At 67.7% G+C, this 56,830-nt stretch carries 49 protein-coding genes and 1 pseudogene (1 of these 50 cut by a window edge); 24 read left to right on the forward strand and 26 right to left on the reverse strand.

The features are described 5' to 3' along the window. Positions 1–212 precede the first annotated feature (212 nt). From G3O06_RS19590 to G3O06_RS19615, 6 genes are all read right to left on the reverse strand, one after another. The gene (locus G3O06_RS19590) at positions 213–479 is read right to left on the reverse strand and encodes a YodC family protein (RefSeq protein ID WP_174917600.1); all 267 of its coding nucleotides are present in this window, start codon (positions 477–479) and stop codon (positions 213–215) included. Positions 480–816: 337 nt separating this feature from the next. Then, positions 817–1,677: an isocitrate lyase/phosphoenolpyruvate mutase family protein gene (locus G3O06_RS19595; protein ID WP_205817182.1), complete on the reverse strand. Its 861-nt coding sequence runs from the start codon at positions 1,675–1,677 to the stop codon at positions 817–819. A gap of 175 nt (positions 1,678–1,852) precedes the next feature. Then, positions 1,853–3,520, reverse strand: a complete 1,668-nt coding sequence (locus G3O06_RS19600; RefSeq protein ID WP_205817183.1) for an ankyrin repeat domain-containing protein — start codon at positions 3,518–3,520, stop codon at positions 1,853–1,855. Between the two features lie 192 nt (positions 3,521–3,712). Continuing rightward, positions 3,713–4,138 carry a GNAT family N-acetyltransferase gene (locus G3O06_RS19605; RefSeq protein ID WP_205817184.1) on the reverse strand — a complete coding sequence of 142 codons (426 nt, stop codon included), beginning with the start codon at positions 4,136–4,138 and terminating at the stop codon, positions 3,713–3,715. Positions 4,139–4,193: 55 nt separating this feature from the next. Beyond that, positions 4,194–5,054 carry a MurR/RpiR family transcriptional regulator gene (locus G3O06_RS19610; RefSeq protein ID WP_011354378.1) on the reverse strand — a complete coding sequence of 287 codons (861 nt, stop codon included), beginning with the start codon at positions 5,052–5,054 and terminating at the stop codon, positions 4,194–4,196. Positions 5,055–5,109: 55 nt separating this feature from the next. Then, positions 5,110–5,463 carry a NirD/YgiW/YdeI family stress tolerance protein gene (locus G3O06_RS19615; protein WP_174917596.1) on the reverse strand — a complete coding sequence of 118 codons (354 nt, stop codon included), beginning with the start codon at positions 5,461–5,463 and terminating at the stop codon, positions 5,110–5,112. Between the two features lie 232 nt (positions 5,464–5,695). On the opposite strand from G3O06_RS19615, the gene G3O06_RS19620 reads away from it, so the two are divergent. Next, positions 5,696–6,358, forward strand: coding sequence for a response regulator (locus tag G3O06_RS19620; protein ID WP_174917595.1), 663 nt, complete (start codon positions 5,696–5,698; stop codon positions 6,356–6,358). Beyond that, positions 6,355–7,731, forward strand: a complete 1,377-nt coding sequence (locus G3O06_RS19625; RefSeq protein ID WP_205817185.1) for an ATP-binding protein — start codon at positions 6,355–6,357, stop codon at positions 7,729–7,731. Before G3O06_RS19620 ends, G3O06_RS19625 begins: the two co-directional genes overlap by 4 nt. Positions 7,732–7,876: 145 nt before the next feature. Here the strand turns inward: G3O06_RS19625 and G3O06_RS19630 are convergent, their stop codons facing one another. Then, entirely contained in the window at positions 7,877–8,266 is a 390-nt protein-coding gene (locus tag G3O06_RS19630; protein WP_205817186.1) for a hypothetical protein, read from the reverse strand. On the opposite strand from G3O06_RS19630, the gene G3O06_RS19635 reads away from it, so the two are divergent. The 4 genes from G3O06_RS19635 (at position 8,265) to G3O06_RS19650 (ending at position 10,195) form a co-directional block, all read left to right on the forward strand. Beyond that, complete coding sequence (locus G3O06_RS19635; protein WP_174980873.1) at positions 8,265–8,528, forward strand: hypothetical protein; 264 nt, start codon at positions 8,265–8,267, stop codon at positions 8,526–8,528. The genes G3O06_RS19630 and G3O06_RS19635 overlap by 2 nt on opposite strands. Before the next feature lie 31 nt (positions 8,529–8,559). Next, positions 8,560–9,006, forward strand: coding sequence for a MarR family winged helix-turn-helix transcriptional regulator (locus G3O06_RS19640; protein WP_174980875.1), 447 nt, complete (start codon positions 8,560–8,562; stop codon positions 9,004–9,006). Positions 9,007–9,053: 47 nt separating this feature from the next. Then, positions 9,054–9,422, forward strand: coding sequence for an antibiotic biosynthesis monooxygenase family protein (locus G3O06_RS19645; RefSeq protein ID WP_205817187.1), 369 nt, complete (start codon positions 9,054–9,056; stop codon positions 9,420–9,422). Positions 9,423–9,994: 572 nt separating this feature from the next. After that, positions 9,995–10,195, forward strand: coding sequence for a hypothetical protein (locus G3O06_RS19650; RefSeq protein WP_174917588.1), 201 nt, complete (start codon positions 9,995–9,997; stop codon positions 10,193–10,195). A 479-nt stretch (positions 10,196–10,674) separates the two neighbouring features. On the opposite strand, the gene blaPEN-bcc is transcribed toward G3O06_RS19650, so the two are convergent. After that, on the reverse strand, positions 10,675–11,622 hold the full coding sequence (gene blaPEN-bcc / locus G3O06_RS19655; RefSeq protein ID WP_205817188.1) for a PEN family class A beta-lactamase, Bcc-type: 948 nt from the start codon (positions 11,620–11,622) through the stop codon (positions 10,675–10,677). Positions 11,623–11,749: 127 nt separating this feature from the next. Here blaPEN-bcc and penR point away from each other — a divergent pair, with 127 nt between their 5' ends. Continuing rightward, on the forward strand, positions 11,750–12,640 hold the full coding sequence (penR, locus tag G3O06_RS19660; protein WP_174980880.1) for a beta-lactamase transcriptional regulator PenR: 891 nt from the start codon (positions 11,750–11,752) through the stop codon (positions 12,638–12,640). Between the two features lie 498 nt (positions 12,641–13,138). On the opposite strand, the gene G3O06_RS19665 is transcribed toward penR, so the two are convergent. The 5 genes from G3O06_RS19665 to G3O06_RS19685 form a co-directional block, all read right to left on the reverse strand. Further along, positions 13,139–13,390, reverse strand: a complete 252-nt coding sequence (locus G3O06_RS19665) for a hypothetical protein (protein WP_011354368.1) — start codon at positions 13,388–13,390, stop codon at positions 13,139–13,141. Between the two features lie 96 nt (positions 13,391–13,486). Beyond that, positions 13,487–15,709, reverse strand: a complete 2,223-nt coding sequence (locus tag G3O06_RS19670) for an amylo-alpha-1,6-glucosidase (RefSeq protein ID WP_205817189.1) — start codon at positions 15,707–15,709, stop codon at positions 13,487–13,489. A 152-nt stretch (positions 15,710–15,861) separates the two neighbouring features. Further along, a complete protein-coding gene (locus G3O06_RS19675) occupies positions 15,862–24,471 on the reverse strand; it encodes an autotransporter-associated beta strand repeat-containing protein (RefSeq protein WP_205817190.1) in 8,610 nt (2,869 codons plus the stop codon). Positions 24,472–25,065: 594 nt separating this feature from the next. Then, positions 25,066–25,689 carry a YdcF family protein gene (locus G3O06_RS19680; RefSeq protein WP_241020144.1) on the reverse strand — a complete coding sequence of 208 codons (624 nt, stop codon included), beginning with the start codon at positions 25,687–25,689 and terminating at the stop codon, positions 25,066–25,068. A gap of 255 nt (positions 25,690–25,944) precedes the next feature. Next, on the reverse strand, positions 25,945–26,979 hold the full coding sequence (locus tag G3O06_RS19685) for a rod shape-determining protein (protein ID WP_174971868.1): 1,035 nt from the start codon (positions 26,977–26,979) through the stop codon (positions 25,945–25,947). Positions 26,980–27,249: 270 nt separating this feature from the next. Here G3O06_RS19685 and G3O06_RS19690 point away from each other — a divergent pair, with 270 nt between their 5' ends. Further along, entirely contained in the window at positions 27,250–29,643 is a 2,394-nt protein-coding gene (locus tag G3O06_RS19690; RefSeq protein WP_205817191.1) for a patatin-like phospholipase family protein, read from the forward strand. Between the two features lie 11 nt (positions 29,644–29,654). Here the strand turns inward: G3O06_RS19690 and G3O06_RS19695 are convergent, their stop codons facing one another. From G3O06_RS19695 to G3O06_RS19705, 3 genes are all read right to left on the reverse strand, one after another. Beyond that, a complete protein-coding gene (locus tag G3O06_RS19695; protein ID WP_205817192.1) occupies positions 29,655–30,278 on the reverse strand; it encodes an NAD(P)H-dependent oxidoreductase in 624 nt (207 codons plus the stop codon). Between the two features lie 317 nt (positions 30,279–30,595). Continuing rightward, on the reverse strand, positions 30,596–31,726 hold the full coding sequence (locus G3O06_RS19700; RefSeq protein ID WP_174971874.1) for an ATP-binding protein: 1,131 nt from the start codon (positions 31,724–31,726) through the stop codon (positions 30,596–30,598). 64 nt (positions 31,727–31,790) lie between these two features. Next, the gene (locus G3O06_RS19705) at positions 31,791–32,501 is read right to left on the reverse strand and encodes a response regulator (RefSeq protein WP_069260487.1); all 711 of its coding nucleotides are present in this window, start codon (positions 32,499–32,501) and stop codon (positions 31,791–31,793) included. 219 nt (positions 32,502–32,720) lie between these two features. On the opposite strand from G3O06_RS19705, the gene G3O06_RS19710 reads away from it, so the two are divergent. The 3 genes and pseudogenes from G3O06_RS19710 to G3O06_RS19720 all read left to right on the forward strand — a co-directional run bounded on the left by G3O06_RS19710 (position 32,721) and on the right by G3O06_RS19720 (position 35,126). Continuing rightward, positions 32,721–33,635, forward strand: coding sequence for a glutaminase (locus G3O06_RS19710; RefSeq protein WP_205817193.1), 915 nt, complete (start codon positions 32,721–32,723; stop codon positions 33,633–33,635). 347 nt (positions 33,636–33,982) lie between these two features. Further along, positions 33,983–34,590 (forward strand): annotated as a pseudogene (locus G3O06_RS19715) (class I SAM-dependent methyltransferase). A 131-nt stretch (positions 34,591–34,721) separates the two neighbouring features. Then, positions 34,722–35,126 (forward strand): nuclear transport factor 2 family protein, encoded by a 405-nt coding sequence (locus tag G3O06_RS19720; protein ID WP_205817194.1) that lies wholly within the window; start codon positions 34,722–34,724, stop codon positions 35,124–35,126. Positions 35,127–35,588: 462 nt separating this feature from the next. On the opposite strand, the gene G3O06_RS19725 is transcribed toward G3O06_RS19720, so the two are convergent. Further along, entirely contained in the window at positions 35,589–35,975 is a 387-nt protein-coding gene (locus G3O06_RS19725) for a VOC family protein (RefSeq protein WP_205817216.1), read from the reverse strand. 208 nt (positions 35,976–36,183) lie between these two features. Between G3O06_RS19725 and G3O06_RS19730 the strand changes: the two genes are divergently transcribed. Continuing rightward, positions 36,184–36,819 (forward strand): isochorismatase family cysteine hydrolase, encoded by a 636-nt coding sequence (locus G3O06_RS19730; protein ID WP_205817195.1) that lies wholly within the window; start codon positions 36,184–36,186, stop codon positions 36,817–36,819. A gap of 53 nt (positions 36,820–36,872) precedes the next feature. Here the strand turns inward: G3O06_RS19730 and G3O06_RS19735 are convergent, their stop codons facing one another. Beyond that, on the reverse strand, positions 36,873–37,547 hold the full coding sequence (locus G3O06_RS19735) for a TetR family transcriptional regulator (protein WP_205817196.1): 675 nt from the start codon (positions 37,545–37,547) through the stop codon (positions 36,873–36,875). Between the two features lie 148 nt (positions 37,548–37,695). Between G3O06_RS19735 and G3O06_RS19740 the strand changes: the two genes are divergently transcribed. Together G3O06_RS19740 and G3O06_RS19745 are read left to right on the forward strand one after the other, a co-directional pair. Continuing rightward, entirely contained in the window at positions 37,696–39,225 is a 1,530-nt protein-coding gene (locus G3O06_RS19740) for an FAD-dependent monooxygenase (RefSeq protein ID WP_205817197.1), read from the forward strand. Positions 39,226–39,316: 91 nt separating this feature from the next. Beyond that, a complete protein-coding gene (locus G3O06_RS19745; protein WP_205817198.1) occupies positions 39,317–40,261 on the forward strand; it encodes a fatty acid desaturase family protein in 945 nt (314 codons plus the stop codon). A gap of 33 nt (positions 40,262–40,294) precedes the next feature. Here the strand turns inward: G3O06_RS19745 and G3O06_RS19750 are convergent, their stop codons facing one another. From G3O06_RS19750 to G3O06_RS19760, 3 genes are read right to left on the reverse strand one after another with little or no spacing between them, the layout of a single operon-like run. Further along, the gene (locus G3O06_RS19750) at positions 40,295–41,422 is read right to left on the reverse strand and encodes an aromatic ring-hydroxylating dioxygenase subunit alpha (RefSeq protein WP_241020143.1); all 1,128 of its coding nucleotides are present in this window, start codon (positions 41,420–41,422) and stop codon (positions 40,295–40,297) included. A gap of 13 nt (positions 41,423–41,435) precedes the next feature. Continuing rightward, complete coding sequence (locus G3O06_RS19755; protein WP_205817200.1) at positions 41,436–43,034, reverse strand: GH3 auxin-responsive promoter family protein; 1,599 nt, start codon at positions 43,032–43,034, stop codon at positions 41,436–41,438. Further along, positions 43,034–43,972, reverse strand: coding sequence for a fatty acid desaturase (locus G3O06_RS19760; protein ID WP_205817201.1), 939 nt, complete (start codon positions 43,970–43,972; stop codon positions 43,034–43,036). Before G3O06_RS19760 ends, G3O06_RS19755 begins: the two co-directional genes overlap by 1 nt. Positions 43,973–44,067: 95 nt before the next feature. Here G3O06_RS19760 and G3O06_RS19765 point away from each other — a divergent pair, with 95 nt between their 5' ends. Both G3O06_RS19765 and G3O06_RS19770 read left to right on the forward strand, forming a co-directional pair. Further along, positions 44,068–44,961, forward strand: a complete 894-nt coding sequence (locus tag G3O06_RS19765) for a metal-dependent hydrolase (protein ID WP_205817202.1) — start codon at positions 44,068–44,070, stop codon at positions 44,959–44,961. After that, positions 44,958–45,857 carry a hypothetical protein gene (locus G3O06_RS19770; RefSeq protein WP_205817203.1) on the forward strand — a complete coding sequence of 300 codons (900 nt, stop codon included), beginning with the start codon at positions 44,958–44,960 and terminating at the stop codon, positions 45,855–45,857. The genes G3O06_RS19765 and G3O06_RS19770 overlap by 4 nt, the downstream gene beginning before the upstream one ends. Here the strand turns inward: G3O06_RS19770 and G3O06_RS19775 are convergent. Beyond that, on the reverse strand, positions 45,845–46,960 hold the full coding sequence (locus G3O06_RS19775) for a hypothetical protein (protein WP_205817204.1): 1,116 nt from the start codon (positions 46,958–46,960) through the stop codon (positions 45,845–45,847). The genes G3O06_RS19770 and G3O06_RS19775 overlap by 13 nt on opposite strands. A 9-nt stretch (positions 46,961–46,969) precedes the next feature. Further along, a complete protein-coding gene (locus tag G3O06_RS19780) occupies positions 46,970–47,680 on the reverse strand; it encodes a hypothetical protein (protein ID WP_205817205.1) in 711 nt (236 codons plus the stop codon). A gap of 61 nt (positions 47,681–47,741) precedes the next feature. Here G3O06_RS19780 and G3O06_RS19785 point away from each other — a divergent pair, with 61 nt between their 5' ends. After that, positions 47,742–49,202 carry a fatty acid desaturase family protein gene (locus tag G3O06_RS19785; protein WP_205817206.1) on the forward strand — a complete coding sequence of 487 codons (1,461 nt, stop codon included), beginning with the start codon at positions 47,742–47,744 and terminating at the stop codon, positions 49,200–49,202. A 43-nt stretch (positions 49,203–49,245) separates the two neighbouring features. Here the strand turns inward: G3O06_RS19785 and G3O06_RS19790 are convergent, their stop codons facing one another. From G3O06_RS19790 to G3O06_RS19800, 3 genes are all read right to left on the reverse strand, one after another. After that, complete coding sequence (locus G3O06_RS19790; RefSeq protein ID WP_174917575.1) at positions 49,246–49,977, reverse strand: ribonuclease T2; 732 nt, start codon at positions 49,975–49,977, stop codon at positions 49,246–49,248. A gap of 133 nt (positions 49,978–50,110) precedes the next feature. After that, positions 50,111–50,689, reverse strand: a complete 579-nt coding sequence (locus G3O06_RS19795; RefSeq protein WP_205817207.1) for a hypothetical protein — start codon at positions 50,687–50,689, stop codon at positions 50,111–50,113. A gap of 98 nt (positions 50,690–50,787) precedes the next feature. Continuing rightward, positions 50,788–52,191 (reverse strand): DUF308 domain-containing protein, encoded by a 1,404-nt coding sequence (locus tag G3O06_RS19800; RefSeq protein ID WP_205817208.1) that lies wholly within the window; start codon positions 52,189–52,191, stop codon positions 50,788–50,790. Positions 52,192–52,528: 337 nt separating this feature from the next. Between G3O06_RS19800 and G3O06_RS19805 the strand changes: the two genes are divergently transcribed. The 7 genes from G3O06_RS19805 to G3O06_RS19835 all read left to right on the forward strand — a co-directional run. Beyond that, positions 52,529–53,167: a hypothetical protein gene (locus G3O06_RS19805; protein WP_205817209.1), complete on the forward strand. Its 639-nt coding sequence runs from the start codon at positions 52,529–52,531 to the stop codon at positions 53,165–53,167. 34 nt (positions 53,168–53,201) lie between these two features. Next, a complete protein-coding gene (locus G3O06_RS19810; protein ID WP_205817210.1) occupies positions 53,202–53,768 on the forward strand; it encodes a helix-turn-helix transcriptional regulator in 567 nt (188 codons plus the stop codon). Between the two features lie 117 nt (positions 53,769–53,885). Continuing rightward, the gene (locus G3O06_RS19815) at positions 53,886–54,095 is read left to right on the forward strand and encodes a hypothetical protein (RefSeq protein ID WP_205817211.1); all 210 of its coding nucleotides are present in this window, start codon (positions 53,886–53,888) and stop codon (positions 54,093–54,095) included. Between the two features lie 111 nt (positions 54,096–54,206). Then, complete coding sequence (locus tag G3O06_RS19820; RefSeq protein ID WP_174971893.1) at positions 54,207–54,788, forward strand: HD domain-containing protein; 582 nt, start codon at positions 54,207–54,209, stop codon at positions 54,786–54,788. 15 nt (positions 54,789–54,803) lie between these two features. Beyond that, on the forward strand, positions 54,804–54,950 hold the full coding sequence (locus G3O06_RS19825; RefSeq protein ID WP_205817212.1) for a hypothetical protein: 147 nt from the start codon (positions 54,804–54,806) through the stop codon (positions 54,948–54,950). 296 nt (positions 54,951–55,246) lie between these two features. Next, on the forward strand, positions 55,247–56,440 hold the full coding sequence (locus G3O06_RS19830) for an efflux RND transporter periplasmic adaptor subunit (RefSeq protein WP_205817213.1): 1,194 nt from the start codon (positions 55,247–55,249) through the stop codon (positions 56,438–56,440). 2 nt (positions 56,441–56,442) lie between these two features. Beyond that, a protein-coding gene (locus G3O06_RS19835) for a MacB family efflux pump subunit (protein ID WP_205817214.1) crosses the window boundary here: on the forward strand, positions 56,443–56,830 show its 5' portion. The gene runs 1,676 nt beyond the window's last position; the window shows 388 of its 2,064 coding nt (coding positions 1–388); it begins with the start codon at positions 56,443–56,445; its stop codon lies off the right edge, out of view.

A 56,830-nucleotide genomic window follows, 5' to 3' on the forward strand; every position in this document is an offset into this window, starting at 1 on the left:
TCACAGGCCGAGCGTGGCGTCGAACGCGAGCGGCGGCCCGTCGACGAGCGCCGCATAGTAGGGATAGGGATCGCGGTGCGTGACCGCTGCGATGGGATCGGTCGGGTTCATGCGGACAGTATCGGCGCAGCGCGCCGCCGCATGTTTCGGGCTGGCGTGAAATGTCGCGGCGCGGGCGCTGCGTGTGGCCGCATCGCGACGACAGGTAAATGTCAGGCAGCCGACCGGTAGCGATGCGACTGCATGCGCATGCGGACACGCCCGGCCGAAATCGCGCGCGGCTCGGGCGCCACCGCGTCGTGAGGGAACATTTCCTGTCGGAATTCGCCGCTTTCGTCGAACCACTGGCAGATCAGCCAGTCACCGTCGTCGAACACGACCGGCCCGGCAAAAGTGACGGTCATGCGCGGCCCACCCGTCTTCAGCGTCACGACATCGCCGACGCGAAACCTGACGCGTTGATTTTCTCGGATCGTCATCGCTCTCTCAGCATTTTTATATATCGATATTACCGGCGGCCCACCAACCGTTCATTCGAACGTGCCGCAGATTATCAATCAAAAAACCTGCCCGCAACTCCCGCGCGCAAAAACTTACCGGACGGGAAAATGCAACAATGTGCGGCATCGGCATGCAGGGCGGTCGCCCGCTCGCCCGATCCGGCGCGGTTTGCGCGCCAGCGCCGGTCGAACGGGCGGAATGCGGAGAATAGACGATGTATTTTGCGTCGTCACCGACGTTTAATTCGGACGCGAAATCGGTTGATTATTGTCAATCAATGTTTCGACTGGGAACGATCCCACGATTTAATTACCCTCAATCCCGGAACAAATCCGGTGAATTATCCGGCGACGCAAACCAGCGGTTGATATCGCGCCCCGGTACGGCAGCTTGCGTAAATGTAAACGTGCCCTCCTGCGCCATCTCCTTCGCCGCGCGCAGGAACGCGCCGAGCGCGGCCCGAGCCAGTGCGCCGCCGACGCTCACGCGCTTCACGCCGAGCGCCGCCAGCGCGTCGAGGCTCAGCAAGCCGCCCTGCAGCCCCATCACGACGTTCACGGGTGCACCGACCGCCTGCGTCACCGCCGCGATCTCGTCCGCATCGGTGATGCCCGGCGCATACAACACGTCGGCGCCCGCGTCGCGATAGGCGACGAGCCGCGCGATCGTGTCGGCGAGGTCGTGGCGGCCATGCAGGTAGTTTTCGCAGCGCGCAGTCAGCGTGAACGGAAACGGCAGCGCGCGCGCCGCGTCGACGGCCGCCGCGATGCGCTCGATCGCCGCTTCGAGCGCGTAGATCGGCGCGTCGGCACGGCCCGTCGCGTCCTCGATCGAGCCGCCGACCGCGCCGGCCTCCGCCGCGAGCCGGATCGTTTCGGCCACCGTGTCGGGCGCGTCGCCGAAGCCGTTCTCGAGATCGGCGCTGACGGGCAGGCCGCCCGCGGCGACGATCTCGGCAATGTGATCGAGCATCGCGTCGCGGTCGATCGCATTGTCGGGCTGCCCCTTCGAAAACGCGTAGCCGGCGCTCGTGGTCGCGAGCGCCTCGAAGCCGGCCATTGCGAGCAGGCGCGCGGTGCCGGCGTCCCACGGGTTCGGGATGATGAAGGCGCCGGGGCGCGCGTGCAGGGCGCGGAAGGCTTCGGCTTGGCGGGCTTGCAGGTCGGAACGGGTCATCGTGGACTCCGGAAGGAAGTTGACGGCTGAGCTTACGCCGGTCGTGCACACGACGTTTCAGCGTTCGCCGAAATGTCGTCGCGCGACCGGAAAAAACCAATGCACCGACTGCGTGCCGGCAGCCGGCAACGAGCAGGCTGGCTTCGCCCCCCGTCCGTTGCCGGCCCGCGGTCGCTTACTTCGCTGCGAGTGGCGCGCCATCGACGCCGAGCAACACGTCGGTGACGGCTTCGGAGAAGCGCATCGCGCGACCGTCGATCAGCACGCCGTCCGGATTCGACGGGTCCCGCGCGGCTTGCGGCACGCCGTGTGCGAGCAGCACCCGCGCGCACGCCTCCCAGTCGGACGCGCCGACATGCTCCGGTTCGTTGACGGATGCCCAGGACAATGTGCCGAGCGCGTCGCTGTCGAATCCGTGCATGTCGCGCCAGCTCGCGCCGTGTGCGAGCAGGAACGCCAGCAATTCCGCATCGCCGCGGAACACCGCATGATTCAGCGCGCTCGCGTCCCAGTCGCCGCCCCGCGCCGCGATCGGCCAGCCCAGTTCGACCATGACCTTCACCGCGTCGCCCGAACCCCACGCGGCGGCGTCCGGCAGCAGCCGCAGCCGCTCATCGGGCAGCGCGCCGGGCAGTTCGGGATGGCGCGCCTGGATGCGTCGCGCATCGTCGGCGTCGGCGCGCGCGCAGGCCGCGACGAACGCGTCCTCCGCGTCGAGCGTCTCTTCCGCGCCGGCCTCGCGCAACAACGCCGCGACGTCGGACAGCCCGGTCTGCATCGCCAGCCGGTACGCACTGACGCCCGTCGGGGTCCGCGCGCCGGGATCGGCGCCGGCCGCCAGCAGCGCGGCGACGTGGCGCGCCGAGCAGCGCACGCCGATCGCCCGCAACAACGGCGCGCCCCAGGTCTGCGCCAGCCCCGCGCCGGGTGGCTCGTTCGGGTCGCCGCCATGCGCGAGCAGCAGTTCAAGCGCATCTGCGTCGCGCATGTCGAACGCACGCCGCAACGCATTCGTCCCGCCCACCCGTGCGCCGTGTTCGAGCAGCACGCGCGTGCAGGCCGGATTTTCCACCGAGTGATACAGCGATTCGCCGTCGTTCGGGTCGGCGCCGGCTTCCAGCAGCATGGCGGTGAGCACCGGATCGCGATTGACGCCCGCCGCACCGTACAGCGCCGACAGCGGCTCCGCTTCGTCGGATGCGGCGAGCGAAGCCGGCGGAAAGCGGTTGCCGATCCGCTGGTTCGGATCGGCGCCGGCATCGAGCAGAAGACGCGCGCAGGCGCGCAGCCTGACGGCGAACTCGGGCATCTGCCCGAGCCGCGAATGCGTGACGGCGACCAGCGGCGGCAGCTTCAGCACGCCGCCGGCGCGCGCGATCCAGCCGGGATCGGCTGTCAGTGCCGCCTTCACGGCGTCGAGATCACCGGCCGCACATGCGACGGTCGGATCGCCTGCAACGAGATCGGGATGATCGAGCAGCAGTTGCGCGGCGACACGCGGCCGGGGCGCGTCGTAGCCGCCGGTCACATCGCCGCCGTACGCCAGGTCGAGCCAGCGCCGGATCAGCTGCGACCGCTGTTGCCCCGCCAGCGCATGCGTTTCGACGAATGCGCCGAGATCGGCCCATGATGCAAAACCGTACTCGCGCGCGATGCAGGATTGCGCGTCGTGCAGCCGGAGCCCGAGCACGCGCGCTTCGTCATGCGTGCGGTTCGCGGCAGCAGGGAGAAACCGGACAAAACGCGCGACGGCATCGGCGTCACCTTGCCGATACAGGCGCAACAATGCCTTGGCCTGCTTTTTCAGATGATCGGGATTGGCCTTGGGAGGCAGCTTTTTCATGCGAATCCTCGTGCAGTCATGGCCGAAGGTCCGCAATACCGCCAGCACAAAGGACAGGAGGAAGACTGGATTTGCTGCGACAGGTGGGTTCAACCCTTTCCGCGGACCCGGAAGCGCCCCGCATCGCTGACCGGTATCCTAGGCGACGGCCGGTGACCTCGTCAACCGTGCCGCGCCACGTGGCGGCGCCACTCAACCCGCGAGCTTCTTCGTCAGGAAAATGCGCGTGTGTCCGGCCGGATAATCCGGCAGCTCGCCGAAGCAGACATAGCCGCGCTTCTCGTAGAACGGCCGTGCCTGAAAGTCGAACGTGTCGAGCCACGCGCCGTGGCATCCGCGCGCGACGGCTTCCGCTTCGGCCAGATCCATGATGCGCGTGCCCGCGCCCTGGCCGCGCGCTGCCTCGGGCACCACGAGCAGATCGACATGCAGCCAGCCGTACGCCGTGCTGCCCCACAGGCCACCGACCACCGCGCCGTCGCCATCGGTCACGACCACGGCGAGCGCACGGAAGTCGTTCGGGCCCGCCTGGCTTTCGTTGAACCGGACGAGCGGCGCGACGATCTGCTTGCGAACGTTCGCGTCGCCCGCGTCGGTCACCTCGTATGTGAACGTCATCGGTTGAATCCGCTTGAATCGACAATAAGGAACGGTTGAAGCGGTACGTGCCGCGTCAAACGACGTAAGCGCCCTTCGCGTGCAGTTCCGCTTCCGTGCGCTCGAGCGCAGCGATCGCATCGCTGCCTTCGAGCGCCAGCAGCTGCGCGACCAGCGCTTCGGCCATCGCGTGCGCGGCCACCAGCGACGGGAAGAACGACGGGCTGTCGTGCGTGAAGATCAGTTGCGCATCCGCGTGCAGCGCGATCGGCGACACCGCGCTGTCGGTGATCGCGACGATCCGGCTGCCCTGCGCCTTCGCGGCCTGCGCGACGCGCGTCGCTTCCGCCGAATACGGCGCGAAGCTGACGACGACGGTCACGCTCTGCTTCGCGATCGTCCGCAGCTCCATTTCGAGCGAACCGGCGACGCCGTTGAGCAGCGACACGGTCGGGCGGAACAGCCGGTAGCCGTACACGAAGCCGAACGCAACCGGATAGCACGAGCGAAACCCCGCGACGTGCACGTGCGACGCCTTGCGGATCAGTTTCGCGGCGTCGGCGAGCGCGTGCTCGTTCTGCGCGGCAGTGGCGGACAGGTTGTGTTGTTGCGCGGCGAGCAGGTCGTGCGCCAGCGACGCCTTCGCATCGGGCCGCACGAGCGAGCGCGCCCGCTGCGTGAGCGGCTCGGGGCGCGTACGCACGCGCGCGACGCACAGGTCGCGCAGCTCGTTCCAGCCGGGGAAGCCGAATTGCTGCGCGAGCCGCACGAGCGATGCAGGCTGCACCTGCGCGCGCTGTGCGACCTTGCGCATCGACGAAGTGGCGACTTCGTCGGGATGATCGAGCAGGAAGGCAGCGCCCGCCTGGAATTGCGGGCTCAGCTCGGAAAATTGCGCCCGGATCCGGGACGCGAGTTCGTCGAAATTGGCGGCCATCTTGGTGGGAACGGGAACCGGTCGTCCATGGTATCACCGGCCCCGCGCGCACCGGTCAGCGCAGCACTTCGACGTGATCGGCGTCGACCTTCACGCTGCCCGACCATTTGCGCTCGAATTCGCCGCTCACCTTCACTTCGCTCTTGTCGCTGACGGGCTGGCCGGCCGCCCACAGCTTGTGGTCGATCTCGACGCGGATCGTGCCGGTCGCATCGGCGAATTCGTAATCCTCGCCACCGACATGCTTGACGATGCGCCCCTGCAACTGCACGTGCTGGTCGTCCTTGCCGCTCGCGAGCAGCTCCTTCACGGTGGTCGTGGTCAGCGTGGACGGCCCCGTGTATTGCGCATAGACGGCGGCAGGCAGCGTGGCGAGCGCGACCGTCAGGATTCTGGCCAGGTGTTTCATGATCTCGTTCCTCTTCTTCGATGTGGCGCCGCGCTCCGTTGAACGCGACGGCGCCAGATTACGGACCGTAAGATTAAGCAAACCTGAAGGTCGCGCCGAAGTGACACGGTGCCGCATCAGACGAGTACGAAAGCCCGCCGCGCGCCGCCCGCATTTAAGGTCCACCTAAGACACGGGCGCTTATCATGGGAACCCCGGGTGCCACGGCGCCCCGTTGAAGAGACACCAATTCATGCGCGTATTGCTCGTCGAGGACGATCCGTTGATCGGCAGCGGGCTCGAACAGGGCCTCAAACAGGAAGGCTTCGCGGTCGACTGGGTGAAGGACGGCGACGCCGCGTCGCTCGCGCTGCGCGCGACCGGCTATGGCCTGCTGCTGCTCGATCTCGGGCTGCCGAACCGCGACGGCCTGTCGGTGCTTGCCGCGCTGCGACGCCGCGACGAAAACCTGCCCGCGATCATCATCACCGCGCGCGACGGCGTGCCCGACCGCATCGCGGGCCTCGACAGCGGCGCGGACGACTATCTCGTCAAGCCGTTCGAGCTCGACGAATTGCTCGCCCGCATCCGCGCGGTCAGCCGCCGCCACGCGGGCCGCGCGCAGACGACGCTCGTGATCGGCCCGCTGCGCCTCGACCCCGTCAAGCACCTCGTCTGGCTCAATGACGACGAAGTGCCGCTGTCGCCGAAAGAGTTCGTGCTGCTGCACGAGCTGATGCGCGACCCGGGCGCGGTGATTTCGCGCGAGCAGTTCGAGGAGCGGCTGTACAGCTGGGGCGAGGAAATCGAGAGCAACGCCGTGCAGGTGCACATCCACAACCTGCGCAAGAAGCTCGGCCACGACATGATCCGCACGGTGCGCGGCGTCGGCTACCGGATCGGTGACGGCGCATGACGCGCATGCAACGCGCGATCGCGCGCTGGCGCAACGCGTCGCTGCGGCGGCGCCTGCTGACGTGGCTGATGCCGGCCGCGTGCGTGATCGGCCTCGTCGCGAGTGCAGGCACCTACTGGGGCGCGCTGCGCGAGCTCGACGACCTGCTCGACGACCAGATGCGCAGCATGTCGAAGCAGATCGTCGTCGGCCCGAACGGCGAGCTGTCGTTCAGCGACCACGCCAACGGCAAGCACGGCTTCGAAGCGAGCGACCCCGACGCCGTGCTGCTGCAGGTCTGGCGCAACGGCACGCTCGTGTATTCCACCGACCGCGATTCGAAACTGCCGCCGCCTGAGCAGAAAGGCGTCGCGAGCGTCGACGTCGGCGGCCAGCCGTGGCGCACCTATGTAACCGAGCGCGGCGGCACGACGATCCGGCTCGCGCAGGCACGCCATGCGCGGTGGGAAGCGATCGCGGGCATCGCCGTGCACCTGCTGTGGCCGGTGTTCTCGATGCTGCCGCTGCTCGCGATCGGCCTGTGGTTCGGCATCGGCGCGGGGTTGCGGCCGCTGCGCACGATTGCATCCGGCCTCAAACGCAGGAATGCGAACAATCTGGAACCGGTCGACGTCGGCTCGATGCCGAACGAAGTCCGTCCGCTCGCCGAAGCGATCAACGACCTGCTCGCGCGCCTCGACCGCTCGTTCACGCTGCAGCGCCACTTCATCGCTGATGCCGCGCACGAATTGCGCACCCCGATCATGGGGCTGTCGATCCAGTCGCAGTTGCTGCGGCGCGCGGCGACCACCGAGGAACGCGAGCACATCCTCGCGCAGATCCAGGCGGGCACGACGCGCCTCGGCCACCTCGCCGAGCAGCTGCTGACGCTCGCACGCCTCGAACCCGATGCGCAGGCGGCGGCTTCCGCGTCGGCGCCCGTCGATCTCGCCGCGCTGTGCCGGTCGGTGGTATCGGATCGCACGCGCGTCGCCGACGCGCACCGGATCGATCTCGGCGCGATCGTGTCGACGCCCGTGATGACGTCGGGCAATGCGGACACGCTGCGCGTGCTGCTGAACAACCTCGTCGACAACGCGATCCGCTATGCGGGCGACGGTGCACGCGTCGATGTGTCCGCGCGGATCGACGGCACGACGCCCGTGCTCGAAGTCGCCGACGACGGCCCCGGAATCCCGGAAGCCGAACGCACCGACGTGTGGGAGCGCTTCTATCGCGGCGAGGGCGCGCAGGCGGTCACGTCGTCCGGCAGCGGGCTCGGCCTGTCGATCGTCAAGCGGATCGCCGAACAGCATCGCGCGACGGTCGCGCTCGGCACCACGCGCGGCGGGCGCGGGTTGACCGTCACGGTGCGCTTTCCGCTGCCGGCCTGACATCTGCGCGACGCGCGGCTTTTCCACAGATTGTGTTGGCAAGCTTGTGGACAACCGTCCAGCAACGGCACCAAGCCCTTGATCGGAAAGGGTTTGTCGAGCCTGCGCGGCAAATGCGCCAGCCCGGGGCTGCCGCACGCCCGACTCAGTTGTCGACGACGATCCGCTCGATCCGCAGGCCCGTCGAGGTTTCGAGGACGCTGGCGTGCTTCCGAACCGGGCAGTACAGGCGCCCTTCCGGGTAGCCGTCCGGTCTCGGCAGCGTCCGATCCTCGACGTGAACGACGACGGTCCCGTCGAGCGGATACGCGCCGACCTGTTCGCCCATGTAATAAAGCCTGCCGTTCAACTGGTAATAGCCGTTCCCGAGATACCAGAACGAATCCTTCCCGGTGGCGATCGGCGTGTTGCCGAGGTAGATCGCGTCGCCCTTCCTGACGATCGGGAAGAATCGCAAACCGATCCTCGATTCGACGATCGTGTAGTGATTGGCACGGATATCGTCGAGCACCTTGTCGCGGAGTGCGTCGTTCATGCGTTCCGCGTCATGGAAATACGCGGTCTCGTATCTCGGCGGGATGCACGCATGCGCACTCGCGCCACATGCCGCCGCCAGTAACGGCACGGCGATCTTCTTCCAGGTCGTTCTCACCGATTTCTCTCCAGGTTCCTTGTTGTTGGCCGACCATCCGCTGCAGCCGATGTTACCGGTGCCGGATCGCATCGCCAGTGTACCGACCCGGCCTCGCGCAACGACGTTCACCCATAAACTTGACAACCAGTTGTCCATTACGTAAAGTAGTTGTCAATTCATCCCGCGTATCGAACATGACGAAATCCGCGAAGTTGACCGCCGTCGCGCTGTCCGTATTCCGCTTGAACGGCCTGCTGATCGAGTGGGGCAACACCTTTGCCGGGCCACACGGCCTGACCAGTGCGCGCTGGCAGGTGCTGGGCGCCATCTCGATGGCGCCGGAAGCCCCGAACATCCCGCAGATCGCCGACGCGATGGGCATCACGCGGCAGGCGGTGCTGAAGCAGATCAACGTGCTGACCGACGAAGGGCTGGTCCAGTCGCTGCCCAACCCGGCGCACAAGCGCTCCCCCTTGTACGCGCTGACGCCGCGCGGCGCGGCGGCCTATCAGGCCGTGGTCGGGCAGTGGCAACAGCATGTCCGCGACATCGCCGGCGACTTCAGTTCGGCTGACCTGGATGCGGCGATCCGCGTTCTGTCGGCGATGTCCAGCGCGCATGGTGCCGATGCACCGACGTGAGCGCTCAATCGCCCCCGTCACTCTCACCCTCACCCGAAGGAGTTCCCATGCCTCATTTCAAGCCGCTGGATCCGGCCTTTCCGATCCAGCAACAGATCGCCATCGACGCTCAGCCGGTCGTCCTCGTCAACCTGTTCACGCTGGCCGCAGCCGACGAAGCGGACTTTCTCACCGTGTGGAAGGACGATGCCGAATTCATGAAGCGGCAGCCCGGGTTCATCTCGACCCAGCTGCATCGTGCGCTCGGCGACAGCCCGACTTACCTGAATTACGCGATCTGGGAATCGACCGAAGCGTTTCGCGCGGCCTTCACGCATCCCGAATTCGTCGCCAAGCTGTCGGCCTATCCGTCGTCCGCCGTCGCGAGCCCGCATCTGTTCCAGAAAGTCGGCGTGGCCGGTATCTGCACTGCGTGAGTGCACGCCCGAAGCGGGGCAATGCGTGGCATTCGCGGGTGTGTTGCGCGTCGCTCGCGCACCCCGACTTCTCCACAGAAAATGTTGGCAAGCTTGTGGATATCCTGCGCACCGCAACGCTAAGCCCTTGATCCGATGGACTTTGGCACGTGTGATGCAGACGGAGCCCCGGTGATGGCCGTCAAGTACCCCGCTTCGCCGCACTTCGCATCACGACGCCACGGCGATGCGTGCCGCCGTCGGCGCACACGTGCCCGACATGCGCTGCGCCACTTACCCACAGATTTTGTTGGCAAGCTTGTGGATATCCTGCGCAAGCCTGCGCTAACCCGTTGATCGGGCTACGGTTCATGTGCGGTGTCACGGTTGCGGCAACGAGCGGCGCGCGCATGCGCGCATGCGGACGATCCCGCGCAACGGCAGTGCACCGCCGTCGCCTTGACGCTCGCGCCCGCCACGCGTCAAGATCACGCGAGCCGCACGCAGCCGCGCATCGCCGGCTTCGCGCGACGGCTCAACGGGCCGGCCTTGCCGCCGGCACCGCACCACGACACTTCACTCCGAGGAAGGCCATGGAACACTTCACCGCGTGGCAGTTGGTCGTCTCACTCGTGCTGGTCGCCGTCGTCATCTATCCGTACGTTCGCATCGTCCGGCGCACCGGGCACTCGGGCTGGTGGATCCTGACGATGTTCGTCCCGATCCTGAACTTCATCATGTTGTGGGTGTTCGCATTCGTGCGCTGGCCCACTGTCGACGATCGGCAGCCCTGAGCGTCGCGACGACAGCCGGGGGGCTTGTCCACAGATTGTGTTGGCAAGCTTGTGGATAGCCTGCGCATACCGCGACCAAGCGCTTGATCCGAAAGACTTTGTCCGCGCCGCTTCAAATGCGGCACGCGGCCGGCAAAGTGCCGCTCGCGCATCGACTTGCTGTGTAACGGACCGCCTTCTACGTGTGCGAACCGGGTTTTCCACAGATTTTGTTGGCAAGCATGTGGATAGCCTGCGCATACCGCGGCCAAGCGCTTGATCCGAAAGACTTTGTCCGCGCCGCTTCAAACGCGGCACGGCGGCCCGCGCCACGCTTGACGCAGCCGCGCGCAGGCTTGTCCACAATTTTTGTTGGCAAGCATGTGGATATCCTGAGCATGCATGGCCTAAGTCGTTGATCGCACAACGTTTGATCGCGCGGGTCACGGCTGCGGCACGGCATGCATGCGGATCGCATCATGCACGCCGCGCCGCCCGCTTCAACCGAACGCCTGGACCACGATGCGCGCGACCGACGCGATCACGTCTTCTTTCGAGCGCGCATCGGCACGCGCCTGCGTGTAGTACACGGCCAGCGCGATCGGCGCACGCGACGGCGACCACACGACACCCGCGTCGTTGGTCGTCCCGTAGTCGCCGGTGCCCGTCTTGTCGGCGACCGTCCACCCGGCCGGCACGCCCGCGCGGAGCCGCTTGTCGCCGACCTTGTTGCCGCGCATCCACGTGACGAGCTGCGCACGCTGCGCGGCCGGCAGCGCATCGCCGAGCATCAGCACGCGCATGCTCGCGGCCATCGCGGCCGGCGTCGTCGTGTCGCGCAGGTCGCCCGGCAGCGCGGTATTCAGTTCGGTCTCCCATCGATCGACCCGGAACGAATCGTCGCCGATCGAGCGCGCGTAGGCCGTCACCGCCGACGGGCCGCCGAGCAGCTTCATCAGCAGGTTCGCAGCCGAGTTGTCGCTGTACTGGATCGCGGCCTCGCACAGCGCGGCGACCGTCATGCCGTCGTCGACATGCTTCCCCGACACCGGCGAATAGTTGACGAGGTCGGCCTTCGTATACGTCACGCGCTGTTGCAACAACGCCGGACGCTCGACGCTCTGCGCCAGCACCGCCGCGCTCAGCATCGCCTTGAACGTGCTGCAGAACGGGAAGCGCTCGTTCTGGCGATGTTCCGCGCGCCGGCCGGTCGCGATGTCGATCGCACACACACCGAGGCGGCCGCCCGCGCTGCGTTCGAGCGCCGCCAGCGCATCGAACGTCTCCGCATCGAGCGAGGCGGTCGTGGCCGCCGCGACCGCGGCGGCGGCCTCGCTCGACGGATCCGGTGCGGTAGCCTGCCGCGACGCGCACGCCGCGACGGTCAGGGCGAGCGGCGCCGTCGCGGCAGCCAGCAACAGGGTTCGACGTTTCGATGAGTAAGTCATGTCGGTTGTCTCGTGGTGGAATGGAAGCGAAACAGGTTGAAAACGCCCGGCCGGCGAGACAGCACTATCGGGACTTTACGGTTGCCTGACAAGCAACGATAATTGAGCGCTGACGAAAGAAATTCTTATGACAAAGCTCCGCCCTCATCTTCCGCTCAATGCGCTGCGCGCGTTCGAATCGTCGGCGCGCCACCTGAACTTCACGCGCGCCGGCCTCGAGCTGAGCGTGACCCAGGCCGCGGTCAGCCAGCAGGTGCGTTCGCTCGAGGAGCGGCTCGGCTGCACGCTGTTCACGCGGCTGCCGCGCGGCCTCGGGCTCACCGACGAGGGGCGCGCGCTGCTGCCCGTGCTGAGCGACGCATTCAGCCGCATCGAGACGGTGCTCAAGCAGTTCGACGGCGGGCGCTTCCGCGAGGTGCTGACGCTCGGCGTCGTCGGCACCTTTGCCCTAGGCTGGCTAATGCCGCGGTTGAAGCAGTTCGGCGATACGCACCCGTTCGTCGAACTGCGGCTGCGGACCAACAACAACGTCGTCGACCTCGCCGCCGAGGGCCTCGACTTCGCGATCCGTTTCGGGGAAGGCAACTGGCCGGCGACGCGCAACGAGCGCCTGCTCGACGCGCCGCTCACCGCGCTGTGTGCGCCCGACATCGCGCGGCGCCTCGCGCAACCGGCCGATCTCGCGAACGAAACGCTGCTGCGCTCGTACCGCATCGACGAATGGCACGGCTGGTTCGATGCGGCGCAGCTTGCGCCGTGGGCGGTCAACGGGCCCGTGTTCGATTCGTCGCGGCTGATGGTCGAGGCAGCAATGCAGGGCGCGGGCGTCGCGCTCGCGCCGGCCTGCATGTTCGCGCGTGAACTGCAGCTCGGCCTGCTCGCGCGACCGCTCGACATCGACGTGTGCGCGGGCGGCTACTGGCTTACGTCGCTGAAATCGAAGCCGCTCACGCCGGCGATGACACTCTTTCGCGACTGGATCGTGGCCGAAGCGGCCAGCACGGCGCAGGCCGAATGACACGGCCCCGCTTGTCCACAGAAAGTGTTGGCAAGGATGTGGATATCCTGGGTACCCGGGACCTAAGCCCTTGATCGCGCACGAATTAACCCGCCGACGCAGACATCGGGCAGCCCATGTACACGGGGCTTCGCGAGCCGGCCTTCGGCAGCCCGATCCTCAACTGTCACGACGCAATCGATTGCGAGTTATCCACAGAATATGTTGGCAAGCCTGTGGATATCCGTCCAATGCGCCGCGTAACACCCTGATACAAAAGGGGATTCAATATACGGACCTTGCGCGGTCAACCGTGTGGCAGCGCACGCGCTTTCGCTCGGCACGCGCAACACACCCGGCCCGGGGCCGGAAGGTTCTCCACAGATTGTGTTGGCAAGCTTGTGGATATCCTGCGCATCGGCCACCTAACTCATTGAGCGCACGGGGTTTTGTGCTTCGTCTGCAGAATCGGGCAGCGCCGGCGCAGCCCGTGCGGCTGGCGCCGGCGCCATCCGGGCATCAATGCCGGTCGAGCCCGCCGCGCAATTCGCTCGCCTTGTCGCGCAGCGCCTCGTAACCCGAGCGCGCATGCTCCGGCAGGTCGGGATCGCCGATCAGCGCGCCGAGCGTTTCGATCAGGCTGAACAGGATGCCCTTCGCCGCGCCGACCGCGATGCTCTGCGATTCGATCGACTTGTGCAGGTGGTCGACCGCCGCTTCCAGATTCTCGAGCTTGTGCTCGCTGTCGTCGGGCCGGTTGTCGGTCGTCATCGTCTACCTCCGCCATCGTTCAAGGGTCATGTCACGATTCTATGCCGCTGCGCGCGAACGTGGCGCGACATCGCGCAACGTTCGCGCAGCAACGCGCTACAGCACCGCGACCACCTTCACGCGGCCCGGCTGCTCCGCCGATGCAACCACCTGGCCGTCGACGCGGCGGAACGTGAGCGACACGGTTTCGTCGCCGACGCGCAGCGCGTCGATCCGCAGCCAGTCGACGCCTTCCGGCAGCGCCGGGCGCTCGACCCGCACCTCGTGGCGCGACGCGTCGATGCTCACGCCGAGGCAGGCCTGCAGCATCATGAACGGCGCGCCGGCCGCCCACGCTTGCGGCAGGCAGGCCACCGGATACGCGGTCGGCGGTTCGCCGCGCCGGCGCGGGAACCCGCAGAACAGTTCGGGCAGGCGCATCTCGAAGCTCACCGCCGCCTCGAACAACGCGCGCAGCAAGTTCACGGCGGCCGTCTTGTCGCCGTAGCGCGCCAGACCTCGCGCGATCAGCGCATTGTCGTGCGGCCACACCGAGCCGTTGTGATACGCCATCGGATTGAAGCGCGGCTGGCCGGCCGCGAGCGTACGGATGCCCCAGCCCGTCTGGAACAGCGTCGAGCCGAGCACGCCGGCAACCGCCGCGCCGCGCTCGGCGTCGGGCAACCCGAACGCGAGCAGATGGCCCGCGTTCGACGCGAACACGCGGCACAGGTCGCCATGACCGTCGAGCGCGATGCCGTAGAAATCGCCTTCCGGCATCCAGAACAGCGCGTCGACCTGCTCGCGCAGCGTCTTCGCACGCAACGCGTAGCGCGTGGCGTCGGCCGCGTGGCCGCGCCGGTGCGAGCACATCGACATCGCATCGAGCGCCGCGCACGCATACGCCTGCACTTCGACGAGCGCGATCGGCCCGTCCGGGAAGCGGCCGTCCGCATGAAACACCGAATCGTGGCTGTCCTTCCAGCCCTGGTTCGCGAGGCCGCGTTCCGACGTGCGCTGGTAATCGAGCAGTCCGTACGGATTGCGGTCGCACTTGTCGATCACCCATTGCGCGGCGCGCTCGAGCGCGGGCCACAGCTCGTCGATCAGCGCATCGTCGCCGGTGCGTTCGACATACGCGCCCGCGAGCACGATGAACAGCGGCGTCGTATCGACCCCGCCGTAGTACAGCGCGAACGGCACCTCGCCCGTCGCGGCCATCTCGCTGCGGCGGAACTCGTGCATGATCTTGCCCGGCTCCGCATCGCGGAACGCGGAGGTCTCGCGCGCCTGGTGCTCGGCCAGGAAGCGCAGCACGCCGCGCGCGAGCGACGGTTGCAGCCACAGCATCTGCAGCGACGTGATCACTGCGTCGCGGCCGAACGGCGTCGAGAACCACGGAATGCCCGCATACGGGTACGGCCCCGTGTCGAGCTGCGTCGTGAGCAGCCCGAGATCCGCGAGCGAGCGGTCGAGCCATGCGTCGAACAGCGGATTGCCGGTGTTCACGCGTGCCATCGATTCGCGCCTCGCGCGCATCTCGCGGTGCACGCCGACGAGCGCGGTGCGCAGCGCGACGCGGCCGCATCCCGGCGCTTCCGCATGCACCGGGCCGAGCGTTGCGTCGACGGTCAAGTAGATCGACACGCAGGCCTGCGCGGCGATCGTCAGCGTGTAGTCGGCACGATCGACCGACAGCGCGTCCGGCGCCGGCGAGAAATGCACGGTCACGTTGCGCTCGACGCCGTCGAGGCCGTCATAGCGCAGCCGCACCGCGCCCGCGTCGACGCGCGGCGCCACCACGGTGCCGCGCTTCGGGCGCTGCGTGCCGCGCACTTCGAACATGTCCTTGAAATCGGCCGCAAACGACAGCGACAGCGGCACCTCGGCTTCGCTTGCACCGTAGTTCGTCAGCGTCAGCGCTTCGTAAAGCACGTCGCCCGCGAGCACGCGCATCCGCTCGATGTGGATCACGCCCTCGGGCGTTTCGTGGCCGCCGAGCGGCGGCAGCGGTCGGTTCGTCAGGTGCGCTGTAAACGATGCGTTGTCGGCGCTCGTCGCGCCCGACAGCAGCGACGGCGCGCGGCCGCCGAAGGTCAGGCGCCACGTCGACAGCACGCGCATGTCGTCGACGAACAGGCCGTCGTCACGGCCGCCGATGTCGCCGAGCGCATCGCTGACCACGAACGCGTCGCCGGATTTCAGGACGTACTGATTATTGCGCGCCAGTGCCTGCGGATCGGCTTCGGGCGCGATGAATGCGGGGGCCGACGCTGGGGTCGGGGCAGCAGGCGCGACTGACTGCGCCTGCGTCGTCTTGGCTTCGGCGTGATTCGGCATCGATGCTCCTGTGTCGGAACGCAACGCGCGGCGCGTCGCGTGTTTCGCACAGGATAGGACAGAACGGGGGACGTGCGCAGCGACGAAAAAGACGCGACGCCATGCGACGCTGTCGTCGCCGCATGGCATCGCGCAGGCACGTCAGTCGCTGGTCAGAACTTCCACAGGATGTTGCCGAGGATTGCGTTGTCGCGCACACCGCTGCCGTACTGGCCGCTGTACGTGAGGCCGAGCGTCAGGCGTTTCGTGATGTTCGCGTCGATGCCGGCCTCGAGCACGGCGCTGTCGCGAGCAATCGGCACGCCCGATACCTGGAACGACGTCCCGCCGTTCGCGAACGTGAATGCCGACGACGGAGTCACGTTGCCGAACGCATGCCGCCAGCCGACCGTCCCGCGCGCGGTGAACGTGCCGCTCCCGATCGAGCCGAGCTGCGACGCCGCGCGCAAACCGAGGGTCGAGAAGCCGACGTGGGTCGTCTGGCCGCCGGCACGCAGCGCGGCCGCACCACCGGTTTCCGTATAGCCGTCGGTATGCAGGTTCACATACGCGAGGCCCGCGAACGGCTCGATCGCCACGGGCCCGACCGGCAGCGCGAAGCCGACTTCGCCGAACACCTGCGCCGAATTCGCGTCGTAGCCGGCCGAGTCGTGATCGGAGAAGCCCGCGAAGCCCGGGGACCGGTCGCTGTTGATCCGGTACCACGTGTACGACGCGCCGCCGCGCACACCGAGCGCACCATACTGCGCGCCGCCGTACAGCGACAGGTAGTAGCTGTTCACCGACGCCGACGAACTCTGGTCGTTGTCGAGCGAGCTGTGCGTGACGCCCGCCGCCAGGCCCGCACGCCACTTGTCGTTGAGCGCCATGTCGGCACCGGCGATGAAGCCGGTCATGCTGCGGTTGATCGTCGACGCGTTGGCGTCGCCGGCAAGCCGGCTGCGGCCACCGAACGCCTGCCCCCAGACGACCGGCTGGTAAGGCGTGCCACCGTAGCAGCCGTCGCGCGAGCCGATCCGGCGATCCGGCGGCAGCGTCGAGGCGACCGCGCCGGCCGTGTTGTCGCCGCACAAGGCTGCGCCACCCGACGACAGCGCGGCGAGCGGGCCCGATCCGGGCGCGAGGCCCTGGCGGACGCGATCGGTCACAGCGTCGCGCACGTAGCGGCTGTCGAGCAGCAGCATGCTCTTCAGGCTCGCCTGCAGCTCACCGTCGAGCAGCCCGTATGCGCGGCGCGCGGTCGTCGCATCGGTCGTCATCACGGCGTCGTACAGCGGGTTGCCGGCGCCGAGCCCGCCGAGTGCGGCCGCGACCGAACGCTGGTTCGGCGTCGTCGCGACATCGGGGAACGCGGTACCGTTCGAGACCAGCCGCAAGTACACGTGATCCGGATCGTAGCTGAGCGTCGGCGCGAGGAACGCGTAGTTCGCACTCACCTGGCTGAACGTGCCCTGCACGCCCGACGATGCGGAGAGGATCGTATAGGTCGTACTCGGCTGGTAGCCGCTCTGGTTCGCGAGCACCTGCACGGTGCCGCCGTTCAGCGTCGCCGTGCCGCCCGCCGCGAGGCTGCCGCTTTGCTGCGGCGAAGCCGCGACCTGGAACGTCGAGCCCGGCTGGAACGTGACGTTGCCGCCCACGTTCAGCGCCGCGCCCGGCTGCGACGCGGCCGCCGTCGCGCCGCCCTGCACCACGAGGCCGCCGATCGTGCCGGTACCCGTGACCGTCGCGCCGCTCTGCACGGTCACGGTCGACTGGCCGAGCGAACCATTGACGGCGAGCGTGCCTGCGCTGACCGTGGTCGGGCCGCTCAGCGTGCTGGTGCCCGTCAACGTCAGTTGCCCGCTGCCGGCCTGCGTCAGCGAACCGGTGCCGGACAGCACGCTTGCGATCGTCACGTTGCCGGATTGATTGACGATCAGCGCGCCGTTGTCGACGACATTGCCGGCGATGCTGCCCGACGTGCCGCCGTTGCCGAGTTGCAGCGCGCCACCGGCCGCGATCGTGGTGCCGCCCGTGTACGTGTTCGCGCCCGTCAGCGTCTGGATACCGGTGCCGGCGATCGTCACGCCGCCCGCACCGCCGATCGTCCCGCCGAACGTGCCGTTGCCGCTACCGTTCAACGTCAGCGCATTGGCGCCGAGATTGACGGTCGCGCCGGCCGTGCCGTTCAACGTGCCGATCGTCTGCGCGCCTGTCGCACCGCTCGCATCGAACGTCGCACCCGTGCCCGCGAGATTCACCGCGCCCGTCGACGCGAGGCTGCCGCCCGCGCCGAGTGCCAGCGTGCTGCCGCCGTTGATCGTCGTGCCGCCGGTGAACGTGTTCGCGCCCGTCAGCGTTTGCGTGCCGGTGCCTGCGAACGTCACGCCGCCCGTGCCGCCAATCGCGCCGCCGAACGCTGCGTTGCCGCTGCCGTTCAAGGTCAGTGCATTCGTGCCCAGGTTCACGTTCGTGCCGGCGATGCCGCTCAGCGCACCGATCGTCTGTGCGCCCGTCGCACCACTCACGTTGAACGTCGCGCCCGTGCCGGCAAGATTCACCGCGCTGCCCGACGCGAGGCTGCCACCTGCACCCAACGCCAGCGTGCTGCCGCCGTTGATGGTCGTGCCGCCCGTGTAGGTGTTCGCGCCCGTCAGCGTCTGTGTGCCGGTGCCCGCGAACGTCACGCCGCCCGTGCCGCCGATCGCGCCGCCGAACGTGCCGCTGGTGCTGCCGTTCAGTGTGAGCGCATTCGCGCCGAGGGTCACATTCGTGCCGGCGCCGCCGGACAGCGTGCCGATCGTCTGCGCGCCCGATGCGCCGCTCAGGTTGAACGTCGCGCCCGTGCCGGCCAGATTCACCGCACTGCCCGATGCGAGGGTGCCGCCCGCGCCCAGCGCCAGCGTGCTGCCACCGTTGATGGTCGTACCACCCGTGTAGGTGTTCGCACCGGTCAGCGTCTGCGTACCGGTGCCCGCGAACGTCACGCCGCCCGTGCCGCCAATCGCGCCGCCGAATGTGTTGTTGCCGCTGCCATTCAGCGTGAGCGCATTCGCGCCCAGGTTCACATTCGTGCTGGCTGCGCCGGTCAACGCGCCGAGTGTCTGCGCGCCCGTCGCGCCGCTCAGGTTGAACGTCGCGCCCGCGCCGGCCAGATTCACCGTGCTGCCCGACGCGAGGCTGCCACCCGCGCCAAGCGCCAGCGTGCTGCCGCCGTTGATGGTCGTGCCGCCCGTGTAGGTATTCGCGCCAGTCAGCGTTTGCGTGCCGGTGCCCGCGAACGTCACGCTGCCCGTGCCGCCGATCGCGCCGCCGAACGTGTTGTTGCCACCGCCGTTCAGCGTGAGCGCATTCGCGCCCAGGTTCACGTTCGTGTTGGCCGCGCCGGTCAGCACACCGATCGTCTGCGCGCCCGATGCGCCGCTCAGGTTGAACGTCGCGCCCGTGCCGGCGAGGTTCACCGCACTGCCCGACGCAAGGCTGCCGCCTGCGCCAAGCGCGAGTGTGCTGCCACCGTTGATGGTCGTACCACCCGTGTAGGTGTTCGCACCGGTCAGCGTCTGCGTACCGGTACCCGCGAACGTCACGCCGCCCGTGCCGCCAATCGCGCCGCCGAATGTGTTGTTGCCGCTGCCATTCAGCGTGAGCGCATTCGCGCCCAGGTTCACATTCGTGCTGGCTGCGCCGGTCAACGCGCCGAGTGTCTGCGCGCCCGTCGCGCCGCTCACGTCGAATGTCGCGCCCGTGCCGGCAAGGTTCACGGCACTGCCCGACGCGAGGCTGCCGCCCGCACCGAGCGCCAACGTGCTGCCGCCGTTGATGGTCGTGCCCCCGGTGTACGTGTTCGCGCCCGTCAGCGTTTGCGTGCCCGTACCCGCGAACGTCACGCTGCCCGTGCCGCCGATCGCACCGCCGAACGTGTTGTTGCCACTGCCGTTCAGCGTGAGCGCATTCGCGCCCAGGTTCACGTTCGTGTTGGCCGCGCCGGTCAACGCACCGATCGTCTGCGCGCCGGATGCGCCGCTCAGGTTGAACGTCGCGCCCGCGCCGGCAAGATTCACTGCACTGCCCGACGCGAGGCTGCCGCCGGCGCCAAGCGCGAGTGTGCTGCCGCCATTGATGGTCGTACCGCCCGTGTAGGTATTCGCGCCCGTCAGCGTCTGCGTGCCGGTACCCGCGAACGTCACGCCACCGGTGCCGCCGATCACGCCGCCGAACGTGCCGTTGGTGCTGCCGTTCAACGTCAGCGCATTCGCGCCCAGGTTCACGTTCGTGCCGGCGATACCGCTCAGCGTGCCGAGCGTCTGCGCGCCCGATGCGCCGCTCAGGTTGAACGTCGCGCCCGTGCCCGCAAGATTCACCGCACTGCCCGACGCGAGGCTGCCGCCCGCGCCCAGCGCCAGCGTGCTGCCTGTGTCGATCGTCGTGCCGCCCGTGTACGTGTTCGCACCCGTCAGCGTCTGCGTGCCTGTGCCCGCGAACGTCACGCCACCGGTGCCGCCGATCGCGCCGCCAAACGTACCGCTCGCGGTTCCGCTCAGCATCAGCCCGTTCGCGCCCAGATCCACGGTCGTACCGCCTGCGCCGTTCAACGCGCCGATCGTCTGCGGGCCCGATGCGCCGCTCAGGTTGAACGTCGCGCCCGCGCCGGCGAGATTCACCGCACCCGTTGCGGCCAGGCTGCCGCCCGCACCGAGCGCCAGCGTGCCGCCGGCGCCGACCGTCGTGCCGCCCGTGTACGTGTTCGCACCCGTCAGCGTCTGCGTGCCCGTACCCGCGAACGTCACGCCACCCGTGCCGCCGATCGCGCCGCCGAACGTGTTGTTGCCGTTGCCGCTCAACGTCAGCGTGTTCGTGCCCAGGTTCACGTTCGTGCCGGCCACACCGGTCAGCGCGCCGATCGTCTGCGGGCCCGATGCGCCACCCAGGTTGAACGTCGCGCCCGCACCGGCGAGATTCACCGTACCGGTCGATGCGAGGCTGCCGCCCGCGCCCAGCGCCAGCGTGCTGCCACCGTTGATCGTCGTGCCGCCCGTGTACGTGTTCGTGCCGGACAGCGTTTGCGTGCCCGTGCCGGCCACGGTCAGGCCGCCGGTACCGCCGATCGCGCCGCCGAAATTGCCGCTGGCCGTCCCGCTCAGCGTCAGCCCATTGCCGCCGAGGTTCACGGCCGAGCCGGCGACACCGCTCAGTGCGCCGATCGTCTGCGGGCCCGTCGCGCCGCTCACGTCGAACGTCGCGCCTACGCCGGCCACGTTCACAGCGCCCGTCGACGCGAGGCTGCCGCCCGCGCCCAGCGCCAGCGTGCCGGCGTTGATCGTCGTGCCGCCCGTGTAGTTGGACGCGCTCGTCAGCGTCGTCGTCGCCGCGCCGTTCTTCACGAGACCGCCCGCGCCGGAGATGCCGCCGTTCAGCGTGAGGGCGTTGCTGCCGCCGAGCGTGAGTGTCGCGCCCGTGCCGAGATTGACCGCGTTGTTGACCGACAGGCTCGTGCTCGTGTCGAGCGTCGCCGCGCCGCCGACGTTCAGCGCGCCGCCTCCGAGCGCCCCGCTGTTGCCGAGCACCAGACCGCCGCTGTTCAGGTTCGTGCCGCCCGTATAGACGTTCGCACCCGTCAGTGTCTGCGTGCCGGTGCCGGCCAGCGTCAGGCTGCCCGTCCCGCCGATCACGCCGCTGAAGGTGCCGCTGGCGGTCCCGCCCAGCGTCAGCCCGTTGCCGCCCATATTGACGATCGTCCCCGCGACACCCGACAGCGCGCCGATCGTCTGGGGACTGGTCGCGCCGCTCACGTCGAGCGCCGCGCCCGCGTTGGCGAGATTCACCGCGCCGGTCGCTGCCAGGCTGCCGCCCGCGCCCACCGCCAGCGTGCCGGCGTTGATCGTCGTGCCGCCCGTGTAGGTGTTCGCGCCCGTCAGCGTCGTGGTCGCCGCGCCGTTCTTCACGAGACCGCCCGCGCCGGAAATGCCGCCGCTCAGCGCAAGTGCATTGCTGCCGCTGAGCGTCAGCGTCGAACCGTTCGCAAGATTGACTGTGTTGGCGACCGACAGGCTCGCATTCGTGTCGAGCGTTGCCGCGCCTGCGACGTTCACCGTGCCGGTACCGAGCGCGCTGTTGTTGCCGAGCACCACGCTGCTGCCGCCGTTCAGGTTCGTACCGCCCGAGTAGGTGCTCGCGCCGTTCAGCGTCTGTGTGCCGGTGCCGGCCAGCGTCAGGCTGCCGGTGCCGCCGATCGCGCCGCTGAAGGTGCCGCTGGCGGTTCCGCCCAGCGTCAGCGCGTTAGCGCCCAGCGCGACGTTCGTCCCGGCGACACCCGACAGCGCACCGATCGTCTGCGCACCGGTCGCGGCGCTCACGTCGAGCGCCGCACCCGCGCCGGCCAGGTTCACCGTGCCCATCGCCGCGAGGCTGCCGCCGCCGCTGATCGCCAGCGTGCCCGCGTTGATCGTCGTGCCGCCCGTGTAGGAGTTCGCGGCCGTCAACGTCGTCGTCGCCGCGCCGTCCTTCACGAGACCACCCGCGCCGGTGATGCCGCCGTTCAGCGTGAGGCCGTTGCTGCCGCCCAGAGTCAGTGTCGAACTGGTGGCGAGGTTGACTGCGTTGTTGACCGACAGGTTCGCGCTCGTATCGAGCGTCGCCGCGCCGCCGACGGTCAGTGCGCCCGTGCCGAGCGCCGCGTTGTTGCCGAGCACCAGCCCGCCAGCATTCAGCGTCGTACCGCCGGTGTAGTTGTTCGCGCCGGACAGCGTCACCGTCGCCGCGCCGTTCTTCACGAGACCGCCGCCGCCCGAGACCGTACCGCTCAGGCCGACATTGGTGCTACCGGCGAACGTGAGCGTCGTGCCGGTGGCGACGTTGACATTGTTCGCGAGCGACACGTTGGTGGTCGCATCGAGCGTCGACGAACCGTTCACGTTCACCGCGCCGGTGCCGAGCGCCGTATTGCTGCCGACCGCGAGGTTGCCGCCGCTCAGGTTCGTGCCGCCCGTGTAGACGTTGTTGCCTGTCAGCGTCTGCGTGCCGGTGCCGGACAACGTCAGGCTGCCCGCGCCGCCGATCGTGCCCGCATACGTCGTATTGCCGCTGCCGTTCAACGTCAGCGAATTGCCGCCGAGGTTCACGTTGGTGCCGGCCGCGCCCGCCAGAGCGCCGACCGCCTGCGCGCCCGACGCGCTGCTCAGGTCGAACGTCGCACCCGCGCCGGTCAGGTTCACCGTGCCGGACGCCGCGAGGCTGCCGCCCGCGCCCAGCGCGAGCGTGCCGCTGTTGATCGTCGTGTCGCCGGTGTAGGTGTTCGCGCCGGTCAGCGTCAGCGTCGCCGCACCGTTCTTCACGAGGCCGCCGTTGCCGTTGATGGAGCCGGCCAGCCCGAGATTGTTGCTGCCGCCGACCGTCAGCGTCGTGCCCGTGGCGAGATTGACGGTGTTGTTGAGCGTCGCGTTCGTACTCGAGTCGAGCGTGGCCGACCCGTTGACGTTCAGTGCGCCGCTGCCGAGCGCCGAATTGTTGCCGACTACGACGCCGCCGGCGTTCAGGTTCGTGCCGCCCGTGTAGTTGTTCGCGCCGGACAGCGTCAGCGTGCCGCCGTCGTTCTTCGTCAGCGCGCCGCCGCCCGACACGGTGCCCGACAGCGTGAGTCCGGTCGAGCCCTGCACCGTCAGTCCGCCCGCGCCGAGCGTCACGTCGTTGGCGACGTTGAGCCCGGCCGTGCCCGCCTGCAACGCGCCGCCGGTGGCCGTGATGGTGCCGGTGCCGAGCGATGCGTTGTTGTTGATGATCGCGGTACCGCCCGCCAGCGTCGCATCCTGCGCGGTCGATGCGCCGTTGATCGTCCAGTTGCCGCTCTGGACGTTCAGGTGATTGAAGTTGATGTAATTGTTGGCCGCGATCGTGCCGTTCGCGCTGGCCCCCTGCTGCAGCTTGAGCGTGTTGTCGCCGCCCGCGCCGCCGTCGACCGTGCCCGTCGCCGCAACACCCAGCGTGATCGGGCCGACCGTGATGTTGACCGCGGCGCCGGTGCCGCCCGCCGTGTTGACCGACGAGCCCGTCACCGCGGTGAACGAGTTCGTGCTGTTCGCGCCCATCGACACGCTGCCGTTGATCGTGCCCGAGTTGACGAACGAGTTGCCCGCCCCGGGCGTGCCGTTCGAACCGAGCGACACACGGCCGGTGATCGTCCCGCTGTTGGTCATGTTGACCGTGGCGCCGCCGTATGCGGCGACCACGGGCGCATCCGCGCCGGTGAGGGTCGCGCCGACCAGCGGGTTCGAGCCGATCGTGCCGGTGTTGTTGATCGTCGACGTGCCGCCGGTGCCGTTCTGGACCGACAACGCCATGCCCGTCACGCCGCTGATCGCCACGCCGGTCGAGCCGTTCATCGTGCCGTTGTTGATGACGGTGGTGCCGGCACTCGCCGCCGAGTTGCCGATCACCGCGCCGCTCGACAGCACGCCGAGACCGGTGCCGAGCGCCGACGGATCGATCGTGCCGTTGTTGGTCAGCTGGGTATTGTTGCCCGTCAGCGACATCGCGGTGCCACCGACGCCGAGCAGCACGCCGACGCTCGCGCCGGGGTTGACGGTCGCATGGATGTTGTTCGCGCTGTTCGAATAGCTCGGCGCAAGCGGGTTGGCGACCCCGGAGCAGGTCACCGTCGTGCCTGCCGTGGTACAGGTCGCATTGGCGGGCACGATACCGGCGCCGGACAGCGCCAGGAACACACCCGTCGGCAACAGCAATTTCGGAAACGGCTCGCCGGTTTTTTTCGAACGCGCAAGATTCATGCTTTCCCTCGTCATGTTATTGGAATTGGCATTACCGTGAAATCGAACAGCCGACAGCAGAAAACCGCGGACAATAGCGCGCCCCCCGGCTGTCGCGATGCGACGTCGGTTTATTCATGGACGAATCTTTGAATGGCCCTGGAAGGCAGGCTTGAAACTAGTCGAACGACATGTCGATGGCCCCTGTTTTTCTGCAGCGATTTTCTGGTTGATTTGATTACCGCCCCGCTTTTGTCAGACAAGGCTATATCAAAAAAACAGGCTTTTCCAGTCGATCTTTCCCCTGTACGACCGGGGATCAGCAGGGGCGCATTTTTTACTTATCGGAACGCTCCAAACAGGTAAGTCCGTGCACTACTCGCCAGTTTATTTTGATCTCCGTCAAAAAATACCGAAGCGAAGCATCCGTAAAAACACCGACATCAGCCTGATTATCGCGATTGCCTTTTGCAATGCAATATCGTCATTCTGGAAATCGTTTACGAGAGATAATTCGCGCCATCATTCACAGGACAAAAACACTGGAATATCCGGCGCGTATCCGATCCCTTCGAGTTTCGCCACGTACCGTTGGGGAAACGAAACCCGCCCACATCACGAAAACAGGCTCATCAGATAAAGCATCGGGCGGAACGAGACAGGCCGCGCATCGGGATTCACCCACAACCGCGCTGCATACACCGCATAGGCCGGCACTTCGCGCCAGCTCGAATAGACGTCGCGCAACTGGAAGCGGCGCGGATACGCGGCGGAGATGTTCGCCCGCGCGATGCCGACGCGTTCGAACGCGAGGCGCGCCCGCGCGAGGTGGTAGTACTGGCTGACGATCAGCACCCGCGACAGGCGGTGCGCCTGCAGGTAGGCGAGCGTGTGCTGCGCAGTCGCGAGTGTGTTGTCGCCCTGGTCGTCGACGGCGATCCGGTCGGCCGGCACGCCGCGCGCCACGAGATAGTCGCGCATCGCGGTCGCCTCGTTCAGCCCGGGGCCGTCGATCGCGCCGCTGACGAGGAACGCCGGGCACTGCCCCGTGCGGTAGCAGCGCACGCCGACGTCGAGCCTGGCGGCGAGCACCGGCTTCGGCGCGCCGGTCTCGTCGAGCGCGTTGCCGAAGATCACGGCGACGTCGGCCGGCTCGCTCGGCATCCGCATTCCGTACGCAACGAGCGCGACGGCTGCGACGATCCAGAGACAGGCAACGACCGCCAGCAGGCGGCCCATGCGGGCAAACAAGCCCCGTTTGGTGTGGTTTTTCAAGGTTTTCGGTCTCTCAGGTCGTCGGGCGTATCGGCGTGCCCGGCCCCGGACGGGCGCGTAACGCTAGCACGGTGCGCGTTCAGGTGTCCACGCGACGGACGGCGGCCAGCCGTCCGGCAAGTCGACCGGAGAACCGTGCCCGGCGAAGCGGGCAGGCAATACGGAGATTGAAAGAATGTGAATGGCCGCGCCGCGATGCACGGCCCGGCACGGCCCGAATCAGTCGATCGGGCACATCGCGAGCCGCCCCATCGCCTCGCCGGCGCCGCGCACCGCGCAGGTGGCCGGCTCGTCGGCAATCCGGGCGACGAGCCCGGTCTCGTCGTACAGCAGGCGTTCGAGATCCGCGAGCAGCGCACCGCCGCCCGTCAGCACCACGCCGCGATTCGCGATGTCGGTCACGAGCTCGGCCGGCGCATTTTCCAGCACCGACTTCACCGCGCCGATCACCTGCTTGAGCGGCGCGGCCAGCGCGTCCGCCACATCGTGGTTGGACAGCTCGATCGAGCGCGGCAGGCCGTCGCCGATGCTGCGCCCGACCGCGCGCGTCGACCTGCGCGGCACCGCGCTGGTGGCCGAGCCGATCGACTGTTTCACGTGCTCGGCTGTCTGCTCGCCGAGCAGCACGCCATACAGGTTGCGGACATGGTTGACGATCGCCGCGTCGAACTGGTTGCCGCCGACGCGAATCGCCTCGCGGTAGACGATGCCGCCGAGCGCGATCACCGCCACTTCCGTGGTCCCGCCGCCGATATCGACGACCATCGAGCCGACCGGCTCGGTCACCGGCAGGCCCGCGCCGAGCCCGGCCGCCAGCGATTCCTCGATCAGTTCGACGTCCGATACACCCGCCGCGAACGCCGCCTCGCGGAGCGCGCGGCGCTCGACGGCCGTCGCATCGGACGGCACGCACAGCGTGACCTCGACGCGGCGGCCGAAGCGCGAACGCGTGCGCGACATGTCAATGAAGCTGCGGATCATCTGCTCGGCCGCGTGCGCGTCGGCGATCACGCCATGCCGCATCGGCCGCACGGCTTCGAGATGCCCCGGTTCGCGGCCGAGCAGCGCCTTCGCGAGCTCGCCGACGGCCTCGAGCGTCGGCCGCGCGTCGGTCGCGCCGGCCTTGCGGAAGCAGACGACCGACGGCTGGTTCAGCACCACGCCGCGTTCGTGCGTATAAATCCGCGTACTCGCCGTTCCAGGGTCGATCGCAACGGGTTGCGCAAACAACTTTCCGAACAGCGGTGTCGACATATCAAACCTTTGTAATCGAACGGGCCAGGGCAGCCGCGCCGCATTTCCGCGGCGCATCCATGCCGCTCCATCACGACCTTAGCGGCAAATCGTTCCGATACTTTAGGCAATTCCGATGATTTTTTCGCGAAACAATTGTCAAAAGTGCCGGTCCGGGCACATCCGGCTACGCGACAGCCGCTCGCATTACGCCTGTAAAACACGGTAATCTCTCGGTCTTGCCTGCTCCCGGCAGGCCTCAGACGCCCGATCACGCCAGGTATTTCCTCCATGACAGCGACCGTTTCCTTCCGCTGGGCGCGGGTGCGCCCGCTTTGCACGACGCTCGTCGCCTTCTGGTGCTGCACGGTCGCCGCGCAACCGCTGCCGGCCGCCGAATCCGCCGCCGCCCAGGCAACTGCCGCCAGCGCGCCGGCTGCCGCGCCCGCCGCATCCGCACACACCTGCGACGCCGACGGCGGCCCGGCCGGCCGCCCGTCGGTCGGCCTCGTGCTGTCCGGCGGCGGCGCGCGCGGCTACGCGCACCTCGGGGTCCTGAAGGTGCTGGAGGACAACCGCATCCCGATCGACTGCATCGCGGGCACCAGCATGGGCGCCGTGGTCGGCGGCCTGTACGCGAGCGGAATGGCTGCCGGCGAGATGCAGAAGCGGCTGTCGGAGGTCAACCTCGCGGACGTCGCGTTCGACGTGACGGAGCGCGCGGACCTGCCGCAAACCAGCCGGGAGGACGAACGCCTGTACATCAACGGGCTGACGCTCGGCTTCGGCAAGAAAGGCGTGAAGGCGCCGGTCGGCCTCGTGCAGGGCAACCGGCTGCAGGCGTTGCTCGCGAACTGGACGGCCGCCGTGCCGACCAACCAGCCGTTCGACCGCCTGCCGATCCCGTACCGCGCGGTCGCGACCGACCTGCAGACGGGCCAGATGGTGGTGCTCGACCACGGCTCGCTGCCGCTCGCGATTCGCGCGAGCATGGCGATGCCGGGCCTGTTCGCGCCGGCCGAGATCAACGGGCGCGCGCTCGTGGACGGCGGTCTCGTCAGTAACCTGCCCGTCGACACCGCACGGCAGATGGGCGCGAACGTCGTGATCGCGGTCGACATCGGCTCGCAACTGCGCCCGCTCGACGCGCTCGCATCGCCCGCCGACGTGATGCAGCAGATGGTGGGCATCCTGATCCGCCAGAACGTGACCGCCCAGCGCAAGCAGCTCGACGCGCAGGACGTGCTGCTCACGCCGGACCTCGGTTCGCTCGCGTTCACCGATTTCCAGAACGCGAAGCAGGCGATCGCCGCCGGCGCGGCTGCCGCGACCGCGGCGCTGCCGAAACTGCAGCGCTTCGCGCTCACGCCGGAACAGTATGCGGCCTACCGGTCCGCGCACGCGCAGCCACTGCCGCCGCCGATCCGGATCACGCGCATCGACATCAAGACCACCGGCGGCGTGCCGAAGCGGGTCGTCAGCAACGCGCTGCACGTGAAGCCCGGCGACACTTACGATCCGAAGACGGTCAGCCAGGATCTGCTGGGGCTCACGACGGGCGGCAACTTCGAGAGCGTCACGCAGCAGATCGTGAGCCACGGCGACGAAAACGTGCTCGAGATCGATGCGCGCGAGAAATACTGGGGGCCGAATTTCCTGCTGTTCGGGCTCGGCATGTCGAGCAGTTCGACCGACGAGGGCGGCTTCCGCCTGCACGTCGGCTACCGGCGGCCATGGCTCACCGAATCCGGGCTCGAATTCCGCGCGGACACGACGATCGGCAGCGACCTGCAATCCGCGCGCATCGAGTTCCGCCAGCCGCTGTCGATGGCCTACGGCGTCTATCTGTCGCCGTACGCGGAATACCAGCGCCGTTACGCGAACCTGTACGACGACAGCGGCAACGTGAAGATCACGCAGTACCTGATGCAGACCGCACGCGCCGGGCTCGATCTCGGCCTGCCGATCGGGCGCCTCGGCGATTTCCGGATCGGCCTCGGTTATGTGACCGGGCACGGCTCGCCGACCTACAACCTGCCGTTCGACGACGGCAGCGGCCAGACGCTGCTGTGGCCGAGCTTCACGTCGCAGGCGCTGACCGCCCGCGCACGGCTCGTCATCGACCAGCTCGACGATCCGCTGTTCCCGCGCAAGGGCTATTTCACCGAGCTGCGTATCGAACGCTCGCTGGTCTCGCGCAACGGGGGCTCGGCGTCGGACTTCGACGACAGCATCAACACCGCGCCCTACACCGAGATCTACGGCAAGGCGATGGTTGCGCAGCAGTTCGGCCGGCACAGCATCAGCGCGACGATCGAAGGCGGCAAGAGCATCGGCGGCACCAACCTGATCAACGCGTTCAATTTCACGCTTGGCGGCTTCCAGCATCTGTCCGCGTATGCGGCCGACCAGTTGAACGGCAACGAGCTCGCGTATGCGCAGGTGACCTACATGAACCAGTTGATGTCGTTCAATGCATCGCCGATCAAGGCGCTGTCGGTGGGCGCCAGCGCGGAAGTCGGCAACGTCTGGTCGAGCGGCCAGAAGATCGGCGGCGGCGCGCTCAAGCAGAGCTACACGTTCTTCACGAGCCTGTCGACCGCGTTCGGGCCCGTGTACATCGGCGTGGCGCTCGCGCCCGGCGGCCGTCGCAACTTCTACCTGCAGCTCGGCCGTACATATTGAGCGTGCGCGGATCAGAACTCCGCGGCCATCGCGACCGCCCGGGCGCGCGCCCGCTCGATGCTGTCGCTTGCCCGCGCACTCCACGTGTGTTCGACGGTCAGGCTTCTGACCTCGCTCACGCCAATGAACCTCAGCCAGAATTCGATGTAGTCGGCCTGGTGCCGGAACCCGGGATTGTCGGCGCCCGCGCCGGTTTCCCGGCTCTGTCCGCGAACATGGATGACCAGCGCGCGCGGAATCTCCAGCAGCGGCGCGTACGCGTTGCCGTCGAACGTAAACAGCATGTTCCGCTGGCTGACGAGATCGATCAGTTGCTTGAGCTTGTACGGATAGCCGAAATTCCACATCGGCACGCCGACGACGATCCGGTCCGCTTCCTGAAAGCGCTTCACGAGCGACTGGATGCGCCGCCAGATCGACTGTTCGGCCTCGTCCATCGGCGCGTTTGCGACACCCTTGTACTTCGCGCCGATCGCGTCGCTGCCGAAGTCCGGCAAGTCTTCCTCCCAGACATTCAGCGTATCGACGTCGATCGTTGCACCCGTCTCCCGGTACGCATCGACAAACGCATTGGCGACCGCGACCGAAGCCGACCTGGCGCCACGGGGAGAAGACACGATGTTCAAAAGCCGCATGATGTGTGACCCGGACAGGAATGCATGAACAAGGGGGCGGCCATCGTGGCGGCCCCGGCTTCACTGCTGCGTCACGGGCCGCCCGCCTCCGAGTTCATGGATCGGCCCGTCATATAGTTGCAATTGCAATCGTAATGCAAAGCGCGCACGCGCTGCAAACGAATCGTCATGCGATTGCGGTGCGGGGAGGTTATCGATGCGGGAAAGGTACGGCGGGAAAGGCCGGCGACGCGCCCGAATCCGGCGCGCGCGGCTGTGTGCTGTCGTGTTGTCGTGCTGTTGTTGCGATCGAGGCTCGCGGCCCGTGCGGCGTATCGCTAGACCGGCCAGCTGATCTCGAAGCGCGCGCCGCCGAGCTGGACGGGATCGACGACCGCGATCCGGCCGTTGTGCGCGTGGAGCACCTGCCGCGTGATCGACAGGCCGAGGCCATAGCCGCCGGTGCGGCGGTCGAGGCGCACGAATGCGTCGAAGATCCGCTCGCGCTCGCTCTCCGGCACGCCGGGGCCGTCATCCTCGACGAAGATCCCGATGTTGCCGTGCACGAGCGAGATCCCGACGACGATCTGCGATTTCGCGTACTTGCTCGCGTTGCGCAACAGGTTGCGCATCGCATACGACATCAGCCGCCGGTCCATCTTCACGCGCAGGTCCGACGCGATCGCGATGTGCGACTCGATCGCGCGCTCCGGATACAGCAGCTGCGCATCGCTGACCTGATGTTCGAACCACGCGACAGGGGCCGTCATCTCGAGGTTCGACTGCAGCGAGCTGTATTCGAGCCGCGCATACGTAAGGCTCATGTCGATCAGCTCTTCGAGCTCGGTCACGTCCTGCGCGATGCTCTCGAGCGCGCCCTGGTATTCGGCCGCGGAACCCGGTTCGCGCAGCATTTCGAGCGCGAAACGCACGCGCGCGAGCGGCGTGCGCAACTCGTGCGAGATGCCGTTCGTGAGATCGCGCTGCGCGGCGATCAGCCGCTCCATGCGCATCGCGAGCGCATTCAGCGTCCGCGCGAGCGGGCCGATGATCACGCTGTGCGATTCACGGGCGCGCGTATTGAAGCGCCCGCCCGTGAAGTCGATCGCGCGCTCGCGCACCATCACGAGATCCGACCACACCGGCCGCATCCACCGGTATGCCGCGAGCGCGGGCGCGGCGAACACGAATACGAGCACGATCCAGATGTCGCCGGGCAGCGAGTCGAACGCATGCCACACGACCTGCGGCGACAATTCGACGCACAGCGCGAGCGCCGGCACGAGCGCGGTCAGCAGCACGAGGCCGAGCAGATGCAGGTAGGTGCGCACGTAAAGGCGCGACCAGCTCGGAATGCGGTCGGCGCGCGTATCGGTCCACGCGCGGCGGAAATGCAGCCAGCGCCACTTGACGTAGCGCAGCGTCGGCAGCGGCGGTGCATCGGGGTGCGAACGGGTTCGTCGGATCATCTCGGCTCCCGGCCGGCGGGTGGAATGCCCGCGCGGAACGTGACGGCGTCGCTCGAACGCCGCGTCATTCCCACGCGTGCTTGCTGAATTGATAACCCTTGCTGCGGATCGTCTTGATCCGCTGCGGGTTGCTCGCGTCGTCGCGCAGCTTGCGGCGCAGCTTCGAGATGCGCCCGTCGATCGTGCGGTCGAGGCCGTCGAATTCGACGCCGCGCAACTGCAGCATCAGGTCGTCGCGGCTGACGACTTCGCCCGCATGGCACACGAGCGCCCACAGCAGGTCGAATTCGGCCGACGTCAGGTCGGGTGTGCTGCCGTCGGGCAGCACGACGGAGCGGTCGGTACGGTCGATCGAGAACTTGCCGAACGCGTAGCGCTCGGGCTGCGGCGCGGTGCTCTCGGCCACTCGCGCGGGCGCGCGGCGCAGCTGGGCCTTGATCCGCGCGAGCAGGATGCGCGGCTCGACCGGCTTGTGCACGTAGTCGTCCGCGCCGAACTCGAGGCCGAGCAGTTCGTCGAACGGCTCGTCGCGGGCCGTCACCATGATGATCACGCCGTCGTACTGCTTGCGCGCCTCGCGGCAGATTTCGAAGCCGTCCTTGCCCGGCAGGTTCACGTCGAGAATGACGAGATCGGGACGAATGGACAGGATCGCCGGCACCGCGGCGTCACCATGCAGCACAGTGTCGACTTCATAGTCGTTCTTGCGCAGGTAGCCGGCGATCAGCGTGGAGAGGCGGGTGTCGTCTTCGACGAGCAGGATACGAAAAGACATGGGCGGCGGTCGGATCATCGGGGAGGCCATGGCGGCGCCGGCCGGTGCCGGACGCCGGCCATTGGCCGAAACGTACCGCATGATACTGCGCCCGCCGATTGCCTGTTTAGAGGTCTTGAAAATAAGGGCGCGATATCGGCTGCGCTTGACGAATCGGCGCCGGGACGGTTCCATACGGGCTCGCCGGAATCCGGGCCGCTCACCTACCCGCCTGACTTGATGAATTATCAGACGATCCTCGAACGCATCCGCACCGAACTCGCCCCCTGGATTGGCCAGGGACGGGTTGCCGATTACATTCCCGAACTCGCGAAAGTGCCCGCCGACAAGTTCGGGATGGCCGTCGTGACGCTCGACGGAAACGTTTTCACGGTCGGCGATGCGTACGAGCGCTTCTCGATCCAGAGCATCTCGAAGCTGTTCGCGTGCACGCTCGCGTTCCAGCTGCTGGGCGACGAACTGTGGGAACGGGTCGGCCGCGAGCCGTCAGGCAACGCGTTCAACTCGCTGGTCCAGCTCGAGAGCGAGCGCGGCAAGCCGCGCAATCCGTTCATCAACGCGGGCGCGCTGGTCGTCACCGACGTGCTGTGCCGCCGCTTCGTGAAGGCCGAGACGGCGCTCGTCGAATTCGTGCGGCGGCTGATCGGCACGAACGACATCGACTACGATTCGCGCGTCGCGCAGTCGGAGCTGCTGCATGCGGAGCGCAACCGCGCGATGGCGCACTTCATGGCGAGCTTCGGCAACATGCAGATGCCGCCCGACACGGTGATCGACGCGTATTGCCGCCAGTGCGCGATCACGATGAACTGCGTCGAGCTCGCACGCGCCGCGCTGTTCCTCGCGAATGGCGGCGTCGCGCCGGTGACCGGCGAGCGGATTGTCGATTCAAGTTCCGCGAAACGGCTGTCGGCGCTGATGCTGACCTGCGGCACCTACGATGCGGCGGGGGATTTCGTGTACCGCGTCGGGCTGCCTGCGAAGAGCGGCGTTGGTGGCGGGATCGTCGCGGTGCTGCCGGGCGAGATGGCCGTGTGCGTGTGGGCGCCGGGGCTCGATGCGAACGGGAACTCGCTGGCGGGGACGCTGGCGCTGGAGTGGTTGACGACGTATACGGGAAGGTCGATTTTTTGAGGTGGTGGGGTTAAGCGTGCCTCATCTGCCACAACGGCGGCCGATTCATATCGGCGTGCGCCGACGTGCTCAACGAGGATTTCCGCCATCGGCAGCAACCCTCTGCGGTCACAAGGCAGCTGAAATTGCTCGTCCACTAACGGCCATTCGCAGCATCACCGCGTCAGATATGACGAAAGCGAGCCTATTGGACAACGTCATCCGGTGATCTCGTTGACGAGGCTGGTATGCGCGCACCATAACAGGCCGTTGCAAATGTCCGTCCAGGCAGCGGACTCGCCTCAGCGGATCGGCCCCTTCTGCAATGCATGGCCAAGGGCGCCATCAAGGGCTTTCAAAGGGGCACCATGACTGAGCGCGACAAGGTGTTTGCGGGCTCAATCCCGAAGTTCTACAACTCGCTGATGGTCCCGCTGATCTTTGAGGCCTATGCGGCCGACCTAGCGGAAATTGTCGCAGCCTCCTCGCACCGCTCGGTGCTTGAAACGGCGGCCGGCAGTGGCGTGGTCACTCGCGCGCTCGCGCCGCAGCTTTGTGCTGGCGCTCGCTACGTGGCGACCGACCTCAATCAGCCCATGCTCGACTATGCCGCCACCAGACCGGGGGCGATAGCCGGATCGAATGGAGACAGGCCGACGCGCACGACCCTCCAGGATTCCTCGCCCGCACGCCGCACGGCTATCACGATATCGCGCTGATCCGTGAGGAGTTGAGCCGCACAGGATTCGCCGACATCGGGATCGAGACACGCGAGAAGGTGAGTTGCGCGGCTTCGGTACGCGACGTCGCGACCGCCCATTGCCTCGGAACGCCGCTGCGCAACGAAATCGAGGCGCGCGACGCCGGCTTGCTTCAGCTCGCTACGGAACGCGCGACAGAGGCAATTGCCGACCGCCATGGCAAAGGGCCGGTGGCCGGCAAAATTCAGGCGCATGTGATTGTGGCGACACTATAGTGGGGCCCGGTTTGCTGACGGTAATCAACGTCGAATCTAACGCGTGTCAGCCGGAACGCCGACTATGATGAATTGCATGCGGGGCAAACTCTGCAGCGCACGGCAGGAACCGGCGATAACGGGAGGCGGCGATGAGCGAACAAAGCAACTTGCAACTGGTGCAGCAAGCATACGCGGCGTTCGGCAGGGCCGATATCGACGGCATCCTGCGGACACTCTCCCAAAACGTCGACTGGTTCATACCGGGGCCGACAGACATTGTTCCATTCGTCGGTCGAAGACATGGGCCGCAGGAGGTCGCGACGTTCTTCGAGATCCTTTCGTCGGAGCAAACCGCAGAACGGTTCGAGCCGCTGGAATTCATCGCCAGCGGCGACAGGATCGTAGTGCTCGGCACACAGCGCTGGCACGTCCACTCGACCGGGAGCACATACGAGGACGACTGGGTGCATGTGTTCACGATCGAAAACGGAAGCATCACGAAGTTTACCGAGTACCACGATACCGCGGCTGAAGCGGCCGCGTATCGACGGTAAGGCTACCGCACGTGCACCGAGCCGGTGTGCAACACATTGGCTCGCACCGAGTTCACCGCCCCACTCGCCGGCCAGGGAGGACTCCTTTTGTCGGGTCCCGAAAGCGGCCCCTCACGAACGGCTGCGATTGGTCGAACCCGGCCGTCGAAGGCAGCGCCGCACTCGGCCGCCTGGCCGGCACCGGGGCAACGTACTCGCTTTATATTTCAGGGGTGCCTGCACGCCGGTACTGGCGTGGTTGACGCCTTGTTCGGGGCGGTCGATTCTCCGAGGTGCCGGCGCCACACGCGATTGGGCCGCAGCAACAGCGGCCCGCCGATATCGGCATGCGCCGGCAGGCTCAATGGCGGCATTGCCCTTCCATGGCACTCGCCCCTGATCAAGTGTCCGAATGGCCCCGGTCAGTTGAACGTGCCCGGCAGTTCGCGGCACCGACTCGTTGACTCCTTCAACCTGCCCCGCTCAATCGGCTTGCGCGAAATTCAACTCGACGCCATTGCCTGCCGGATCGCGGAAGAAAATCTGCACCTGGCCGGTGAGCGGAACGTGCGCGCGCGTGAAATCCACGTTGGCGTCGGTCAAATGACGCGTCATTTCGTTGGCGTCCGCACAGGAGAACGCGACGTGATCGAACGTATTGGCAACGTTTGACGGGCGCAACTCGCCCGGCCGCGCTTCCGACAGATGCAGCACGGCCTGTGTGCCCGCGTACAACCAATACCCGAAGCTCTTGAACGGCGGGCGAAACCCTTCCCGCAAGCCGACGATGTCGACGTAGAAATCGCGGAGCGCTTCGAGTGTCTGCCGATCGGCCCGCAGGTTGTAGTGACTGAATCCGGTAACTGGCATGACATTGGGCTCGCGTTGTACACCGTGACTTGAGATCGCATTGCGCCGGACGTCGTTTTTCGACACTCGACGAAGCGCACGCCAGTATATGCGCCGGCTCGCGGCACGATAGAACACCCCTACGAAAATCGCATCGGCAGCCGCCCCGATTTTCCGGTACAACTCTGGGACGCTGAAAATCCCCGCGGGCAATCGGAGACCCTCGTTCATGACTCGGCAAAACACACCGGATATCGCAACGGCAACCCGCACGACTCCCGGCGACAGCCCATCCGCGCCGATTCCCCCGATCGTGCCGTCAAGCACCGCGCTGCTCGTCATGCATTACCAGACCGACATCCTCGGCCTCTTTCCGTCGGTCGCGCCCGAACTGCTCGCCAATACGCGCCGGCTCTGCGATGCGGCGCGGGCAAGCAGCATCGGCGTCTGGTTCGCGAACCTGCGGTTCAGCCCCGGCTATCCGGAAGTCAGCCCACGCAACAAGAACGGCCAGGGCATCAAGCAGCTCGGCCTGTTCATCGACGATGGCCCGTCGCCGGAACTCGGCCGGCAGGCCGACGAGCCGCTGATCATCGCGCACCGCGCCAGCGTGTTCTTCGGCACCGATCTGCAAGCGCGGCTGGTCGAGCAAGGCGTCGATTCGCTGATCATGGTCGGCATCGCGTCGACGGGCGTGATGCTGTCGTCGATCGCCCACGCGAGTGATGCGGACTTTCGCCTGTATACGATCAAGGACTGCTGCTACGACCCGGACCCGGTGGTCCACGAGCACCTGTTTTCCACCGCCTTCGAATCGCGCACGACGGTGCTGTCGCTCGCGGACGCGTTGCGGCTGCTCGCGTAAGCGCGGGCGTGACGAGCTAACAGCTTCGCCCGAATCGGCCCACGGAATGATCGCTACCGGGCCGTCCCGATCCCCTTAAGGATGAGGTCGATGCCGGCCACGAACTGCTCGCGCTCGTCGTGCGCGGCCAGCTGCGCCGCCACCTTGCGCACGAACGGATACGCCGCCGGATCGAGTTGCGTCCACCGGTCGGCGACGGTCGCAACGACCTCCGGCTGCCCCGGATCGCGCGGATGCAGGCGAGCACCCGCTGCATATTGGCCAGCCAGCCCGAAGATGTAGTGCATCAGCGCGGATGCCGTGTTGAATTGCGCGGGCTCAGGCACGTCCAACCCCTGCAGGTGCCCGCCGACGCTTTCGAGGATGCGCAGCACCGCGTCCTGCCACGGCGCGCGGAACAACTGCGCGCCCACCCACGGATGCGCGCTGAACGCGTCGAACAAACGCAACGCGACGCGTCGGATCGCCTCCGCCGCATCGTCGTCAGGCGCGCTCGACTCATCCGCCATCGCGCCCGCGATCACCCGATCCGCGGCCGCCGCGAGCAGGTCGTGCTTGTCTGCGACATGCCAGTAGATCGCGCCGCTTCCGGTCGCCAGGTGCGCGGCAAGCGCGCGAAACGTCAGCGCGCCCTCGCCTTCGTTGTCGAGGATCTCGATCGCGGCGTCGACGATCCGCTCTTTCGACAGCGCGTCGGCGCGCCGCTCGGTTCGGTTTCGGGTTGTCATGCGCGGTAGCTTGACACATTTGGAACAACGTTCCAATATCTCGCAATGGAACGACGTTCCATTAGATTCCCCTTCGCAACGCACGACACCCGTCAGGTGCGCCCTCATCACCGCCGCCGGCCCACCCTGGCCGGAAACCGAGCCCTCGATGACCCAGCCCGTCACCCATGATGTCCTGATTGCCGGCGCCGGCCCTGTCGGCCTGTTCCTCGCCTGCGAGTTGCGCCTTGCCGGCCTGTCGGTACTAGTGGTCGAGCAGGCCGGCGACCCGTCCTCCCCGCTGAAGCGGCTGCCGTTCGGCATGCGCGGCCTGTCGGCGCCCACCCTCGAAGCGTTCTACCGTCGCGGCCTGCTCGACGACATCACGATGCCGCCCGGCGCGTACGACACCGCGCACTGGATGCGGCAGGCGCGCCGTCCGGGCGGCCATTTCGCCGGCATCCCGTTCTTCCACGACCGCATCGATACGTCCCGATGGCCGTACCGCCTGCCCGGCCCGGCCGGCACCCACATGCCGACCGATCTCGAACGCGTCGAATCCGCATTGACCGCCCGCGCGAGCGCGGCCGGCGTCGAGATCCTGCGCGGCATCAGCGTGGAAGGCTTCGACCAGTCGGACGAGGACGACGCGGTGACGCTGCACGCAAGCGGCAACACGTGGCGCGGACGCTGGCTCGTCGGCTGTGACGGTGGCCGCAGCACGGTCCGCAAGGCCGGTGGCTTCACGTTCGCCGGCACCGATCCCGAATTCACCGGCTACTCGATCGAAGCCGTGCTCGACGATCCGGGCGCGCTGCCGCCCGGCCGTCACTACACCGCGACCGGCATGTACACGTACACGCCGCCCGGTACCCTCGCGATGGTCGAATTCGACGGTGGCGCGTTCCACCGGCGCGGGCCGGTCACGCTCGACCATGCACAGGCGGTGTTGCGTCGCGTGTCCGGCACGGGCGTCACGCTGACGGCGCTGCGGCTCGCCACCACGTGGACGGACCGCGCGTGCCAGGCGACGACCTATCGCAATGGCCGCGTGCTGCTCGCGGGTGACGCCGCGCACATCCATTCGCCGCTCGGCGGCCAGGGCCTCAACCTCGGGCTCGGCGACGCGATGAATCTCGGCTGGAAGCTGGCCGCCACGATCCGCGGCGACGCGCCGGCCGGCCTGCTCGACAGCTATTCCGAAGAGCGGCATCCGGTGGGCGCCCGCGTGCTCGACTGGTCGCGCGCGCAGGTCGCGCTGATGCGGCCGGCCCGGAGTTCGCGCGCGCTCGAGGCGATCGTCCGCGATCTCGTCGACACGTGCGACGGCGCGACCTATTTCGCCGAGCGCGTGTGGGGGGTGTCCGTTGCGTACGATCTCGGCGGCGGCCATCCGCTCGTGGGGCGCAGCGTTCCGGACTTCGAACTCGTCGACGGAACGCGGCTCGGCGAACACGTCAGGCACGGCAAGGGCGTGCTGCTGGACTTCGATGCAGGAAGGCCGTTTCAGGCGCTCGCCGCCCGCTGGCGCGACCGGATCGCGTATCTCGCGAGCGATGTGAAAGACCGGCTGGGACTGCGCGCCGTGCTCGTGCGGCCCGATGGGGTCGTCGCGTGGGCCGGTGACGATGCTTCGAACGTCGACGACGCCGCGCACGCGGCGATGCGCTGGTTCGGCAAGCCATGCGCCGCGCGTTGAATGCGGCCGCTCGTCGTCTGAAGAATCCGGTGTATATTGCCGACCGATACGCCTGCATGCCTGCCATCGACGCCGCGCCCGACCTCATCGAATGCCCACACCATCCGCCCTGCCGACGCCTGCCGAACTGAACCGCACGCTGCCGTTCGCCGCCGGCGCGCGGCCGTGGCGGCTCGTCCGCTATGCGTGCATCGACTGGCTCGGCATCCTGCTGTGCTGGGCCGCGATCCGCTTCGTGCCGAATCCGTTCGTCTATGTCGCGGCCGTACTGCTGATCGCGGGCCGGCTGCAGGCATTCGGCGTGATCCTGCACGATGCCTGCCATCTCCCGATGCGGCGCATGACGCTGCCGCTCGCGCTCGTCGAAGCGCTCGCCGGCTGGACGATCGGTTCGTCGATCGCCGCGATGCGCTATCACCACTTGCGCCATCACCGTGCGGTCGGCACCGCCGAGGATCCGTACCTGCACCGGCTGGCTGCACGCGGCGGGTGGGCGCAGCGCGTGATGATGCTGCGAGGCGCGCTGCTGCCGGTCTGGTGGCCGCTGCGCGCGCTGATGGCGCCGCTCGCGCTCGCGTGGCCCGCGTTCCGGCCGTGGTATGCGCGCGGCTTCATGCAGGATCGCTCACGTCAGGATCTGCGCCGTCACCCTGAAGTCATCGCATGCGCGCGTGCCGACCTGCCGCATTGCGCGGGCTATCTGCTCGCGATCGCGGCCGTCGTGCACTGGGATCTGCCGTTCTTCACGTACTACGGACTGCCGTGGATCGTCGGCGGGATCATGAACGCGAACCGCGTGCTGCTCGAACATCAGCACGTCGAGATCGACGAACGTACGCTGGAATCGATCTGGCAAATGACACGCACGATGACGTTCGGCTGGATCGGCAAGCTCGTGCTGTATCCGCGCAACATCGGCTATCATCAGGTGCATCACGCGTATCCGGCGCTCGCACTCGAGCATCTGCCGGCCGTGCACCGCTACCTGACGGACGGCACCGCATTCACGCCGGATCAGGCTGGCTCCACGCGCTAGACGCCCCGCCCCGCGCGGCCCTGCGTGCCGCGCCTACAGTTCGAACCGCATCACTTTCTCGCCGCACTGCGCGGCCGGCAGCGGCTCGTCGCGCTTCACCGCATCGAGCAGCCGGTCGATCGCGACGTGCACGATGTCGGCGCGCACGTTGTGCGGACGGAAGCCCGGCGCGTTGTCGAGGCCCTGCCGGTGCGCGCGCATGATCCGCACGTCCTGCTGGATCACGAGGTGCGTGTACAGGTTCAGCAGCGGCCGCAGCGCGCGCAGCAGCCAGCGCGGCAGCCGGAAGCGATAGGCGATGTACGTATAGACGCGCGAGCGGCGTGCATCGATCGGCGTGATCTGGCTGACGATCAGGAACCCGGAACGTTCGCCCCACAGATAGTCGCAGCGAGTCACGTTCGGCGCGATGAAGCGGTCGACGTGCGCGAGCGGCACGCGATCGGGGTTCGTGAGCCAGTCGAGACAGAAGCCGATCTTGTCGTCGCCGTCGTGATACGTGACGGCGACGCTGTCCGGCGTCGTCGCAACCGTTGCTTCCATCGCCTGGCCGCGGCTGCTGCGGAAGATCCCGTCGTGCACGAATACCGTATGCGGCACGTCCATGAAGTTCTGCGCGAGCATCGCGATGTCGCCGTCAAACGTGTTGACCATGTAGTAAGACTGCCACGGCGCGACGTCGCAAAACGGCATCCGGAAGATCGCGCGCGCCGACGGATCGCCCGTGCCGAGATACACCCACACGAGCCCGTCGAGCAACTGCACGGGCAGCGTGCGCTGCCGGAACGGAAAGCGGCCGGGCGTGCCGGTCGGCTGCGTGCCGTCGATGCTCGGCACGTGGACGACCTGCCCTTCGCCGTCGTAGCGCCAGCCGTGATACGGGCACACGAGCGTGTCGCGGTCGACCTTGCCGGCCGATAGCCGCGTGCCGCGATGCACGCACTGGTCGATCAGCGCGGCGATCCGGCCGTCGCGCTGCCGGAACAGCACGATGCCGGTATCGAGGATCCGCACGCCGAGCGGCTTGTCGCGCGGGAGTTCGCGTTCCGTGCACGCGACGAACCATTGCTCGTGCAGGCCGTCGGCCGGCGGCGCATGCTCCTGCGCACCGGCTGCATCGCGCGACGGGCAGTCGTGGCCGCATCCGCGTGGTTCGATCATGTCGTTCATCGCGTCAGTCATTCGTCATCGCAAGCAACGCATCGGCCACCGGCAACCGCGTCACGAGTGCGCACGGCTTCACGTCGCCCGCACGGATGCCGGCCCGTTCGGCTGCCTGTTGCAGCATGTCGCCGAGCCGTTCTGGCGACCGGCCCAGCCGTCGCACGCGCAGCGGGCCGAGCTGGCCGAGGCGGCGTGCGTGCGCGTAGTGAAACGCCTGCGCCAGTTCGGTCTCGATGGCTACACACATTGCGCCGGCCGCGTCAGCGTCGATATCGCCGGCGACGCACAGCACGTAATGCGGCAGCCCTTCCTTCGCTACACACGGCACGATGCACGCACCGACTTCGCCGTGCAGCCCACGTACGCGATTCAGCGCTTCGGCCGCAATCTGTTCGTCGAGCTTCTCGCCGACGAGATCGACGCTCGCCGCCGCACGCCCGACGAACGCAATGCGCGGCGTGCGTGCGCTCATGCCGACCACGCGGACGCGATCACCGAGCGCATAGCGATACAGTCCGCCGCCGGTGGTCAGCAGCACCTGTGCGTCGTCGCCGGGTCGCAGCGCTTCGACGTCGCACACGCTGCCGTCGTCGCGCACGAATTCAAGGTAGTGGCTGCCGATCGCGAGCGGGCAACCCTCACCGGCGCCGAACGGAATGCTCGCGACGCCTTCCGTCGCGAACAACCCTTTCGGCAGCCATTGCACCTGCGGAAACCGCACATGCAACGCGTCGGCGTAATGCTTGCTCGGCCCGTCCAGCCAGCAGCTCACGGCGGCCAGGCGCGGCCACAGCGCACGGCAATCGCCATCCCCGATCGCACGGCGCAGCGCCGCGCGGCGGTCGGCCGGAAGCGACGCTTCGACCCATGCGAGATCGCGTGCGCCGTCGGCATCGTCGCGATCGAACAGCGGGCGCAGCATGCTCGTCAGGAACGTCGGGCTCCATACGCTGATGAACGCGAGCGCTTCGTCCGCGACGAGCGCGCGCAGCGTCTCGCGCCGCCACGTCGCCGCGTTACCGGTCAGCGGCGGAACGAGCACCGTCGATGCGAGCGCGGCCGCGCTGCTGTCGCCGAGGTAGTCGAGATCGCTCGCCGAGCCGACCGGGATCCCGTTGGCCGCGACACCGGGCGCCTGCAGCGGCGGCGAAATCGACCAGTACGCGCGCCCGTCGCCGAGCGCCGGACAGGCGCGATACATGTTGGCCAGCCATACGGTCATCGCGGCCTGCAGTTCGCGCAGGAACGCGGGCGTATAAGGAATCAGCTTCTGGCGCGCGGTGCTGCCGCTCGTCCGTTCGAGAAACACCGGGCGCTCGGCGGTCAGCACCGGTTCCGTTTCGTGCGACACGCGATCGAGCCATGGCAGGTAATCGGCAGCCGCATGCACGGGCACGCGCTCACGGAACTGCGCGGGGCTGTCGATCCGATCGAAGCCGAACCGGCGCCCGAACGCCGTATCGCGGTTCGCGGCGAACAACGCCATGAGCCGCCGCGCCTGTGCGTCGCCCGGCGCTTCGAGCCCGGCCTGCCAGCGATCGACGTCCGGCTGCGCGGCGCGCGCGAACGTGCGCCATGCGTCGGCCAGGCTGCGAGCGGCGGTATCCATCAGAAATAGGTCTTGTCGAGTTGCGCGAGATCGTCGGGCAGCCGGCGCGGCGGCGCGAAGATCATGAGCCAGCCGTACCACAGCGGCCGCGTCTCGCGCAGGTCCGACACCGCGTGCATGTCCTGCCAGCGCAACGCGGGGCGGCGATGATGCGTCAGGTTGTAGTTGAAGTTCAGCAGCAGCCAGCGCACCGGTGTCGGCGCACGCATGTTGTACGTGCCTTCGACGACGTCGAGCGGCGTGCGCATGTGGTACACCCATTGCAGCGACGACCACGAGAACGCAAATGCGACATACGCGATCAGCACCGCCGACGCCGACCAGTCGAGCAGCCAGCCGGCCAACAGCCAAGCGCCGACCGCGGCGAGCGTTTCGTAGCGGATGCGGCGGAAGTCGGCCGTCGTGAATTCCTTGAAGGCGGCCGCGTAGGTGTTGTCGTCGCCGCGCGCGGCGAGCCGCTGCATCGTGCGGCTAGGCACCAGCGCGAGCACGAAGCTGCCGACGAAGCTGCCAAGCCAGATGCCGCCGAAGATCGCCACATAGTATTCGATGCGCTTGCGCAGCAGCGATTCGTCCGCGGTCGCGAAATCCGCGCGCTCGGCGCGCGTGCGGTTGCGCACGTGATGGCCGAGATGGTTCACGTGGATGAGCGTCGCGGCCGCACCGAACATCGTGGACGCCCACCACATCATCATATAATTCGCGATCGGCCGGCGATGCCCGAACCCGTGGAAGGTTTCGTGCATCATCGAAAAAACGCCCTGCATCATGAGGCAGAACGGCACGAGCACGAGCCACTTGATCGCGCCCACGCCGGTATGCGAAAGCCAGGTGAGCGTGCCGGCCCACACCACGCTCTGCAGCGCGAGCACGAGCAGGTTCGCGCGATCATAACGTCGGGTCTGCGCGGCAGCGGCTTGCGCGCTCGGTCGGTTCATGGCTCGGAATGGCGGTTGTTTGCACGGGAGGATACAACAGATGCGTCAGCCGCCGGTAACGGCCCACGCCCCGTCCCTGGTGAGGCGGAGCTAGCATGCAGCCGTTTCACCGCACGCCCGCCGACAGCCCCGCGTCGCGCATGCCGACCCGCGACGTGCGCTTCGCGATCGACGAACGCATTCCGCGCTTTTGGTATCGCGGCACGTGCCATGTCACGCGCTTCTTCGACGCGTTTTCCGTGATGTTCCCGCTCGGCGAGCGCTTCTTCATCGAAAGCGTACGGCCGTTTCGCGACCAGGTCGGCGGCGATGCGACGCTCGCGGCCGACGTCGACGCGTTCGTGCGGCAGGAAGCGTCGCATATCCGCGTGCACCGGCTCTACAACGCTCGCCTCGCAGCCCAGCGCGTGCCGGTCGACGCGCTCGAAGCACTGCTCGAAAAACGCCAGCGCAATGCCGCGCGGCAGGTATCGCCCGTCACGCGGCTCGCGCTGACCGCGTGCCTCGAGCACTACACGACGATCCTCGCGCACCGGCTGCTGAGCGACCCGGCGATCCTCGACGGCGCCGACCCGACGATGGCGGCCGTGTGGCGCTGGCATGCGATCGAGGAAACCGAGCACAAGACCGTCGCGTTCGACGTGTTCGCGGCGGCCATGCCGAACGCGGTGCGGCGCTACGTCGTGCGCTGCGCGGCCATGCTCGGGATCTCCGTCTACTTCGTGATCGACCTGATCTATTTCGTGCACCGCCTCGTCGCCGTCGACGGGCAGACCTGGAACGTGCGCGGCTGGCTGCAACTGCTGCGCTGGCTGTTCGTCGCGCCGGGCATCTTCACGCGCGTGATGCCGATGTGGCTGTTCTGGTTCTCGCCGCGCTTCCATCCCGATCGCCTCGACAGCGACGCGGCACTGCGCGCGGCTCGCACCGCGCTCGAACCGTATCTGGCCAGCGCCGAACCAGAACCAGAACCGGAGTCGCACGCATGACGCGCGCACCGTGGACGCCCAACGGGTTCGACGACTGGCGGCGCCACTATCCGGCGACGCCGTTCGCGCGTGCCGCGGCGCACCTCGACCGGACCGACGCGTTCATCGACGGCTGGACGCGGCGCACCGCCCGCCTGCCGCTGACGACGACGGTCGTGCTCGTCGCTGGGCTGTATTCGGAATGGTTGCCCGGCTGCAATCGCAGCGCGCGGCAGACGCTCGGCGCGGCTGGCTATCGCGTGCTGACGGTGCCGGTGCGCTCCGCGCGCGGCGTGTTCGATCAGGGCGCGCATATCGGTGCGTACCTGCGCACGCATCTGCCGGCCGGTGGCGAATTCGTCGCGCTCGCGCACAGCAAGGGCGGCATCGACACGCTCGCCGCGCTCGTCGGCGACCCGGCGCTGGCGGCGCGTTGCGCGGGCCTCGCCCTCATGCAGCCGCCGTGCGGCCCGTCCGCGATCGTCGATACGATCTTCCGCCACGGCATGCCGCCGCACGTGGCCGCGCCGTGGCCCGACCGCATCGCACGCCGCATGCTGCGCACGCGCTGGGCCAACGCGGGCACACGCGACATCAGCAGCCGGCGCGATCCGCACATCGGCGACATGCTTGCCGCGCTGCCGCGCGACCTGCATCTCGTGCACGGCGTGAGCTGGTCCGTCGAAGCATCCACGCGCTTCGATTCGCATCACGGGCGACTGAACGGGCATCGTCCCGGCTGCGCGCACGACGGGCAGTTCTATCTCGAACACCAGGTGATGGCCGGCATCCCGCAGGTCTGCCTGCCGCGGCTCGACCACGGCCAGCCCGTGCTCGGCGGGCTCGGCTTCGACGCGGGCCGCTTCTGGCTCGCGCTCGCCGACCTGCTGTACGTCACGCGCGCTCAGACCAGGTAGATCTCGAAACCCGGCACGCGGCCGGCCAGCAGGCCGTCGATCGGCACGGCCGGCTCGCCGGTCGACAGCGTGTAGAGATCCATCGGCGTACGCGCCGCGTGGTAGCGCGCGAGCGCCGGCCCGAGCGGATCGCCGTCATACAGGCACAACTGCATCAGCGCATGACTGTTGCGCACGCGCAGCCAGGCGGCATCGAGCAGCGCCGCGAACACGGACGGATCCCGGTCGCGCACCTGCAGGTGCGTCAGGTAGACGTCGCGCAACGGCTCGCCGGGCGCCGCGATACGCGGGCGGCGCAATGCGGGCGCGAATGCATTGAATGCGACACGGACCGCCTGCAGCGGCAACGGCAGCCGTTCGAGCACGATCCGTTTGATATCGCCGGCATCCCATGGCGCGACGCAGCCAAGCAGGTTGTCGTGCGCGTCGAGCGCCAGCAGAAACGCGCCGATACCGAACGACGGCCAGGTGTCGAGCCGCCGCGCGAATTCGTCCATGGAGAACACGCCGCCGAACGGCTGGCGGCGCGATTCGGCATCGAGAAACGCGCGCAGTGCGTCCGCGTGATGCGGCTGCGCGTCGACGATCCGCACGCCCGGCACGCTGCGCGGCGCCGACGACAGCCCGCGCTGCGCATAGATCGACACGTTCTCGTAGCCGTACCAGTGCGTGAAACGCAGCCGGTTCTCGCGCCGCGACCGTGCGAGCGACTGCACCGCGAGCTGGTTGTCGCGGATCATGCAGCAATACGCATGCTGCACGCCGGCGTCGGCGCGTAGCGCCGCGAAGCGTTCGCGCACCGAGTCGGTCCACTCGCGCGACAGCCGCCGGTCGGGCATCAACCGCAGGTCGCCGAGATAGGCGACCGGCTGCGCCCGTTCGCCGAGATAGCCGTCGCGCACGACGATGCTCGCGAGCCCCTTCAGCGCCGCGCGCTCATCCTCCGCGAGCCAGACCTCATGGTGCGGCGCGTGGCAACGATGCAGCGCAAAGTAGTCGGGCGCACGATCGAAGCGCAGCGGCAGGCTGCCCTGCATCGCATGGCGGGACTGGAAATCGAGGATGCGCGCGTTGTCGGCCGGTTGCGCGAGACGGATCCGCATGTGCGCTGCTCACACGCCGTCGAACAGCCGGCGCGCGAGCGGCCGCAGGTTCGACGCCGACAGTTCGCACAGGCACACGAGTTCGTCGCCCCGTGCATAGCCGGGGTTGCGAGCGAGGAAGAAGTCGACGTCGGCCAGCCGCCGGTGCGCGGCCGGCACCTCCGCGAGCGCGGGCGTGAGCCGGCCCTGCGGCATGTCGAACGACAGCAGTCCGGTGGCGGAGTCGTACGCGTGCCCGTAGCGGCTCGCGGCCAGGTAATCCATCAGGTCCTGCGTGGCCGGTGCGGTCAGGTTGTCGGCGCGCGGTGCGTAGTCGCGCGCGAACGCACGCAGGTAGCGATAGGTGCGATGCCCCTTGCAGATCAGGAACCAGTACAGCGGCACGGCGGGCGCCTGCCGCCATACGTCGCCCGCGTGGCGGATCCACGCGAACGCGAGATGCTGCGTGCCCCAATGCGCGGGATCGATGATCGTATCGCCAGAAAAGATCACGCGGATCGACGCGTCGCGCCAGCGTGTCTCGTACTGCTTGAGCGTCGAGAAGCCCTGGATCGCACCGCCGCTGTCGCGCAGCACAATGCAGTGCGTCTTGTCGCCGAGGTCGCGGTCGAACTGCGCACGGACCGTGTCGCAATAGGACGCCGCATACAACGAGAACATCCGCTCGATGTCGTCCGGGCCCAGGGCCGCCCGTTCGACGGCGGTGGCGCGCAACTCCATCGGTTACTCCTGCAAGACTGAACAGCTTGCTATGATAGCCCGTTACCCGCCTGCTCCCGCCATGTCCAACGCCGTTTCCCGCCAGGATGCGAACGACACGCCGATCGCCCGGCCTTGGCTGCTGCTCGTCGCCTATCTCATCGTGACGGGCGCGGTCTACGCATTCGTCACGCACCTGCCGCTCGGGCCGGTCACGGTCATTCCGGCGGGCGCGCTCGATCGCGCGGTTCCACTGCTGTCCGGCACCGTGCCGCTCTACCTCAGCTACCTGTTCGCGATGCCCGCGCTCGTCTGGCTCGGGCGCGGCCGCGCATGGCTGCTGCCGGCATTCTTCGCCGGCGCGCTCGCGGCCGGCGTTTGCCTCGTGTGCCATCTGCTGCATCCGACCGCCGTCGCATGGCCGCCCACTCATGACGACTGGATCGCGTGGCTGCGGCGGATCGATGCGCCGCTTGCCGCATCGCCGAGCGGGCACGTCGCGCTGCCGGTCGCGATCGCGATCGTGCTGCTGGTGCTGCGGCAACGGTCAGCCGTGCTGTTCGCCGCGTGGAGCGCGCTGCTGATGGTGACCGTCCTGACCACCGGCCAGCATCGCGCCGCCGATGTCGCGTGGGGCGGCGCGATCGGCATCGCGGCCGGCACGTTCACGCTCGCGTTGCTGCGCACCAAAGTCGACCTGCGCACGATTGCGGCCGCACTGCTCGAATGGGCGTGCATCGTCGTTGCGATCCGCGTGGCCGTCGCGCTCGGCGCGTGGTACCTGTATGCGCTTGCGGTGCTCGTCATCGCGACGCGGCAGCATGCGCTGTTCATCCTGTATCACGACGCGGCCCACTATCACCTCACGCGCCGCCGCGGTTTCAACGACTTCCTGATCAACGTCGCGATCGGCGTGCCGGGGCTCGTGCCCGTCGAGTTCTACCGGCCGCTGCATCTCGCGCATCACCGCCATCTCGGCACCGCGCAGGACCCGGAGCGCCAGTTTCTCTATCACGACCAGCCGTGGCAGTTCCGGCCGCTCGATGCGTGGCCGCTTGCGCGGCAGTTCCTCGGCGACCTGCTCGTGCTGAACATGGCGCGCAACATGGCGGCATTCTGGCGCGCGGGCGGGCAGAACACGTGGCTCGGCCGGCCGTTCCAGGCAGCCGCGGCAGTATGGGTGGTCATCATCGCGCTGCTCGTGTGGGCCTGTTCCGCGCAAACGATCGTGCTGGTCGCGGCGCTGTGGTTCGTGCCGCTGCTCACGCTGTCGGTACTGCTGCAGAAGATCCGCAGCATGGCCGAGCACAGCGGCGGCCCGCATGCGACGCCGGGCTGGGCCGACTGGACGTATTCATGGCGCACGGGCTGGATCGGCCGCGTGTTCGTGTGGCCATATCACATCAACCTTCATCTGCAGCATCACCGGAATCCGGCGGTGCCATGGCATGCGCTGCCCGACGCAGTCGACGAACATGAGCCGCAACTCGACGCACCGGAGCTGGCCCGGCTGCTGTGGTCGGGCATCCCGCCGAAGCCGTAACGGGCGACGGCGCGCACGATGTCGCGCGCGCCGCCGTTCCCCGTTACTTCGCGATATACACGCCCGACGTCGGGCACGTGCCCTGCGTATTGCCGTCCGTCACGAGTGACGCGGCGCTCGGGAACTGCGCGGTCGCATTGGTCTTCACCGCGATCCACGCTTCGGTGAAGTAGCTCACGCCATTCGTCTTCGTGCACTTCAGCGACACCGCGCTGCGCGTATTGCTGCCGAATGCGCCTTCGAACGCCGACAGCAGCTGGTTACGCGTGACCGTCTTGCCTGCGTTCGCTTGCAGGAACGTGTTGAACGACGTATTGCCGAGACGGCTGATCATGCCGGACGCCTGGTTCCAGTACGCATCGGGCGTCGCCGAGTTCGAGCAGGTGCCGTGCTTGAACCACTCGTGCTTGTCGAGGCAGGACGCGACGCCCGGCATGTACGTCGACAGCGTATTGCGGGTTGCGCTGCTGATCGGGTACGCGTCCATGCTGCACCACTGGTGCGCGTTGTCGAGGTCGATGTCGTTCTGCGGCACGCCGCAGTAGAACGGCTGGTTGCCGTCGTACTTGTTCGGCCACAGGCCATGCAGCGACAGGCTCGTCGCCGCATACGTGCCGGCGAGGTTCGTGCATTCGGGCGTGTCGTGCGACGCGCAGAAGCCGGGCTCCCACGACGCGGCGAGCAACAGGTAGTCGTAGCTGGTCTGCGCGGTGGCGTGCAGTGAAGCGGAAGCGACGGCGAGTGCGGCAGCGGCGCGGGCGAGCGTCTTGAGCATGGCGTTTCCTCGGAAAAGGCTTGCGGTCGCGGGATGCGCCGCAAGGTTGTCGAATGTCTGCCCGCGATTGTTGCCGACGCAACGTGGCACGAATGTGAAGGTAGCCGAATGATGTCCGGCGGCACGCTTTCGCTCACGACCCGGCGCCGAGCTGCGTGCACGCGCGTGTGATCGATTCAGGGCCTTCGAGCGCGAGGATCTGCCACACGCCGATGCTGACGCGCTGGCGCGCCGCCGTCGACGCATCGACCAGCAACGCCTCGACGCGCGGCGCGGCGCCCGGCGCCTGCTGCTTCAGCGCCGCGTGATGCCGCGCACGCGACGCCGGTTCGGATTCGTAGACGTCGCACAGGCGCACCATGCCGGCGAGACCGGCGAGGTCGTCGTCCTTGTCGATCGCGCCCGGCTCGACGGGCGCAAGCCCCTTGCGCTCCGCCACAGGCAGCTTGTTGCGCGCGCCTTCGTCGATCGTCGTGGCGGATGCCGGCGGCAGGCCGCCGATCGCCGCGACGATCCGGCTGCCCGCGGCGATCATGTCGCCCTGACACTCGATCTTCTCGGCGGTCGCGACGTTCGAGCAGAACGACACCGACGTCCGGTACACATCGTTGCTCATGCGCGGCACTTCGTCCGCGCTCGCGTGCGCGAAGCCGGCGCTCGTCAGTGCCAGCGCGGCGGGAATCAGGATGCGGAACGCTCTCGTCTTGTTCATTGTTGTATGTATGTTTGTGGGTTCTCGTGGCGGGCAACATCGCCGGGCCGCGCGGCGGCGGTCGCTGTGACGCCGGGCCCTCGTCCGGCGGCACGCGATCACTTCATCGACGCAGCCTCCGATCCGCCGGGCGACAGCGCAGCGTTGTCCTGCTCGCGCCACGTGCGGCGCGAGGCCATGATCGCCTTCACGGCCGAGCGCGCGACCTTCCACCACGCGAACGGCCGCGGGTCGGCAAGCATGCTGAGCGCACGGGCATAGTCGAGCGTCAGCCCGGGCGTCCACGCCATCGTCACCGCGCGCTTGCGGATCTGCGCAGCGACCCACAGCTCGGGCGTGAGCAGCAGCCGCACGAACGCGCCCCACCCCGCACGCGCCCCCTTCAGCCGCCACACCGCGCCGTCGAGCGCGGCTTCGAGTGCGTTCGACACGGTGCTCGAGCAGTTGCGGTGCGTAAGGTTGTACGTCACGTTCTGCCGGTACGACGACCAGAAGGCGTCCAGCTTCGCCGGATCGTAATTGCGGATCCGCACGCGCACGGTCGACGGACACCACGCCTTCGACTCGGTCGCGTAGTCGGGCTGGAACAAGCCCGGCACGTCGTTTTCGCGCGTCGCGCGCAGGATGCGCGTGAATTCGTCCGGAGAACGATCGATTTCGACGCCCGGATACAGGCTGATATAGATCCCTTCGGGCGACTCCAGCGCCGCGTGCCCGGTCGAGATCACGCCGTTCACATCCACGGCCGCGATATACCGGTCGATCACCGGATAGCGCTGCGCTTCGGCCTTCGACGTGCCGGTCGGCGTCCACACGTGCACGGTGAGCGCATGCTCGCCGTCGGCGGGCGGGCCGTCCCATTCGGATTGGGCGAAATGCGGCCGGTCGCGCGCATCGTCGAGGTCCGGCGCGAGTGCCGGCGCCGGCGACGTCGCGAACGCCGGATTACGCGTCAGCCGCCGCACGCGCGCGGCGAGGCTCAGCATGTGCATCCCGCCGAATATCAGCAGCAGGCCGAGGCAGTACGGCACGGTGCCCACGTAGTGCGTCGGGTACGGTTGATAGAAGAAGATGGCCAGCAGGATCTCGACGACGCCCCATGCGAAGGCGACGTTCCAGCGGCGATAGCGCACCATCCACGCGGCGGTGCACTGCAGCAGCCCGTCGACCAGGAACAGCGTGCCGAAGATCATCGACAGCAGGAAATGGCCGTGGTGATGCCCCGCGAACACGAGCCCGGCGGCGATCACGACCACGATCCCCTTCACGTAGCGCAGGATGCGCTGCCCGCCGACGCCGCTGCCGGCCACCGCGAGCGTCGCAAGCCCCTCGATCAGGAACAGCCACGCAAAGATCTGGATCGGAAAGTGCAGCGCACCGTCGAGCGCATCGACGAAGATCACGACGCCCGCCACGACCCACACCCAGCCGAGCACCGTCAGCCCACGCCAGCGGGTGCGCAAGTATTCGATACCCAGCAGCAGCAAGACCAGTCGTACCATCGCGCCCTCTCGTCATTTTTTTCGGGAAACGCGCTGGTCACGCGGTTCCTGTCGTTTCGACCGCGCGACGCGCAAGCCGAAAGGCGGTAATTCGTACCGGCGCGTCATGCCTCGACATGACCGTTGGCGGCCGGTACGCCCCCACACCGGCCAAATAATAAGATATGGCGGAGACGGTTGAAAGCGCGACGAAAACGTTGTCGGCACGGCAAGGACGGGGCTGGCCGGCCGCTGCCGTGGCAGATTTCCCGTTCGACAACGCGCGGCGGATACGCGAGAATCCGGCTTCCGAGGGCGAAAGCCTCTGAACCGAACCGCAATAGACGGGACAACAACAATGAACGTATCGATCACGCGCCGGCGCCTGCTGGCCGCCGGCATGGCTGCGAGCAGCCTCGCACTGTCGGGCTGTTTCACGCCGAAGCTGTACAAGGAAGACGGATACAGCGAGCAAGTGTCCGGATTCATGATGACCGAGGACGGCAAGAAACTGGTCGTCCTGGGCACGGACTACCATTACATCTTCGATCTGCCGGCGCAGTTGCGGCCGGTCCTGATGTCCGGCTACCGGAAATCGCTGCACACGACGTTCGCCGCCTTTCACGCGAGCGGCGGCAGCGTCACGGGCCACTACCGGATCGTGCTGCCGAAGGACGCGTCGGACGACGATCGGCAGGCGGCCGCCGCCGACGGCTTTACCGCCGCGCAGGCCGACCTCGTGCTCGAAGGCGACATCAGCGGCAAGCGCTATTCGACGGAAGGGTTCGCCGAAAAGTACAAGACGAGCACGCAGCCGTTCAACCGGCCTTACTCGGTCTACATCAGGCAATCGCCGTCCGTCGTCGGCATGGGTCTGCGGATTCTCGCCACGCCGATCACGGTTGCCGCCGACGGCGTGCTCGTGCTGGGCGGTGTCGTGCTTTTGCCGTTCGCGGCAATTGCGATCAAGGCGAACGGCGGCCTCCGGATCATGTAAAGGCATGCGGTACGAGCGCAACAGGAGCATCGCCATGACCGCCTCACCACTTCATACGCCGCCGCTCGGCCCGCAACTCAAGCGCTGGCGCGCGCTGCACCGCGTCAAGCAAAACCACGCGGCCGAGCTGTTCGGCGTCGCGCAATCGACGATCTCGCGCTGGGAAGCCGGCCTCCAGCAGATGTCGCCCGACGAGCGCGCGACCGCCGAGCGGCTGCTCGCCGCGCGCCTCGATTCCGCCGGCGATCACGCGCTCGCGCGGCTCGTCGCGGGCAGTGCGGGTCGCATGCATCTCGTGTGCGACCTCACGCACCGCCTGCTCGCGTCTTCGCCCGCGCGCGCGGCCGAATTCTCGCAGCCGCTGTCGATGTTGCTCGGCACGTCGCTGTGGCGCTACGCGACGCCGGAGATCGTCCGCATGGAAACCGCGCTCGATACGCTCGGCTGGCATGACCATGCGGGGCCGCCGAGCGTCGAATTCGACACCGGCGCGAATGCGTCGCGCGTCGTGCCGATCCACGGCAGCATGTGCCGGTGGACGCGGATGACGTTGTCCGACGGGTCGGCCGCGCGGCTCGTGGAGACGCTTCAGGATGCGTGATCGCCGGATTGCAACGAAGAACCGCATGCAGACAACGGTGCTACGTACTTCGACGTATCCGGCGCGACACGCAAAAGATGCCAACGTGAATGGCAGCACGGCCAGGAGAAATGCCACATGTCGACGCTTATCGTACGGGAACTCGTGATCGTCGCGTTCATGCTCTATACGGGCGCCGCCGTGCTGGTCGCGCTTCGCTCGGGTGTGGCCAACGCAGGCGGCAGGCGCGTGACGCGCCGCAGCCGCCCCTACCTGTTCAGCCTGATCGTCCTTGTTCAGACCGGCTTCTTTGCGCTGTTCTGCTGGGCCGGACTTTCCGTACAGTAGCCGCGCGGCAAAGCGCACCCGCTCCCCGCACGCCACGCATATTTCATGCGTGGACGAACCGCGCCCGGCCGCATTACGCTTGACGGCTCATCGCAACGACGCCGACCCACCATGAACCCCGATACGATCCACGCGCGGCTCGCTTTCCTGCGCGAAGCCGAACGCCTGAAGGATGTGCTGCGCAGCGGCCACACGTCGTCCGGGCGCGCGGAAAGCACGGCCGAGCACAGCTGGCGGCTGTGCCTGATGGCGCTCGTATTCGCGGACGCGCTGCCCGGCATCGACACGCTGAAGCTGCTGAAGCTGTGCGTCGTCCACGATCTCGGCGAGGCGCTGCACGGCGACATCCCCGCGATCGAACAGGCCGCGCATCCCGACAAAAGCGCGCACGAACGCGATGACCTGCTGACGCTGACCGCGCCGCTCGATCCCGCGCAGCGCGACGAGATCGTCGCACTGTGGGACGAATACGAGGCAGCTGCATCTCCGGAAGCGCGCGCGGCGAAGGCGCTCGACAAGCTCGAAACGATCCTGCAGCACAACCAGGGCAGCAATCCGCCCGATTTCGACTACGCGTTCAATCTCGGCTACGGCCGCCGCTATACCGACGCCGCGCCGCTGTTCAGCGCGATCCGCGACATCGTCGACGCCGACACGCAACGCCGGATCGACGCGGGCGGACAGCACGCGTAAGCTCGCACGCTCTGCATGCTCGTGAACCTGCCGATCGGCAGCGGCTTCACGCTTGCGCACCTCGACGAATGGGGGCCGACGCAGGCGCAGGTCGATGCGCTGCCCACGCTCGGCGAGGAACGCGACCGTCCGATGATGGCGCTCGTCGCCGTGCAGCGATAACGCGCGTCACCGCAGGCCGCAACACGCGCACGGGCCTTCGCCCTCCGTTCTCACAGATCGCAACAATGACGCCGCACGGCCCCCGCTCGGGCGCGGCGTTCGCACAATTCAGCACAATTTCCACACGATTTGACGTGATTTCCTCGCTTACCATGAGCGGCTGATTCGACTCGGCACGGCCGCGCGATGCGTACGCGGATGCCGTCGCGGGCAACCTGCCCGACATGCGACGCCGGCCGGATCGTCCCGCCCGGCCGCACGCATCGCCGGCACTGCCTGATCCTCGCCGCACGCTCATGACTCAGAAGACCCATCGCCGCCGGCGCATCGTGCTGGCTACCCTTGCCATCGCCGCGATCGCCACCGGCGTCACGCTGAAGGCGTGCGCGCCCGACAAGCATCCGCAATACCTGTCCGCGCCCGTCTCGCGCGGCGATCTCGAGAACGCCGTGCTGGCAACCGGCGCGCTTCAGGCATTCAAGCAGGTCGACGTCGGCGCGCAGGTGTCCGGGCAGTTGAAGTCGCTGAAAGTCAAGCTCGGCGACAAGGTCACGAAGGGCCAGTGGCTCGCCGAGATCGATCCCGTGATCTCGGAAAACGCGCTGCGCCAGGCGCGCGCCAGCGAAGAAAGCCTGCGCGCGCAGCAGCAATCGACCGCCGCGCAACTCACGCAGGCGGAACTCGCATTCAAGCGCCAGCAGGCGATGCTGCCCGACGATGCGACCTCGCGTGAGTCGTTCGAGGCCGCGCGCGCGACGCTCGACGTGCAACGCGCGACCCTCGCGTCGCTCGCCGCGCAGATCCGCTCGGCCCGCATCCAGATCGAGACCGCGCAGGCCAACCTCGGCTACACGCGCATCGTCGCGCCGATCGACGGCGAGGTCGTCGCGGTCGTCACGCAGGAAGGCCAGACCGTGATCGCGCAGCAGCAGGCGCCGGTGATCCTGAAGCTCGCCGATCTCGACACGATGACCGTGAAGGCGCAGGTGTCGGAAGCCGACGTGATCCGCGTGAGTGCCGGCCAGGCCGCGTATTTCACGATCCTCGGCGAACCGGACAAGCGCCATTACGGCAAGCTGCGTGCGATCGAGCCGGCACCGCAGAACTATGCCGAAGCACAGAGCCCGCTCGGCGGTGGTGCGGGCGGCGGCTCGAAGCCGAACTCGGCCGTGTTCTACAACGCGCTGTTCGAAGTACCGAATCCCGAGCATCGGCTGCGCATCTCGATGACCGCGCAAGTCAGCATCGTGCTCGGCAACGCACGCAACGCGCTGAGCATTCCGGCCGCCGCACTCGGCGAAAAACGCAAGGACGGCACCTACGCGGTGCGCGTGCTGCGCGCCGACGGCAGCACGGAAACCCGCGACGTCCGCATCGGCATCAACAACAACGTGCGCGTCGAAGTGCTGGCCGGCCTGAAGGACGGTGAACGCGTCGTGATCGGCGAAGCGGCCGGTGACGACCACGCGCCGCTGGCGGACGTGGTGTGACGATGAGCCAGCCGCTGCTGAAACTCGCTGCCGTCACACGACGCTTTCCGGCCGGCGACAAGGATGTCGTCGTCCTGAACAACGTCAACCTGTCGATCCACGCGGGCGAGATCGTCGCGATCGTCGGCGCATCGGGCTCCGGGAAGTCGACGCTGATGAACATCCTCGGCTGCCTCGATCACCCTAGCGAAGGCACCTACACGGTCGGCGGCCGGGACACGCACATGCTCGACAGCGACGAGCTCGCGCAACTGCGCCGCGAACACTTCGGCTTCGTGTTCCAGCGCTATCACCTGCTGCCGCACGTCGACGCGGTCGCGAACCTCGAAATGCCCGCGATCTATGCCGGCACGCCGCGCGCCGAGCGGCACGCCCGTGCACGCGAGCTGC

The organism is Burkholderia sp. Ac-20345 (assembly GCF_017104825.1).
Lineage (GTDB): Bacteria > Pseudomonadota > Gammaproteobacteria > Burkholderiales > Burkholderiaceae > Burkholderia > Burkholderia lata_B.

What these genes read in the sequence shown, in the direction of transcription:
- G3O06_RS19590 (WP_174917600.1), bottom strand. Translation starts at nt 479, where the DNA reads ATGACGATCCGAGAAAATCAACGCGTCAGGTTTCGCGTCGGCGATGTC.
- G3O06_RS19595 (WP_205817182.1), bottom strand. Translation starts at nt 1,677, where the DNA reads ATGACCCGTTCCGACCTGCAAGCCCGCCAAGCCGAAGCCTTCCGCGCC.
- G3O06_RS19600 (WP_205817183.1), bottom strand. Translation starts at nt 3,520, where the DNA reads ATGAAAAAGCTGCCTCCCAAGGCCAATCCCGATCATCTGAAAAAGCAG.
- G3O06_RS19605 (WP_205817184.1), bottom strand. Translation starts at nt 4,138, where the DNA reads ATGACGTTCACATACGAGGTGACCGACGCGGGCGACGCGAACGTTCGC.
- G3O06_RS19610 (WP_011354378.1), bottom strand. Translation starts at nt 5,054, where the DNA reads ATGGCCGCCAATTTCGACGAACTCGCGTCCCGGATCCGGGCGCAATTT.
- G3O06_RS19615 (WP_174917596.1), bottom strand. Translation starts at nt 5,463, where the DNA reads ATGAAACACCTGGCCAGAATCCTGACGGTCGCGCTCGCCACGCTGCCT.
- G3O06_RS19620 (WP_174917595.1), top strand. Translation starts at nt 5,696, where the DNA reads ATGCGCGTATTGCTCGTCGAGGACGATCCGTTGATCGGCAGCGGGCTC.
- G3O06_RS19625 (WP_205817185.1), top strand. Translation starts at nt 6,355, where the DNA reads ATGACGCGCATGCAACGCGCGATCGCGCGCTGGCGCAACGCGTCGCTG.
- G3O06_RS19635 (WP_174980873.1), top strand. Translation starts at nt 8,265, where the DNA reads ATGCGTTCCGCGTCATGGAAATACGCGGTCTCGTATCTCGGCGGGATG.
- G3O06_RS19630 (WP_205817186.1), bottom strand. Translation starts at nt 8,266, where the DNA reads ATGAACGACGCACTCCGCGACAAGGTGCTCGACGATATCCGTGCCAAT.
- G3O06_RS19640 (WP_174980875.1), top strand. Translation starts at nt 8,560, where the DNA reads ATGACGAAATCCGCGAAGTTGACCGCCGTCGCGCTGTCCGTATTCCGC.
- G3O06_RS19645 (WP_205817187.1), top strand. Translation starts at nt 9,054, where the DNA reads ATGCCTCATTTCAAGCCGCTGGATCCGGCCTTTCCGATCCAGCAACAG.
- G3O06_RS19650 (WP_174917588.1), top strand. Translation starts at nt 9,995, where the DNA reads ATGGAACACTTCACCGCGTGGCAGTTGGTCGTCTCACTCGTGCTGGTC.
- blaPEN-bcc (WP_205817188.1), bottom strand. Translation starts at nt 11,622, where the DNA reads ATGACTTACTCATCGAAACGTCGAACCCTGTTGCTGGCTGCCGCGACG.
- penR (WP_174980880.1), top strand. Translation starts at nt 11,750, where the DNA reads ATGACAAAGCTCCGCCCTCATCTTCCGCTCAATGCGCTGCGCGCGTTC.
- G3O06_RS19665 (WP_011354368.1), bottom strand. Translation starts at nt 13,390, where the DNA reads ATGACGACCGACAACCGGCCCGACGACAGCGAGCACAAGCTCGAGAAT.
- G3O06_RS19670 (WP_205817189.1), bottom strand. Translation starts at nt 15,709, where the DNA reads ATGCCGAATCACGCCGAAGCCAAGACGACGCAGGCGCAGTCAGTCGCG.
- G3O06_RS19675 (WP_205817190.1), bottom strand. Translation starts at nt 24,471, where the DNA reads ATGAATCTTGCGCGTTCGAAAAAAACCGGCGAGCCGTTTCCGAAATTG.
- G3O06_RS19680 (WP_241020144.1), bottom strand. Translation starts at nt 25,689, where the DNA reads ATGGGCCGCCTGCTGGCGGTCGTTGCCTGTCTCTGGATCGTCGCAGCC.
- G3O06_RS19685 (WP_174971868.1), bottom strand. Translation starts at nt 26,979, where the DNA reads ATGTCGACACCGCTGTTCGGAAAGTTGTTTGCGCAACCCGTTGCGATC.
- G3O06_RS19690 (WP_205817191.1), top strand. Translation starts at nt 27,250, where the DNA reads ATGACAGCGACCGTTTCCTTCCGCTGGGCGCGGGTGCGCCCGCTTTGC.
- G3O06_RS19695 (WP_205817192.1), bottom strand. Translation starts at nt 30,278, where the DNA reads ATGCGGCTTTTGAACATCGTGTCTTCTCCCCGTGGCGCCAGGTCGGCT.
- G3O06_RS19700 (WP_174971874.1), bottom strand. Translation starts at nt 31,726, where the DNA reads ATGATCCGACGAACCCGTTCGCACCCCGATGCACCGCCGCTGCCGACG.
- G3O06_RS19705 (WP_069260487.1), bottom strand. Translation starts at nt 32,501, where the DNA reads ATGTCTTTTCGTATCCTGCTCGTCGAAGACGACACCCGCCTCTCCACG.
- G3O06_RS19710 (WP_205817193.1), top strand. Translation starts at nt 32,721, where the DNA reads ATGAATTATCAGACGATCCTCGAACGCATCCGCACCGAACTCGCCCCC.
- G3O06_RS19720 (WP_205817194.1), top strand. Translation starts at nt 34,722, where the DNA reads ATGAGCGAACAAAGCAACTTGCAACTGGTGCAGCAAGCATACGCGGCG.
- G3O06_RS19725 (WP_205817216.1), bottom strand. Translation starts at nt 35,975, where the DNA reads ATGCCAGTTACCGGATTCAGTCACTACAACCTGCGGGCCGATCGGCAG.
- G3O06_RS19730 (WP_205817195.1), top strand. Translation starts at nt 36,184, where the DNA reads ATGACTCGGCAAAACACACCGGATATCGCAACGGCAACCCGCACGACT.
- G3O06_RS19735 (WP_205817196.1), bottom strand. Translation starts at nt 37,547, where the DNA reads ATGACAACCCGAAACCGAACCGAGCGGCGCGCCGACGCGCTGTCGAAA.
- G3O06_RS19740 (WP_205817197.1), top strand. Translation starts at nt 37,696, where the DNA reads ATGACCCAGCCCGTCACCCATGATGTCCTGATTGCCGGCGCCGGCCCT.
- G3O06_RS19745 (WP_205817198.1), top strand. Translation starts at nt 39,317, where the DNA reads ATGCCCACACCATCCGCCCTGCCGACGCCTGCCGAACTGAACCGCACG.
- G3O06_RS19750 (WP_241020143.1), bottom strand. Translation starts at nt 41,422, where the DNA reads ATGATCGAACCACGCGGATGCGGCCACGACTGCCCGTCGCGCGATGCA.
- G3O06_RS19755 (WP_205817200.1), bottom strand. Translation starts at nt 43,034, where the DNA reads ATGGATACCGCCGCTCGCAGCCTGGCCGACGCATGGCGCACGTTCGCG.
- G3O06_RS19760 (WP_205817201.1), bottom strand. Translation starts at nt 43,972, where the DNA reads ATGAACCGACCGAGCGCGCAAGCCGCTGCCGCGCAGACCCGACGTTAT.
- G3O06_RS19765 (WP_205817202.1), top strand. Translation starts at nt 44,068, where the DNA reads ATGCAGCCGTTTCACCGCACGCCCGCCGACAGCCCCGCGTCGCGCATG.
- G3O06_RS19770 (WP_205817203.1), top strand. Translation starts at nt 44,958, where the DNA reads ATGACGCGCGCACCGTGGACGCCCAACGGGTTCGACGACTGGCGGCGC.
- G3O06_RS19775 (WP_205817204.1), bottom strand. Translation starts at nt 46,960, where the DNA reads ATGCGGATCCGTCTCGCGCAACCGGCCGACAACGCGCGCATCCTCGAT.
- G3O06_RS19780 (WP_205817205.1), bottom strand. Translation starts at nt 47,680, where the DNA reads ATGGAGTTGCGCGCCACCGCCGTCGAACGGGCGGCCCTGGGCCCGGAC.
- G3O06_RS19785 (WP_205817206.1), top strand. Translation starts at nt 47,742, where the DNA reads ATGTCCAACGCCGTTTCCCGCCAGGATGCGAACGACACGCCGATCGCC.
- G3O06_RS19790 (WP_174917575.1), bottom strand. Translation starts at nt 49,977, where the DNA reads ATGCTCAAGACGCTCGCCCGCGCCGCTGCCGCACTCGCCGTCGCTTCC.
- G3O06_RS19795 (WP_205817207.1), bottom strand. Translation starts at nt 50,689, where the DNA reads ATGAACAAGACGAGAGCGTTCCGCATCCTGATTCCCGCCGCGCTGGCA.
- G3O06_RS19800 (WP_205817208.1), bottom strand. Translation starts at nt 52,191, where the DNA reads ATGGTACGACTGGTCTTGCTGCTGCTGGGTATCGAATACTTGCGCACC.
- G3O06_RS19805 (WP_205817209.1), top strand. Translation starts at nt 52,529, where the DNA reads ATGAACGTATCGATCACGCGCCGGCGCCTGCTGGCCGCCGGCATGGCT.
- G3O06_RS19810 (WP_205817210.1), top strand. Translation starts at nt 53,202, where the DNA reads ATGACCGCCTCACCACTTCATACGCCGCCGCTCGGCCCGCAACTCAAG.
- G3O06_RS19815 (WP_205817211.1), top strand. Translation starts at nt 53,886, where the DNA reads ATGTCGACGCTTATCGTACGGGAACTCGTGATCGTCGCGTTCATGCTC.
- G3O06_RS19820 (WP_174971893.1), top strand. Translation starts at nt 54,207, where the DNA reads ATGAACCCCGATACGATCCACGCGCGGCTCGCTTTCCTGCGCGAAGCC.
- G3O06_RS19825 (WP_205817212.1), top strand. Translation starts at nt 54,804, where the DNA reads ATGCTCGTGAACCTGCCGATCGGCAGCGGCTTCACGCTTGCGCACCTC.
- G3O06_RS19830 (WP_205817213.1), top strand. Translation starts at nt 55,247, where the DNA reads ATGACTCAGAAGACCCATCGCCGCCGGCGCATCGTGCTGGCTACCCTT.